This is a genomic window from Pseudoalteromonas shioyasakiensis (assembly GCF_022398475.1).
Lineage (GTDB): Bacteria > Pseudomonadota > Gammaproteobacteria > Enterobacterales > Alteromonadaceae > Pseudoalteromonas.
On the sequence record NZ_JAKEVM010000015.1, the window covers coordinates 1 to 50,416 of the forward strand.

The 50,416-nt window shown below is 42.3% G+C and carries 52 protein-coding genes; 44 read left to right on the top strand and 8 right to left on the bottom strand.

All coding sequences use genetic code 11. The features are described 5' to 3' along the window. The first annotated feature begins 160 nt into the window (after positions 1 to 160). On the top strand, positions 161 to 1,600 hold the full coding sequence (locus L1D51_RS04775; protein ID WP_055020699.1) for a sigma-54 dependent transcriptional regulator: 1,440 nt from the start codon (positions 161 to 163) through the stop codon (positions 1,598 to 1,600). Positions 1,601 to 1,633: 33 nt separating this feature from the next. Here L1D51_RS04775 and L1D51_RS04780 read toward each other — a convergent pair whose 3' ends face one another. After that, the gene (locus tag L1D51_RS04780) at positions 1,634 to 2,221 is read right to left on the bottom strand and encodes a DNA-3-methyladenine glycosylase I (protein ID WP_239962939.1); all 588 of its coding nucleotides are present in this window, start codon (positions 2,219 to 2,221) and stop codon (positions 1,634 to 1,636) included. 127 nt (positions 2,222 to 2,348) lie between these two features. Here L1D51_RS04780 and L1D51_RS04785 point away from each other — a divergent pair, with 127 nt between their 5' ends. The 31 genes from L1D51_RS04785 to L1D51_RS04935 all read left to right on the top strand — a co-directional run bounded on the left by L1D51_RS04785 (position 2,349) and on the right by L1D51_RS04935 (position 33,024). Then, complete coding sequence (locus L1D51_RS04785) at positions 2,349 to 3,461, top strand: sensor histidine kinase (protein ID WP_054562185.1); 1,113 nt, start codon at positions 2,349 to 2,351, stop codon at positions 3,459 to 3,461. Continuing rightward, the gene (locus tag L1D51_RS04790; protein WP_054562184.1) at positions 3,458 to 4,861 is read left to right on the top strand and encodes a sigma-54-dependent transcriptional regulator; all 1,404 of its coding nucleotides are present in this window, start codon (positions 3,458 to 3,460) and stop codon (positions 4,859 to 4,861) included. The genes L1D51_RS04785 and L1D51_RS04790 overlap by 4 nt, the downstream gene beginning before the upstream one ends. A 170-nt stretch (positions 4,862 to 5,031) precedes the next feature. Beyond that, positions 5,032 to 5,364 carry a flagellar hook-basal body complex protein FliE gene (gene fliE / locus L1D51_RS04795; protein ID WP_054562183.1) on the top strand — a complete coding sequence of 111 codons (333 nt, stop codon included), beginning with the start codon at positions 5,032 to 5,034 and terminating at the stop codon, positions 5,362 to 5,364. Between the two features lie 20 nt (positions 5,365 to 5,384). Then, the gene (gene fliF / locus L1D51_RS04800; RefSeq protein ID WP_054562182.1) at positions 5,385 to 7,100 is read left to right on the top strand and encodes a flagellar basal-body MS-ring/collar protein FliF; all 1,716 of its coding nucleotides are present in this window, start codon (positions 5,385 to 5,387) and stop codon (positions 7,098 to 7,100) included. Continuing rightward, on the top strand, positions 7,093 to 8,133 hold the full coding sequence (gene fliG, locus L1D51_RS04805) for a flagellar motor switch protein FliG (protein ID WP_054553274.1): 1,041 nt from the start codon (positions 7,093 to 7,095) through the stop codon (positions 8,131 to 8,133). The genes fliF and fliG overlap by 8 nt, the downstream gene beginning before the upstream one ends. Positions 8,134 to 8,136: 3 nt before the next feature. Beyond that, positions 8,137 to 8,955: a flagellar assembly protein FliH gene (gene fliH, locus L1D51_RS04810; RefSeq protein WP_054562181.1), complete on the top strand. Its 819-nt coding sequence runs from the start codon at positions 8,137 to 8,139 to the stop codon at positions 8,953 to 8,955. A gap of 17 nt (positions 8,956 to 8,972) precedes the next feature. Continuing rightward, the gene (fliI, locus tag L1D51_RS04815; RefSeq protein ID WP_055020702.1) at positions 8,973 to 10,307 is read left to right on the top strand and encodes a flagellar protein export ATPase FliI; all 1,335 of its coding nucleotides are present in this window, start codon (positions 8,973 to 8,975) and stop codon (positions 10,305 to 10,307) included. Next, positions 10,307 to 10,762 carry a flagellar export protein FliJ gene (fliJ, locus tag L1D51_RS04820; RefSeq protein WP_239962941.1) on the top strand — a complete coding sequence of 152 codons (456 nt, stop codon included), beginning with the start codon at positions 10,307 to 10,309 and terminating at the stop codon, positions 10,760 to 10,762. Before fliI ends, fliJ begins: the two co-directional genes overlap by 1 nt. A 100-nt stretch (positions 10,763 to 10,862) precedes the next feature. Then, a complete protein-coding gene (locus tag L1D51_RS04825) occupies positions 10,863 to 13,301 on the top strand; it encodes a flagellar hook-length control protein FliK (RefSeq protein ID WP_239962943.1) in 2,439 nt (812 codons plus the stop codon). 72 nt (positions 13,302 to 13,373) lie between these two features. Further along, positions 13,374 to 13,895 (top strand): flagellar basal body-associated protein FliL, encoded by a 522-nt coding sequence (gene fliL, locus L1D51_RS04830; protein WP_054562177.1) that lies wholly within the window; start codon positions 13,374 to 13,376, stop codon positions 13,893 to 13,895. 9 nt (positions 13,896 to 13,904) lie between these two features. Beyond that, positions 13,905 to 14,996, top strand: coding sequence for a flagellar motor switch protein FliM (gene fliM / locus L1D51_RS04835; RefSeq protein ID WP_054553268.1), 1,092 nt, complete (start codon positions 13,905 to 13,907; stop codon positions 14,994 to 14,996). A gap of 22 nt (positions 14,997 to 15,018) precedes the next feature. Then, positions 15,019 to 15,420, top strand: coding sequence for a flagellar motor switch protein FliN (gene fliN, locus L1D51_RS04840; RefSeq protein WP_054553267.1), 402 nt, complete (start codon positions 15,019 to 15,021; stop codon positions 15,418 to 15,420). Beyond that, positions 15,417 to 15,800: a flagellar biosynthetic protein FliO gene (gene fliO / locus L1D51_RS04845; RefSeq protein ID WP_054553266.1), complete on the top strand. Its 384-nt coding sequence runs from the start codon at positions 15,417 to 15,419 to the stop codon at positions 15,798 to 15,800. The genes fliN and fliO overlap by 4 nt, the downstream gene beginning before the upstream one ends. Before the next feature lie 4 nt (positions 15,801 to 15,804). Further along, on the top strand, positions 15,805 to 16,545 hold the full coding sequence (gene fliP / locus L1D51_RS04850; RefSeq protein ID WP_054553265.1) for a flagellar type III secretion system pore protein FliP: 741 nt from the start codon (positions 15,805 to 15,807) through the stop codon (positions 16,543 to 16,545). Between the two features lie 40 nt (positions 16,546 to 16,585). Next, positions 16,586 to 16,855 carry a flagellar biosynthesis protein FliQ gene (gene fliQ / locus L1D51_RS04855; RefSeq protein WP_054553264.1) on the top strand — a complete coding sequence of 90 codons (270 nt, stop codon included), beginning with the start codon at positions 16,586 to 16,588 and terminating at the stop codon, positions 16,853 to 16,855. Then, on the top strand, positions 16,856 to 17,635 hold the full coding sequence (gene fliR, locus L1D51_RS04860; protein ID WP_054553263.1) for a flagellar biosynthetic protein FliR: 780 nt from the start codon (positions 16,856 to 16,858) through the stop codon (positions 17,633 to 17,635). A gap of 9 nt (positions 17,636 to 17,644) precedes the next feature. Then, complete coding sequence (gene flhB, locus L1D51_RS04865; protein ID WP_054562176.1) at positions 17,645 to 18,775, top strand: flagellar biosynthesis protein FlhB; 1,131 nt, start codon at positions 17,645 to 17,647, stop codon at positions 18,773 to 18,775. 71 nt (positions 18,776 to 18,846) lie between these two features. Then, the gene (flhA, locus tag L1D51_RS04870; RefSeq protein ID WP_054562175.1) at positions 18,847 to 20,958 is read left to right on the top strand and encodes a flagellar biosynthesis protein FlhA; all 2,112 of its coding nucleotides are present in this window, start codon (positions 18,847 to 18,849) and stop codon (positions 20,956 to 20,958) included. Positions 20,959 to 20,978: 20 nt separating this feature from the next. Further along, the gene (gene flhF / locus L1D51_RS04875; RefSeq protein ID WP_239962945.1) at positions 20,979 to 22,475 is read left to right on the top strand and encodes a flagellar biosynthesis GTPase FlhF; all 1,497 of its coding nucleotides are present in this window, start codon (positions 20,979 to 20,981) and stop codon (positions 22,473 to 22,475) included. Continuing rightward, positions 22,468 to 23,328: a MinD/ParA family ATP-binding protein gene (locus tag L1D51_RS04880; RefSeq protein WP_054553259.1), complete on the top strand. Its 861-nt coding sequence runs from the start codon at positions 22,468 to 22,470 to the stop codon at positions 23,326 to 23,328. Before flhF ends, L1D51_RS04880 begins: the two co-directional genes overlap by 8 nt. Positions 23,329 to 23,354: 26 nt before the next feature. After that, positions 23,355 to 24,065: an RNA polymerase sigma factor FliA gene (locus L1D51_RS04885; RefSeq protein ID WP_054562345.1), complete on the top strand. Its 711-nt coding sequence runs from the start codon at positions 23,355 to 23,357 to the stop codon at positions 24,063 to 24,065. A 40-nt stretch (positions 24,066 to 24,105) separates the two neighbouring features. Beyond that, complete coding sequence (cheY, locus tag L1D51_RS04890; protein ID WP_016708035.1) at positions 24,106 to 24,489, top strand: chemotaxis response regulator CheY; 384 nt, start codon at positions 24,106 to 24,108, stop codon at positions 24,487 to 24,489. A 17-nt stretch (positions 24,490 to 24,506) separates the two neighbouring features. Next, complete coding sequence (locus tag L1D51_RS04895) at positions 24,507 to 25,274, top strand: protein phosphatase CheZ (RefSeq protein WP_054562173.1); 768 nt, start codon at positions 24,507 to 24,509, stop codon at positions 25,272 to 25,274. Positions 25,275 to 25,289: 15 nt separating this feature from the next. Next, positions 25,290 to 27,593: a chemotaxis protein CheA gene (locus tag L1D51_RS04900; RefSeq protein WP_239962947.1), complete on the top strand. Its 2,304-nt coding sequence runs from the start codon at positions 25,290 to 25,292 to the stop codon at positions 27,591 to 27,593. Positions 27,594 to 27,655: 62 nt separating this feature from the next. Continuing rightward, positions 27,656 to 28,819 (top strand): protein-glutamate methylesterase/protein-glutamine glutaminase, encoded by a 1,164-nt coding sequence (locus L1D51_RS04905; RefSeq protein ID WP_054562171.1) that lies wholly within the window; start codon positions 27,656 to 27,658, stop codon positions 28,817 to 28,819. After that, a complete protein-coding gene (locus L1D51_RS04910) occupies positions 28,812 to 29,576 on the top strand; it encodes a flagellar motor protein (protein WP_239962949.1) in 765 nt (254 codons plus the stop codon). The genes L1D51_RS04905 and L1D51_RS04910 overlap by 8 nt, the downstream gene beginning before the upstream one ends. Positions 29,577 to 29,582: 6 nt before the next feature. Continuing rightward, positions 29,583 to 30,542: a flagellar motor protein MotB gene (locus tag L1D51_RS04915; RefSeq protein ID WP_054562169.1), complete on the top strand. Its 960-nt coding sequence runs from the start codon at positions 29,583 to 29,585 to the stop codon at positions 30,540 to 30,542. 11 nt (positions 30,543 to 30,553) lie between these two features. After that, positions 30,554 to 31,324, top strand: a complete 771-nt coding sequence (locus tag L1D51_RS04920; RefSeq protein ID WP_054562168.1) for a ParA family protein — start codon at positions 30,554 to 30,556, stop codon at positions 31,322 to 31,324. Positions 31,325 to 31,326: 2 nt separating this feature from the next. Next, complete coding sequence (locus tag L1D51_RS04925; RefSeq protein WP_239962951.1) at positions 31,327 to 32,085, top strand: chemotaxis protein CheW; 759 nt, start codon at positions 31,327 to 31,329, stop codon at positions 32,083 to 32,085. Between the two features lie 21 nt (positions 32,086 to 32,106). Continuing rightward, a complete protein-coding gene (locus tag L1D51_RS04930) occupies positions 32,107 to 32,604 on the top strand; it encodes a chemotaxis protein CheW (protein WP_054553251.1) in 498 nt (165 codons plus the stop codon). Between the two features lie 15 nt (positions 32,605 to 32,619). Beyond that, positions 32,620 to 33,024, top strand: a complete 405-nt coding sequence (locus tag L1D51_RS04935; RefSeq protein WP_055020709.1) for a DUF2802 domain-containing protein — start codon at positions 32,620 to 32,622, stop codon at positions 33,022 to 33,024. Between the two features lie 30 nt (positions 33,025 to 33,054). Here L1D51_RS04935 and L1D51_RS04940 read toward each other — a convergent pair whose 3' ends face one another. After that, entirely contained in the window at positions 33,055 to 33,363 is a 309-nt protein-coding gene (locus tag L1D51_RS04940; protein WP_054562165.1) for an EscU/YscU/HrcU family type III secretion system export apparatus switch protein, read from the bottom strand. Positions 33,364 to 33,368: 5 nt separating this feature from the next. After that, positions 33,369 to 36,143, bottom strand: a complete 2,775-nt coding sequence (fliK, locus tag L1D51_RS04945) for a flagellar hook-length control protein FliK (protein ID WP_239962952.1) — start codon at positions 36,141 to 36,143, stop codon at positions 33,369 to 33,371. Between the two features lie 102 nt (positions 36,144 to 36,245). Here fliK and ccmA point away from each other — a divergent pair, with 102 nt between their 5' ends. From ccmA to L1D51_RS04995, 10 genes are read left to right on the top strand one after another with little or no spacing between them, the layout of a single operon-like run. Further along, positions 36,246 to 36,866, top strand: coding sequence for a cytochrome c biogenesis heme-transporting ATPase CcmA (gene ccmA, locus L1D51_RS04950; RefSeq protein ID WP_095209716.1), 621 nt, complete (start codon positions 36,246 to 36,248; stop codon positions 36,864 to 36,866). Further along, positions 36,866 to 37,552, top strand: coding sequence for a heme exporter protein CcmB (ccmB, locus tag L1D51_RS04955; protein ID WP_054553246.1), 687 nt, complete (start codon positions 36,866 to 36,868; stop codon positions 37,550 to 37,552). The genes ccmA and ccmB overlap by 1 nt, the downstream gene beginning before the upstream one ends. A 1-nt stretch (position 37,553) precedes the next feature. Next, on the top strand, positions 37,554 to 38,291 hold the full coding sequence (locus L1D51_RS04960) for a heme ABC transporter permease (protein WP_054553245.1): 738 nt from the start codon (positions 37,554 to 37,556) through the stop codon (positions 38,289 to 38,291). A gap of 2 nt (positions 38,292 to 38,293) precedes the next feature. After that, positions 38,294 to 38,497, top strand: a complete 204-nt coding sequence (ccmD, locus tag L1D51_RS04965; protein WP_054553244.1) for a heme exporter protein CcmD — start codon at positions 38,294 to 38,296, stop codon at positions 38,495 to 38,497. Further along, positions 38,494 to 38,973, top strand: a complete 480-nt coding sequence (ccmE, locus tag L1D51_RS04970; RefSeq protein ID WP_054562161.1) for a cytochrome c maturation protein CcmE — start codon at positions 38,494 to 38,496, stop codon at positions 38,971 to 38,973. The genes ccmD and ccmE overlap by 4 nt, the downstream gene beginning before the upstream one ends. A 1-nt stretch (position 38,974) precedes the next feature. Beyond that, the gene (locus tag L1D51_RS04975) at positions 38,975 to 40,930 is read left to right on the top strand and encodes a heme lyase CcmF/NrfE family subunit (RefSeq protein ID WP_239962955.1); all 1,956 of its coding nucleotides are present in this window, start codon (positions 38,975 to 38,977) and stop codon (positions 40,928 to 40,930) included. Then, positions 40,927 to 41,496 (top strand): DsbE family thiol:disulfide interchange protein, encoded by a 570-nt coding sequence (locus L1D51_RS04980; protein ID WP_054562159.1) that lies wholly within the window; start codon positions 40,927 to 40,929, stop codon positions 41,494 to 41,496. The genes L1D51_RS04975 and L1D51_RS04980 overlap by 4 nt, the downstream gene beginning before the upstream one ends. Then, on the top strand, positions 41,496 to 41,957 hold the full coding sequence (locus L1D51_RS04985; RefSeq protein WP_054562158.1) for a cytochrome c-type biogenesis protein: 462 nt from the start codon (positions 41,496 to 41,498) through the stop codon (positions 41,955 to 41,957). Before L1D51_RS04980 ends, L1D51_RS04985 begins: the two co-directional genes overlap by 1 nt. Then, positions 41,958 to 43,220 carry a c-type cytochrome biogenesis protein CcmI gene (ccmI, locus tag L1D51_RS04990; RefSeq protein ID WP_239962964.1) on the top strand — a complete coding sequence of 421 codons (1,263 nt, stop codon included), beginning with the start codon at positions 41,958 to 41,960 and terminating at the stop codon, positions 43,218 to 43,220. It abuts the gene before it with no gap. A 9-nt stretch (positions 43,221 to 43,229) separates the two neighbouring features. Continuing rightward, the gene (locus tag L1D51_RS04995; protein ID WP_239962966.1) at positions 43,230 to 43,961 is read left to right on the top strand and encodes an MlaA family lipoprotein; all 732 of its coding nucleotides are present in this window, start codon (positions 43,230 to 43,232) and stop codon (positions 43,959 to 43,961) included. 65 nt (positions 43,962 to 44,026) lie between these two features. Here the strand turns inward: L1D51_RS04995 and L1D51_RS05000 are convergent, their stop codons facing one another. Next, positions 44,027 to 45,250 (bottom strand): EAL and HDOD domain-containing protein, encoded by a 1,224-nt coding sequence (locus tag L1D51_RS05000; RefSeq protein ID WP_054562155.1) that lies wholly within the window; start codon positions 45,248 to 45,250, stop codon positions 44,027 to 44,029. Positions 45,251 to 45,621: 371 nt separating this feature from the next. Between L1D51_RS05000 and putP the strand changes: the two genes are divergently transcribed. Continuing rightward, positions 45,622 to 47,133: a sodium/proline symporter PutP gene (gene putP, locus L1D51_RS05005; protein WP_054562154.1), complete on the top strand. Its 1,512-nt coding sequence runs from the start codon at positions 45,622 to 45,624 to the stop codon at positions 47,131 to 47,133. Positions 47,134 to 47,195: 62 nt separating this feature from the next. On the opposite strand, the gene L1D51_RS05010 is transcribed toward putP, so the two are convergent. Beyond that, positions 47,196 to 47,498 carry a YebG family protein gene (locus tag L1D51_RS05010; RefSeq protein ID WP_054553324.1) on the bottom strand — a complete coding sequence of 101 codons (303 nt, stop codon included), beginning with the start codon at positions 47,496 to 47,498 and terminating at the stop codon, positions 47,196 to 47,198. 246 nt (positions 47,499 to 47,744) lie between these two features. Between L1D51_RS05010 and L1D51_RS05015 the strand changes: the two genes are divergently transcribed. Beyond that, positions 47,745 to 48,038 carry a ComEA family DNA-binding protein gene (locus L1D51_RS05015; RefSeq protein ID WP_054562153.1) on the top strand — a complete coding sequence of 98 codons (294 nt, stop codon included), beginning with the start codon at positions 47,745 to 47,747 and terminating at the stop codon, positions 48,036 to 48,038. A 28-nt stretch (positions 48,039 to 48,066) separates the two neighbouring features. On the opposite strand, the gene L1D51_RS05020 is transcribed toward L1D51_RS05015, so the two are convergent. From L1D51_RS05020 to L1D51_RS05030, 3 genes are all read right to left on the bottom strand, one after another. After that, positions 48,067 to 48,369, bottom strand: coding sequence for a DUF6170 family protein (locus L1D51_RS05020; RefSeq protein ID WP_055197970.1), 303 nt, complete (start codon positions 48,367 to 48,369; stop codon positions 48,067 to 48,069). Then, positions 48,369 to 48,887, bottom strand: a complete 519-nt coding sequence (dsbB, locus tag L1D51_RS05025; protein ID WP_054562151.1) for a disulfide bond formation protein DsbB — start codon at positions 48,885 to 48,887, stop codon at positions 48,369 to 48,371. Before dsbB ends, L1D51_RS05020 begins: the two co-directional genes overlap by 1 nt. Positions 48,888 to 49,016: 129 nt before the next feature. Beyond that, positions 49,017 to 50,168 (bottom strand): chorismate mutase, encoded by a 1,152-nt coding sequence (locus L1D51_RS05030; RefSeq protein ID WP_054562150.1) that lies wholly within the window; start codon positions 50,166 to 50,168, stop codon positions 49,017 to 49,019. Positions 50,169 to 50,416 lie beyond the last annotated feature (248 nt).

Below are 50,416 nucleotides of genomic sequence, written 5' to 3' on the forward strand. Positions count from 1 at the left end.
ATATTAGGTTTACTTTAATTCTTTAGTATTAAATTTTAGTGCTAAGTGACTATTTTTTGGCGTTGATGTCAATAAATTGCCGCTTAGCGCTTGCATCCCTCCTAAACTCGCTTACAATTTAGAAATTAACTAACCTCGTGGTAACTGTGGTTCGCCAATAATGATCTTAATTTTAGACAATAATAATAATCGTGCGATAGGTTTACATGCAGCACTAACCTTCATTGGTGAAACTGCACAATTAGTTGATGAGACTTCATTACAGTCTTTTTGTGAAAAACATCAACAGCAAGAATGCATGGTCATTCTTGGTGCTTTACAGCAGCTAAATCACGAGGCTGTGATCAAACAGTTTCCAGCCATTCCGTTTTTATTAATTGGTGAAACACTCAAACCGTTACTAAGCATTGCTAATGTAGTTGGTTTAATTTGTGAGCCGTTTAACCATGATGTAACTACCCAGCTATTGCATGATTGTCAGCAATATCAGCGCATGCTACCGGGTGACCATAAACAAGCTAAATCTAACAAATCGTTTGATGGTTTAGTCGGTGAAACCGAAGCTGTAAAAGATGTGCGCTTTTTAATTGAACAAGTAGCAAAAACCGATGCCAATGTACTGATCTTAGGTGAGTCAGGCACAGGTAAAGAAGTTGTTGCACGTAACGTTCATTTACTCTCTAAACGCAATACCGGGCCATTTGTGCCGGTAAACTGTGGTGCTATCCCAGGCGAGCTTCTTGAAAGTGAGCTATTTGGCCATGAAAAGGGTGCTTTTACGGGGGCTATTTCTGCACGAAAAGGGCGTTTTGAATTAGCGCAAGGCGGCACGCTGTTTCTAGATGAAATTGGTGATATGCCTTTGCAAATGCAGGTTAAACTACTGCGTGTGTTGCAAGAGCGTAGCTATGAGCGAGTAGGGGGTACTAAGCCTATTCAAGCGGATGTACGCATTATTGCTGCAACTCACCGCAATCTTGAAGAGATGATTGAGCAGGGCGACTTCCGTGAAGACCTTTTTTATCGCTTAAACGTGTTTCCAATTGAAAATCCTTCGCTTAGTGAGCGTGCTGACGACATTCCTCTGCTTTTAAAAGAGTTAATGCGTCGTGTGAACGAGCAAAGTGGCACAACGGCCAAATTTACTGAGCGTGCGATTCAAAGCTTAAAAGAGCATGCGTGGCCGGGGAATATTCGTGAACTTGCTAACTTAGTTGAACGCATGGTGATCATGTTCCCTGATAAAGTAGTTGATGTGCCAGACCTTCCAGCTAAATATCGTTATATTGAAGTTGAGGCTTATGAGCCTGAGTATCCAGAAGAGTTGATGGAGCGAGATGCTTTCAACGATATTTTCAGTACAGGCTTTAGTGATTATGATGATGAAGAACCTGATGTACCAGCAACAACGGTTGACTCAGGTTTACTACCAGATGAAGGAATTGAGCTCAAAGAGTATCTTGCTGAGCTAGAAATTAGCTTAATCAGCCAAGCATTAGAGCGCTATGATTACGTTGTTGCACGAGCTGCAGAAATTTTAGGTGTTAGGCGCACCACACTGGTCGAAAAAATGAAGAAATACAACCTAACGCGCGACTAAGCCGCGTTAGGTTTCTTCCTCGGTTATATCTCTTTAATATTCACTAATTATCTCAGCTTTTCTAAAGCAATCATTGCTATGGTCATTTACCATGCCACAGGCCTGCATGTGGGCATACACCGTAGTAGGGCCTAAAAACTTAAAACCGTGCTTTTTTAAATCTTTGGCGAATGCTGTTGAGATTTCAGTAATAGCCGGGTAATCCTCTAATTTATCAAGATCGTTTACCAACGGTTTGCCACCAACAAACTGCCATTGGTAATTTGAGAAACTGCCAAACTCTTTTTGAATCTCAATAAAACGTTGCGCGTTATTAATAGTGGCGGCGATTTTAGCGCGATTACGAATAATACCTTCAAACTGCATTAACCTTTCGACGTCGTCTTCGGTCATTTTGGCAACCTCTTCGACAACAAAGTTTTTGAAGGCACTGCGATAGCCATCACGCTTTTTAAGTATGGTATACCAACTCAGTCCCGCTTGTGCTGACTCTAAGGTTATAAATTCAAATAAGCGGTGATCATCATATAATGGCACCCCCCATTCTTGGTCATGATAGGCCACATAATCTTCTTTGCTGGTATCGAGCCACGGGCAACGACAATGGTGTTCTTTTTGCATTATTCCCTCGCGATTGTCATTTTTTTGTCAGTGTTATTTTGTCTTTAATTTATTGAAATAAAACAAAAATAAATTTGGTACGGATTGTGCATTTAGCTAGGTAGACACGATTTTTTGAGTATCGATTATGGCCTTAGCAAATGTCCTAAAACCACAATTTATCACAGCCAAACAATATAACCCATGCTTACAACAAGAAGAGTATGTGGGTGAGTTGAGTGAGCTGCGCCAACAAGCCAGTTGGTTAGGTCATTTGGTTGATACCATGCCTGCGGGTGTGGTGGTTTTAGATGGCCGAGGCATGATCGCAAAAGCCAATCAAATTGCCATTGATATGCTAGGTGAGCCCCTTGAAGGTGAAAAGTGGTTTAGCGTAATTCAACGCTCATTTCGACCACAGCAAGACGATGGACATGAAGTATCACTTAAGGATGGCCGTTTAATAAAGCTTGATATTACTGCGCTTGCTCCAGAGCCAGGGCAGTTAATTTTAATGACAGATTTAACTGAAACCAGGCGATTACAAAAGCGAGTAGCACATATGCAGCGCTTAAGTGCGCTTGGCAAAATGGTCGCTTCGCTTGCTCATCAAGTCAGAACACCGTTATCTGCGGCCATGCTTTATGCTGCCAATTTAGGCTCAAAGCGATTGCCAGAAAGCTCGCGTGGCAACTTTCATACGAAGCTAATGTCGCGTTTAAAAGATTTAGAAACCCAAGTGAACGATATGCTGTTATTTGCCAAAAGTGGTGAGCAACAAGTGGTCGAAAGCGTTTCAATGCAACAGTTACTTAATGAAGTAAAAGCCGGTGCTGATGCTATGGTTGCACAAAATAACAGTGAACTTAGCGTGAACTTGCCTGAGCCAGATATTGAAATTATGGGTAATAAAACTGCTCTGGCGAGTGCTATTCAAAACCTGATCCACAATAGTATTCAAATTATTGGCTCTGAGGCTGTGGTAACCCTGAGTGCCGAACGTGACGAAACTAGCGAAAACTGCGTTCGTATCAGTGTCAGTGATAATGGCCCAGGTGTTGATTTACGTCATGCGAACAAATTATTCGAACCTTTTTACACTACCAAAAGCCAAGGCACGGGGCTTGGACTTGCAGTTGTAAGTTCAGTCGCCAATGCGCACCAAGGACGGGTTGAAGTGACTAATAATGCTCATGGGGGAGCATGTTTTAGTTTGATCTTGCCAATTAGTGCAGAACCAATGTCAGCGGAGGCAAAATGAATACTAACTCTATTTTAGTCGTTGAAGACGACGCAGGCTTACGAGAAGCACTGATTGATACCCTTGAAATGTCGGGTATTGATTGCGTTGCTGCAGATAGCGCCGAACAAGCGATGATCTTGCTTAAGCAAAATAGCTATTCATTGGTAGTTAGTGATGTGCAAATGGGCGCTATGAGTGGCCTTGACCTATTACGTAGCATTAAACTTAATTATCCTGAGCTGCCGGTATTAATGATGACAGCCTATGCCACCATTGATGATGCTGTAGAAGCAATGCGTTTAGGCGCGATTGATTATATGGCAAAACCGTTTGCACCAGAAGTGCTTCTTAATATGGTGAGTCGTTATTTGCCTGAAAAGGAAAAAGAAACCGATGGCCCAATCGTTGCCGATCCATCAAGTATTAAGCTATTAGAGCTCGCGAGCAAAGTTGCCCGCTCAGATGCCAGTGTCATGGTACTCGGCCCAAGTGGCTCGGGTAAAGAAGTCTTGGCTCGTTTTATCCACGATAAATCAAATCGTAGCGATGCTCCCTTTGTGGCTATTAACTGTGCTGCTATTCCTGAAAACATGCTTGAAGCAACCTTATTCGGTTACGAAAAAGGGGCGTTTACCGGCGCGATTCAAGCTTGCCCGGGTAAATTTGAGCAAGCTCAAGGTGGTACCATCTTACTAGATGAAATCACTGAGATGGATTTAGGCTTACAAGCTAAATTACTGCGTGTACTTCAAGAGCGCGAAGTAGAGCGCTTAGGCGGTCGTAAAACCATAGAGCTTGATGTTCGCGTTCTAGCTACAAGTAACCGAGATTTAAAAGAAGCAGTGAGCGAAAATCTATTTAGAGAAGATTTATATTATCGCTTAAATGTATTCCCGCTAATGTGGAAACCATTAGCCGAGCGTCCTGGCGACATTATTGTATTGGCTGAACATTTAATAGAGCGTCATTGCCTGAAAAGTAAAGAGCCTATCGCTCAACTAAGTGAGGGTGCGAAACAAAAGCTACTATCTCATGCTTGGCCAGGTAACGTACGAGAGCTTGATAACGTTATTCAACGGGCGTTGATATTATGCGATGGTAATAGTATTCATCAAGATGATGTCTTTATTGAAGAGTTGCTTACGGTTGATATCAAGCCAGTCGCTACGCCGCCACACAACGCACCGGTATATCAAGAACAGCCTGTTGAAGTTAATTTAGATACCGTGCCACAAGTGAGTGAGCAAGGTAATTACAAAGACGAGCTGAAAGACAAAGAGCATCGTATTATTTTAGAAACCTTAGCGCGTTGTAACGGTAAGCGTAAAGAGGTTGCAGAAACCTTAGGTATTAGTCCGCGCACGTTACGTTATAAACTGGCGCAAATGCGAGACTTGGGTATAGCCTTACCTGCATAAACTCCTTCCAAAAAGTTGCTCAAACAAGCTCACATTTTTGTGAGCTTGTTTGCTGTCAAAACTCTGACATGTGAAATTAATGATTCAAGCTATTGAATTTACTTGTTTTATTTTGTGGCACGGTTTGTGCTTTATCAGTGCATAAGTAAACTGCATTGTCAGAGAGTATTATGAAAGTTCAAAACAGCGCATTATTTCAAGAAATGCAAGCTATGGCTTCAGAAGTAGGCCGTAGTAACTCAATTAATAATTTACCAACACAAACTCAGCCAACATCGTCGGCACAGTTTGGTGATTTACTTACCAATGCACTTGATACAGTGAATGGCTTACAACAAGACGCTAAGCAAAAAGTAACAGCAATGGAAATGGGCGATCGCAGTGTTTCTTTAGCTGACGTAATGATTGCTTCGCAAAAATCATCAGTCGCTTTTGAAGCTACGGTGCAAGTTCGAAATAAACTTGTTGAAGCTTATAAAGAAATCATGAACATGCCTGTGTAACTAGGTAGTGGAGAATTATTGTGGCGCAATCTAATCAATCAACTGATCTAGCCTTAGCAGGCGGCGGTATCGACTCAACCGATACTGATGATCAACAAGAGCAAAAGTCAGGCTACCTAAGTGCCTTAAACGGTGTAGATGTTTTACGTCAGGTTACTTTAGTGATCGCTTTGGCAATCTGTTTGGCTATCGCAATTTTTATTATTATTTGGGCTCGTCAACCAGATATGCGTCCGCTTGGAAAAATGCCAACGGAAGAGCTTATTCAAACGCTGGACTTTTTAGACGCTCAAAAGATTGATTACGAACTTGATGGTAACGTCATCTCTGTTGAAGAAGGTGAATACCAAAACATCAAATTATTGATGGCTCGTGAAGGCCTAGAGCAAGCGCCAAGCTCAGGGACTGACATCATCATGCAAGACATGGGGTTTGGTGTTAGCCAACGCCTTGAACGTGAACGTTTAAAACATGGTCGTGAGCAACAGCTTGCACGTACCATCGAAGAGCTAAAAAATGTTACTCGCGCCAAAGTACTTTTAGCTATTCCAAAAGAAAACGTATTTGCTCGTCGCGAAAAACAACCTTCAGCGACGGTAGTGCTTACCTTAAAACGCGGTCGTACACTTGACGGTGAAGAAGTTGACTCAGTAGTTGATATTGTTGCCTCAGCAGTCCAAGGTTTATCGCCAGAGCGTGTTACTGTTACCGATCAAAATGGTCGCTTACTTAATTCAGGTTCACAAAACTCACTTGCTGCTCGCTCTCGTAAAGAGTATGAGATTGAACGTAAGCGTGAAGAAGAGTACTTAAATAAAATCGATAGCATCCTTATTCCAGTTGTAGGCTTAGGTAACTATACCGCGCAAGTCGATTTAAACATGGACTTTAGTGCAGTCGAAGAAACACAAAAACGTTATAACCCAGACTTACCCGCTGTGCGCAGTGAAACCACGTTCGAAGAAAACAACATCGGTGGTCTTGCAGTGGGCATTCCTGGTGCGCTAACGAATCAGCCGCCAGTTAACTCTAATATTCCAGAAATTGCAGGCCAAGGTGGAGCAGGCTCAGCAACGAACCCAAGTCGTTCGCATAAAGAAGCAACACGTAACTACGAGCTTGATACAACAATTTCGCATAAGCGTCAGCAAACCGGTGTTATTCGTCGTATCAGTGTTTCAGTTGCCGTTGATTATGTACCGCAGGTGGGTGAAAATGGTGAAACAACCATGGTTCCTCGCTCTGTAGAAGCATTGTCAAATATTCGTCGTTTATTACAAGGCGGTGTTGGTTTTGATATGCAGCGTGGTGATGCACTTGAGGTTGTCACAGTGCCATTTGTTCGTGAAGATGCTGGTGAAGCGATTGAAGTTCCACTTTGGGAGCAAGATTGGTTCATGAAGATGCTACGCTTAGCATTAGGTGCACTGGTTATCATCGTACTGATTGTCTTTGTAGTAAGACCTATGCTGAAACGTCTAATTTACCCAGACGATACACTAGAAGAATATGATGAAGATGCATTAAGTGCAGGTGTAGATATTGGTGATAGCACGCTAGATATGCTAAATAAAGACTTTGACTCTGCTGCTGTAGGATTCTCAAGTGATGGTACACTACAGCTGCCAGACTTACATGGCGATGAAGATTTACTCAAAGCAGTTCGTGCATTGGTTGCAAATGAACCAGAACTGTCTTCTCAAGTAGTGAAAGCGTGGTTAACAGAAGATGACTGATCAAGAACAAAAACAACTACCACCGGCGTTTGATGTTGATAAATTAGACGGTGTTGATAAGGCGGCAATCTTATTGCTGAGCTTATCAGAAGAAGATGCTGCGCAAATCCTTAAGCACTTAGAGCCAAAGCAAGTGCAAAAAGTGGGTATGGCAATGGCTGCGCTAGATGATTTATCGCAAGCGAAAATTAGCGCAGTCCATAATTTGTTTATTGAGCAAATTCAAAGCTTCAGTACCATAGGCTTCCAGTCTGAAGACTTTATCAAAAAAGCTCTTACAGCAGCGCTTGGTGAAGACAAGGCAGCAAGCCTTATTGACCAAATTGTTATGGGCTCAGGGGCGAAAGGTCTTGATTCATTGAAGTGGATGGATTCAAAGCAAGTGGCGAATATTATTCGCAACGAGCACCCGCAAATTCAAACCATTGTTTTATCGTATTTAGAGCCAGAGCAATCAGCGGAAATCTTGTCGCAATTCCCAGAAAAAGTGCGCTTAGATTTAACCATGCGTATTGCAAACCTTGAAGAAGTTCAACCAGCAGCATTGCAAGAGTTGAATGAAATCATGGAGAAACAGTTCGCAGGTCAAGCTGGTGCGCAAGCTGCGAAAATGGGTGGCTTGAAAGCGGCTGCTGATATCATGAACTACCTAGATACCAATGTTGAAGGTCAGTTAATGGATTCAATCCGTGAACACGATGAAGAGATGTCACAGCAAATCCAAGACCTTATGTTTGTCTTTGAGAACTTAATGGATGTTGAAGACCGTGGTATTCAAGCGATCCTTCGTGAAGTACAGCAAGATGTATTAATGAAAGCAATTAAAGGTACTGACGAAGCATTAAAAGAGAAGATTTTGGGTAATATGTCAAAACGTGCTGCTGAATTACTCGCTGATGATCTTGAGGCAATGGGCCCTGTTCGTATTAGTGAAGTAGAAGCGGCACAGAAAGAAATTCTTTCTACGGCACGTCGTTTAGCTGACTCAGGCGAAATTATGCTTGGTGGCGGTGGTGGTGAGGAGTTCCTGTAAGCCATGAGTAAGTCTTCATTTCATACAGGACGCCCAGTGCATGCCAGTGAAGCTGCCGATGAATTATTGGAAAACTGGCCAATTCCTGAAGTGACGCAAGATACAACAAAACTCGCTGGACGCTCAACGGCGTATGGCACGCCTTTAGCTGACTTATATCGTAAAGAGCAGCAAAAGCAGCAGGCCGAAGAGCAGCCAGAAGAGCCTGAAATTCCGTCCCTAACAATGGCTGAGCTTGAAAAGATCCGTCAAGATGCCTATGAAGAAGGGCTAAAGCAAGGTCATGAGCAAGGCTATATAGATGGTTTTGAAAAAGGCGCACATGAGGGAAAAGAAGCAGGTTTTAAAGAAGGTGTTGAGCTAGGTAAGGAGCAAGGGCAAGAAGAAATAAAGCCTATTTTAGAAGAGCAGCTGACCAACTTAAGAAGCTTACTTGATAGCCTTTCTCAACCATTATCTAAAGTCGATGAAAGTGCCGAAAAGCAGTTAGTGCAGTTAGCTGTTATGTTAACTGAAATTTTAGTTTACCAAGAAATTAAAACCTCACCTGAAGTCATTTTACATGCTTTGAAGCAAGCTATTGATGCGTTAGGTGAAGAGCAAGCTAAAGTACGTATTCACTTACACCCCGATGATATTACTTTAATTACTGAAAGTTATGGCGAACAAACTATCGCAGATAACCATTGGCAGTTAGTTGCAGAGCCGACTTTAGAACGTGGTGGCTGCGAAATTAAAACCCCGCAATCATCCCTCGACATGACAATAAAAACCCGCGTCAAAGAAACGTTGGAAAACTTTTTGCATAGCAGTGGTATCTAATACTTTTTAGGCTCATTATGAGTGCTCAATCAATGACTCTAAGCGAACGCTTACAGCGCTATGAAAAACATATCAAGGCCCCAAAACCAGCCGTTGCCGGTATTCTGACGCGTGTAGTTGGTTTAACGCTAGAAGCAAAAGGGCTTAGAGCACCTGTTGGCAGTCAATGTAAAATTGAAACCATTAACGGCTTTGTTGATGCTGAAGTCGTTGGTTTTAATGACCAAACACTTTACTTGATGCCAAATGATCACATCTCTGGCGTACTGCCTGGTGCACGAGTTATCCCAAAGCTAAATGAAACAGGACTGCCTGTTGGCATGAGTTTACTTGGCCGTGTAGTGGATGGCCTTGGTCGGCCACTTGATGGCTTGGGCGCCATTAATGCTGAGCATCACTTAAAGTTTGCGCAAAACTCAATTAACCCTCTTGCAAGACGACCAATCAGTCAACCTATGGACGTAGGTGTACGAGCCATCAACTCCGTTATTACCGTAGGTCAAGGGCAGCGTATGGGTCTGTTTGCAGGCTCTGGTGTCGGTAAATCAGTATTACTGGGTATGATGACTCGCGGCTCTGAAGCAGATGTAATTGTGGTAGGTCTTGTGGGTGAACGTGGTCGTGAGGTAAAAGAGTTCATTGAAGAAATTTTAGGTGTTGAAGGGCGTAAGCGCTCAGTGGTGGTTGCAGCTCCTGCGGATGCTTCACCATTAATGCGTTTAAAAGGCTGTGAAAGTGCAGTGACCATTGCGGAATACTTTCGCGATCAAGGTCTTAACGTATTGTTATTACTAGACTCCGTTACCCGTTATGCCATGGCGCAACGTGAAATCGCCTTAGCCGTTGGTGAGCCTCCAGCGACTAAGGGGTATCCGCCTTCAGTATTTGCTAAATTACCAGCGCTGGTGGAGCGTGCTGGTAATGGTGGTGAAGGGCAAGGTTCGATCACCGCGTTTTTCACTGTGCTTAGTGAAGGGGATGATATGCAAGATCCAATTGCTGACTCTGCTCGCGCTATATTAGATGGCCACATTGTTTTATCTCGAGATTTAGCTGACAGTGGTCATTATCCGGCTATTGATATCGAAAAATCGATTTCTCGTGTTATGCCACAGGTTGTATCTGAAGCGCATATGCAACAAGCTCGAGTGCTAAAACAAGTGTATTCAATGTATCAACAGAACAAAGATATGATCACACTAGGTGCGTACCAAAAAGGCACCGACCCTATGCTTGACCAAGCAATTAATATGATGCCACGTGTGAATCAATTCCTTCAGCAAGGCATGAAAGATGTGATCAGTTATGATGATGGTCTACAAGGTCTTGCACAGTTATTAGGACAAGGTTAATGGCTCAAAGTAAACTTGATTTATTGTTAAAGCTTGAGAGCGATAAAGAAGAATCTTTACGCATGGATTATTTAAAAGCCCAGCAGCACTTACAAAGTAATCAACAAAAACTGCAAGGGCTGAATAACTTTCGCATGGAGTATTCTCAGCAGTTGCATTTGAAAGGTCGCTCTGGTTTGTCTAGTGCTGGGTTTAGTCAATATCATGCCTTTATCGCAAAAATTGAAGAAGCGATACGCCAGCAAGCCAGCACAGTGAATACTGCAAAACAGGTTGTTACGCAGCGCAAAGCATTGTGGTTAAAACAGCAAGTGAAAGCAAAAGCAGTGGCGAAATTAATCGAAAAGCAAGCTGAAAAACACGCGATGAAAGTAGCTAAAGCGGAGCAAAAAATGCTGGATGAATTTGCTTCAAATCAGTTTTATCAACGTCAACTTAAAAACGCACTTCTCTAAAGCACTATCTTTTTTAGGCATGTTAATTGCATTTACCTAACCAGTAGCATTAATTTTGGCACTTGCGGCGGCAAATTGCCTCTTTAGTTTTAGGTGAATTATGGCGATCAGTGATATCAATTTGCAGGTTAAAACTGAGCAAGGTACTGGTTTTTCAGGCAAAGACTCAGAGTCTAGCGACAAAGCATCGGGCTTAAGTTTTTTAACTTCACTTACAGAAGCAAGTGAAGCGGCAAACGCGCAAGCAAATAGCACCCCTCAAACAAAAAGTGATGCAGATACTCATTCTGTTGATGAAACTAAAGCTGTCAGTATTTCTGAAGAGCCTAAATCAGATGCCAAATTAGGCGACGAAAACACAACTGCTGATGCTAAAGTTGCAACTGCTACCACGTCTACACAGCAGCAATCTAATACAAGTCCAGATATTCGTAATGCAGCTGTAACTAAAGAGCAAAGCGATGAACTTGCACTTGTAGAAGATGAAGAAAACTCACTGCTTTCGCAAATTAATGCAGCTCAAGCTATGAGTACACGTGTTAATAAATTGATTGAAAATAATGATTTTAGCCCGGTAGTTGTTGATAAAAAACCAACCCCAATCGATACCATCACACCTGTTATACCTTCACCGATGACAGACGTTGCACAAACCGATGATTCAAAAGCCGACGCGGAAGGCGACAATTCAATAGCAAGCTTATTACATAAGTCTAAAGTTGCGACTGCGGTAGATAGCCAGCTAAAAGCGATTGGCGATTTACCACCAAAAGATAGCGTGACTCCGATTGTTGATGGTCCATTAACAGACAAAGAAAAGCAGGGTGTTTCAGCTGTTAATACACCTGATACAAAACCTCAGGTAGCTAACTTTGCCAGTGCAACACAAGCAACTGACAACAAAGAATCCACCGTTGATGTAGACGCTCTGTTAAATAACGCTCAGAAACAGGCTGTGAATTCAGACGCTACAAAAACATCTGATGGCAAAGAACTTGGCGTAAATGAGGCAAGTAAAACTGTTTTAAATAAGGTGGTTGCAGATTTAAATAGCGATGCTCAAGTAGATACAAAAACAGCTGAAGTTAATTCAAAACAAACACAAAGCTACACTGACAAAACGGCAGCAAATTTCAGTGCTGAGCAAAGCATTGCTAAAAACATTGAAGCTGGCACGGCAAAAGTGCCAGACAAACCAGCTGACGCAGCTGCCAAAATTGATCAAGCCGTAACAGAAAAACCAGTTTTAGATAAACCAGTAACAGATAAGTCAATCGTTAGCTTGCTGGCCAAAGTACAAAGTGGCGATGGGCAGGCTGTAAGTGAGTTCGCTAAAGGTTTATCGCTAACCTCTGAGCAACAAAAGCAACTTGAGCAACAAATAAATCAACTTAAAGCTGATAATAAGCTCGGTGCTGATGAGGTGGCAACAATCAAGTCGCTATTGACTGATGTGAACAGTAGTAAGCCTACAACGCAAACTGCACAGAGTCCTGTATCACAACTTGCTGTAGAGCAAGACATTGCTGAAGAAAGCCAGGCAAAACAAGATGCTAAATTAGCTGACAATAAGGCTCTCGATAACAAATTACCTACAGGTGTAGAAAAGCAAATCACGGCGCTGACTAAGGATGAGCAGCAAGCATTGTTAAACAAAGTGAACACTCAGTTGCAAACGTTAACGCCGGGCACTGCTCAGTACGAAAAATTAGCTGCAGCTCAAACTGTGCTGACAGAGGCTATAAATGCCCCTGCAACAGCCAGTACTGCGATGCCAGTAACCGCAGCAACAGTTAATGTTGAAAATAATAAAGCGAAACAAAATAATACCGCGCAAATTACAGCCGATGTGACAAAAGTAGTTGCTAGTGAAGAAGTAACCACAGAGCTTGATACAAAAATTAATACAGAACGTACACAGGAAACTGTTACTGTGCGTGTAGCTCAATTATTTACCCAGCTAACGACTCAAGCAAATGCAACAACACAACCAGGTGCCTATGAAATGGCTCATCAGCAATATGAGCAAGCACTAGACGTACAAACACTGCATACACAAACAACTGCGCAAACTCAGACTCAATCTAAATCGGTGAATGTTGACCCTGGTGTAATGCAAGCGATTAATATCATAAAAAGTGATGCTGCAAAGATGCTTCAAGAGCGAGTTAGCGCGTTACTAAATATTAATAATAAAGAAGCTGAAATTCGCTTAGATCCGCCAGAAATGGGCAGTATGCAAATTCGTATACGTAGCGATGCGGAGCAAGCTCAAATTAATTTTGTTGTTCAAAATCAGCAGGCTAAAGAAGCTTTAGAGCAATCAATGCCACGCTTACGAGAAATGCTTGCACAGCAAGGTATTGAGCTTGGTGAAAGTAGTATTCAGCAGGGGAACCCTGAGCAACAACAAGAGCAGTCTGGGCAAGGGCAGCTTGCTGGAAATCAACAAGCTGAGGAGCAGCAGCCAGAAGTAACAGCACAAAGCGCAGAAACTTCTCGACAACAATCTTCATCATCAATAGATTACTATGCATAAGTCCTGCTATTATAAGAAATAAAATAGTTACAGCGCGATAAACAGCTTGCTGTAACTTTGAGGGAAGTGACAATGGCCGAAGAAGCAAATTTAGAAATAGAAGATACGGGTAAAGGCAAAAAGAAGCTGATTATCATCATTGCTGCTGTAGTGTTGATTGCTGGTGCTGCTGCGGGTTACTTTTTATTTATGGGCGATGATGCCCCTGAAGAAAGCCTAGCAGATGAAACCACAGTGACAGAGGCTGCTGCACCATCGAGCTCCGCACAGATTGGTTCGGCTCTGTATGTCGCAATGCCACGCCCATTTGTATTTAATGTACCCGGTGCTAGTCGCGACCGAATTGTACAAATAAAAGTTCAGCTACTTGTTCGCGGTGAAGTGAACGAAGAAACTGCCAAAAAGCATATTCCACTTATCGAAAGTACCTTACTTGGCGTTCTTTCAACAACGACCGCAGATGAATTAGGTACCAGTGAAGGTAAAGAGTCAGTACGTGTTGCTGCACTTGAAAAAGTACAATCAGCATTAAGTGATGTTGAAGGTAGCAAAGTGATAGAGCGGGTATTATTTACCGGCTTTGTGATGCAATAAGGGGTCAGCGTGAGCGATTTATTATCTCAAGACGAAATTGATGCGCTCTTACATGGCGTTGATGAAGTCGAAGAGGAAGATATTCACGAAGGTGATGACTTAGACAGTAATACCTTACAGTATGACTTCTCATCACAAGATCGTATTGTTCGGGGTCGTATGCCGACCTTGGAGATCGTGAATGAACGTTTTGCCCGTCATATGCGAATTAGCCTATTTAACATGATGCGCCGCACCGCTGAGGTGTCGATTAACGGCGTACAAATGATTAAATTTGGCGAATATATTCATACCTTATTCGTGCCAACTAGTTTGAACATGGTACGTTTTCGTCCGTTGAAGGGCACCGGCCTAATTACCATGGAAGCCCGATTAGTATTCATTTTGGTGGATAACTTTTTTGGTGGTGATGGCCGCTATCATGCAAAAATAGAAGGCCGTGAATTTACCCCAACAGAACGCCGTATTGTTCAAATGCTGCTTAAAATCATCTTCGAAGATTATAAAGAAGCATGGGCGCCGGTAATGGATGTGTCTTTTGAGTACCTTGACTCAGAAGTTAACCCAGCGATGGCTAACATCGTAAGTCCAACTGAAGTGGTTGTTATTAGCTCTTTCCATATTGAGCTAGATGGTGGTGGCGGTGATTTCCATATCGCATTACCTTATTCGATGCTTGAGCCAATCCGTGAATTACTCGATGCCGGTGTGCAATCAGACACTGAAGACACTGACTTACGTTGGAGTAAAGCATTACGTGATGAGATCATGGATGTTGAGGTCGATTTATCGACTCAATTGCTTGAGGTTGATCTAACGCTACAACAGATTATGGAGCTTAAAGCTGGCGATATTATCCCTGTTGAAATGCCAGAACATATCACCGTATTTGTAGAAGAATTGCCGACCTTCAGAGCGAAAATGGGCCGCTCTCGTGACAATGTGGCACTACAAATTAGTGAAAAAATTAAACGCCCTGAATCAGTTAAGTCAGAACTACATGTGTTCACAAAAGGTGGCAAAAAACTGGATTCAGATGCAGAATTAGCAGAACTAGAAGAAGATCTACATCTATCTGAAGGTGTAGATTTAGACTGGTAGTCGATTTATAAGGTTAAACATAATGAGTGATGATCAAGATACAATGGACGAATGGGCTGCGGCACTAGCCGAAGCTGAAGAAGCTGAGGGTGGCTCAGGCGATGCTGCTGTAGCGGAGCTTGATGAGTTAAAAGATGAAAGACATGAGCTGTCTGGCGACGAAAAACGTAAACTTGATACTATCTTGGACATTCCAGTTACTATTTCGATGGAAGTGGGTCGTTCAAAAATCAACATTCGTAACTTATTACAGCTTAACCAAGGTTCAGTGGTAGAACTAGACCGAGTCGCTGGTGAGCCACTTGATGTATTGGTTAATGGCACCCTGATTGCGCATGGTGAGGTGGTTGTCGTCAACGATAAGTTCGGTATTCGTTTAACTGACGTTATCAGCCAAGTTGAGCGTATTAAAAAGTTACGATGAATGCTTTAGTCGCTTTAACAAGTGCGTCGAGCACTGCATTTCCTACGGCATCACCGACGGCAGATTTACTGTCTATGGTGATGTCTTTGCTTTTAGTGCTGGTGGTTATTATTGCTTTGGCTTTTTTGGTTAAAAAACTAAATCCAAATCTTGCTAATAGTGATGAATTTAAAGTAGTGCGCAGTTTGCCTTTAGGTTCTCGTGAGCGCTTGATGGTCATTGAAATCGATAACGCTCAGCACCTAATTGGTGTGACCCCGCATAGTATTAACTACCTGCATAAACTAGAAACACCATTACAAGAAAAAGAACTGCCAGAACTTGCCAAAAAATTTGGTAAGTTACTGAACCCACAATCACCTTCAAATAAAAAGAATTAACGCTATGATCAAGTGGATACTTATTTTAGCAAGTGTGTTGTTTTTGCCGTCGGTTAACGCTGAAGGCATAGAAGCACTGACCATTACCACCAACCCTGATGGCTCTCAAGATTACTCCGTGACGCTACAAGTGTTAGCGATTATGACGGCGCTGAGTTTTATTCCAGCGGCGGTCATTATGATGACTTCATTTACACGGATTATTGTGGTTCTGGCGATATTACGCCAAGCAATAGGCTTACAACAAACTCCATCGAATCAAATTTTGTTAGGTATGTCGCTGTTTTTAAGTATTTTTATTATGGCGCCAATTTATCAGCAAGTGAATGAGCGCGCTATTGAGCCATACTTGAATGAACAAGTTACCTCAGTGCAAGCATTAGAACTTGCCAAAGAGCCAATGAAAGCGTTTATGCTCTCGCAAGTTCGTATAAAAGATTTAGAGACTTTTGCGAAAATAGCTGGTTATGAGCAATTAGATTCGCCAGAAGACACGCCGTTGATTGTATTGATCCCAGCGTTTGTTACCAGCGAATTGCAAACGGCCTTTATCATTGGTTTTATGTTTTTCATCCCATTTTTGATTGTGGATTTAGTCGTGGCCTCCGTATTAATGGCCATGGGTATGATGATGCTTTCGCCGATGATTGTATCTTTGCCGTTTAAGATTATGCTGTTTGTATTAGTAGACGGTTGGAGCCTTGTGATGGGCACGCTGGCGAAGAGCTTTGGGCTCGGGGTGTAACAATGCAATTCAAGACACATAATTAGGTAGGAGAGACAAAATGGAACCAGAAATTTTTGTCGATATACTCAGTGACGCGCTATTCTTAGTTATAAAGTTAGTGTCTGCAATCGTAGTACCTGGCTTATTAGTCGGTCTTGTAGTGGCAGTTTTCCAGGCGGCAACATCAATCAATGAGCAAACCTTAAGCTTTTTACCTCGTTTGCTGATTACCATAAGCGCACTTATTATCGGTGGTCACTGGTTCACGCAAGAGCTTATGGACTACTTCACTCGCTTAGTGATGTCGATACCGGAGATAGCAGGCTAAATGGAATTTCCATTTGCGGTTATTATTCAATGGCTCAGCGATTTTTTGCTGCCATTAGTGCGTATTAGCTCAATGATTATGATCATGGCAGGCCTTGGTGCGAAGAATGTACCAAGCCGAATTAAGCTTGGTTTAGCGGTAGTTGTAACCTTTGTTGCTGTGCCTATGCTGCCCCCTGCGACTTTTAATAACTTATTTTCGTTTGAGATGATCCTTGTGGTCATTCAGCAAATGCTTATTGGTGTGGCGATAGGCTTTGCTTCAGTACTATTATTAAATACCTTTGTTTTAGCAGGGCAAATACTCGCGATGCAAACTGGTCTTGGTTTTGCGTCCGTCGTTGATCCATCGAATGGTCTGAGTGTACCCGCTGTGGGTCAGTTTTACCTGATTTTGGCTACCTTACTGTTCTTTGTTTTTAATGGTCACTTAATGATGATCCAAATGGTCATTCATAGCTTTGAAGTATTACCAATTGATGGCAATTGGTGGGCGGTTGATCATTATTGGGATATCGTTACTTGGGGCGGTTGGATGTTCACCACAGCCTTGGTGCTTGCTTTAGCACCACTGACAGCTATGCTGGTTATTAACATGTCGTTTGGTGTGATGACCCGTGCGGCACCGCAGTTAAATATTTTTTCGATTGGTTTTCCGTTTACCTTAGTGGCTGGGCTCGTGATTATTTGGGCAACGCTAGGTAACTTCATGACTCAATTTGAGTTTCAGTGGTTAAAAATGGTTGAGTTAATGTGCAGCCTTGTTGGTTGTACACCTTAGGAGCACGCCATGGCTGAAGATTCAGGTCAAGAAAAAACCGAAGAACCCACGCAGAAAAAAATTGATGATGCCAAAAAGAAAGGTCAGGTTGCCCGCTCAAAAGAGCTAGGTACAATGTTTGTGCTTATCTTTTCAGCTATTTCCTTATTGTTGTATGGACCTGAAATTGGCAAAGGTCTTTATAATGTGATGGGGCGCTTATTAAGCCTTAACCGTAATGAAACCTACGACACCACTAAAATGTTTTCAGTGTGGGGAATTGTTGCGGATGCGTTGTTATTCCCTATGGCAATGTTTGTGTTGATCATCGTGATAGCCGCTTTTGTTGGGAATACTTTACTGGGGGGCTATAACTTTAGTTGGCAAGCGGCAGCACCAAAAGCAAGTAAGATGTCGCCGGCTAAAGGTATTAAGCGTATGCTTGGCCCTCAAGCAGGAGTAGAGCTAGTTAAGTCTATTTTAAAATTTGTAGTGGTTGCAGGTTTTGCGGTGTTCTTAATTAATACTTTCTTTGATGAAATACTGCACCTAAGCATTGAAAGCGCGCCCGGAAATTTTATCCATGCACTCGAAATCCTCTCTTGGATGTTCTTGGGGTTAACTTGTACGTTAATCATTATTGCAGCAATAGATTCTCCTTATCAAAGTCACAAACACCATAAACAGTTAAAAATGACCTTACAAGAGGTAAAAGACGAATTTAAAAACTCTGAGGGTGATCCGCAAATAAAAGCGCGTATTCGCCGTACTCAGCGTGAAATGTCGCAAAGGCGTATGATGCAAGACGTGCCTGATGCCGATGTGATTGTAACCAACCCGACGCACTACTCAGTCGCGCTTAAATACGATACAGCTAAAGCGGGTGCGCCAATTGTGCTTGCTAAAGGCGTGGACGAGCTTGCTATGCAAATTCGTAAAGTTGGTAAGGGTAATGACGTGCCAATTGTTGAATCACCGATGCTTACACGTGCACTGTATCACACCACCGATGTGGGCAATCAAATACCTGATCAGCTATTCACAGCCGTTGCGCAAGTGCTGGCTTATGTCTTCCAGTTAAAGCGCTTCCAAAAAGGGCGTGGAAAACGTCCTGTTCCACTTAATAAAAAGCTCCCAATACCCGATGCTTACAAATATTAGTAAGTAGTTATATAACTTGGAATAGTTATTGCAAATTCCGTGTAGTGTCAATATTTTGAAATTGTTGAATTATGGAATTTAAAGCGGTATTACAACAACTTAACAGAGATAAAAAAGAATATGCGAAGGGTATCGGCACGCCGTTAATGGTACTTGCTGCGCTGGGCATGGTGATTTTACCCCTGCCGCCATTTCTTTTAGATATTCTATTTTCGTTTAATATCGCGTTAGCACTGGTGGTGTTACTAGTTACTGTTTACACCATGAAACCACTTGAATTTGGTATGTTCCCTGCGGTTCTACTAATTGCAACCATCATGCGCTTAGCACTGAATGTCGCCAGTACCCGTGTGGTATTGCTAGAAGGTCATAATGGTGGAGATGCAGCCGGTAAAGTTATCGAGGCCTTTGGCTCGGTGGTTATCGGCGGTAACTATGCAGTTGGTTTAGTGGTCTTCCTGATTTTAATCATTATTAACTTTGTGGTTATCACCAAAGGTGCTGGCCGTATTTCTGAAGTATCAGCTCGCTTTACTCTTGACGCAATGCCTGGTAAACAAATGGCGATTGATGCTGACTTAAACGCCGGTTTCATCAGTGCAGAGCAAGCTCGTGAACGTCGTGAAGAAGTCACCCGCGAAGCCGATTTCTATGGTTCAATGGATGGTGCGAGTAAGTTCGTAAAAGGCGATGCAATAGCAGGTATCGTTATTCTAGTGATTAACATCGTTGGTGGCTTATTTGTTGGTATGATCCAACATGATTTATCGTTCAGCCGTGCGATGGAAGTATACACCTTACTAACCATTGGTGATGGTCTAGTTGCACAGCTACCTTCACTGTTACTGTCTATCGGTACCGCAATCGTTGTTACCCGTCAAAATGAATCGCACAATATGGGCGACCAAGTTAAGACTCAGCTAGGTAACGAAAAATCACTTTATATCGCATCAGGTATTTTAATCATCATGGGTATTGTGCCGGGTATGCCGCACATCGCATTTTTAAGCTTGGGTGCATTACTGGGTTACCTTGCTTATTTCACACAGCAACAAAAAGCCAAAGCAGAAGCCGAAAAAGCAGAGCAAGAGGCAAATGGTGGTGCACCAGGTACAGGCGTTGCCAATAAACAAGAACAAAAAGAACTGGGTTGGGATGACGTTCAGCAAGTTGATGTTATTGGCTTAGAAGTGGGGTATCGATTGATTCCACTTGTTGACCAATCTCAAGGTGGTGAACTGTTAAATCGTATTAAAGGTGTGCGTAAAAAACTGTCTCAGGAGCTTGGCTTCTTGGTACCTCCTGTGCACATTCGCGATAACTTAGAGCTCGACCCTAACGCTTACAGAATTACTATGATGGGTGTTTCAAGCGGTGAAGGTGAGCTTAAGCATGGTGATGAGTTAGCGATTAATCCAGGCCAAGTATTTGGTCCAATCAAAGGGGTTGCTACAAAAGATCCTGCATTTGGATTAGATGCGGTGTGGATCAAACCTGATCAAAAAGATGAAGCACAATCACTTGGCTATACCGTCGTTGATTCTGCAACTGTGGTTGCAACTCATATTAGCCAGTTACTTACTAACAGTGCTGCTTTACTACTTGGTCATGAAGAAGTACAAAACTTATTAGATATGTTAGCGAAGAGTCATCCACGTCTTGTTGAAGGACTGGTTCCTGACGTATTACCACTTACTACTATCGTAAAAGTGCTACAAAACTTACTTAATGAAGGGGTGGCAATTCGCGATATGCGCTCGATTGTACAAACTCTTGTTGAGTATGGTCCACGTAGCCAAGACCCTGATGTACTAACGGCTGCAGTGCGAATTTCACTGCGCAGATTGATCGTTCAAGACGCTGTTGGTATGTCTTCTGAGATCCCTGTCATAACCTTGGCGCCTGAGTTGGAACAGATGTTGCATCAGTCACTTCAGAATGCAGGTGACGAAGGTGCCGGAATAGAGCCAAGCCTTGCAGAGCGACTTCAACAATCATTGAATGAAGCGCATCAAAACCAAGAAATGGCCGGTGAACCTTCGATACTGTTAACGTCAGGAATGTTAAGAACTGTGTTATCTCGCTTCGTTAAGTACACCATCCCAGGTTTAAGGGTGATGTCTTACCAAGAGGTACCAGACGAAAGACAGATTAAGATTGTCAGCTCAGTAGGCCAACAATAGGATAGTAAAGGGGTTGAACCATGAAAATTAAACGTTTTTTTGCTAAAGATATGCGCACAGCACTGAAAGAAGTGAAAGATGAACTAGGTGTTGATGCGGTTATTATGTCGAACAAAAAGCTTGCTAACGGCGTTGAAATCGTTGCAGCTGTTGATTACGACAAAGCAGCCCCGAAAGCCGAAGCTAAACCAGCAGTGGCACAATCAGCAGTGGCACAATCAGCACCTGCTCCACAGCATAACTTTGTTAAACCTGAGCCAATGCGTGCTAAACCTGAGCCGCAAGCGAAAGTTGCTGATAGCCTACAAGCGTTACTTGAGCGTCAAGCCCCACGCCCTCGTTCGCCAGAGCTTGCGTCAATGTTTAGTCAATCTGGTATTGATACGAGTGAACACTATCAACCAAAAGAGCCAAGCTTTGAGCAGCAACAGCCTGAATATAAGCAAGCTCCTCGTTATCAACAGCAAGCAGCACCTCGTGTACAAACTCAAGCACATAGCTTAGGTTTTGATGACGACTTAGATTCTGGTTTTGATGATTTAGATTCACCAGCCGAGCACAAAAACTCAGCACCTGCGAATCAATCAGAAATGACGACCATGCGTGAAGAAATGAATGCGATTCGTCAATTACTTGAACACCAAGTATCTGGCTTAATGCAACAAGATATGGCACGCCGTGATCCGACTCGTGCATGTATGATTGACCGCTTAGCAGGTATGGGTATTGAACGTGATGTTGCAGAGCAAATGGCTTGTTTCATTCCTGACGACGTATCACGTCAACAAGCGTGGCAAGCACTTCTGCAAATGGTTGAAAACCAAATGCATACCACTAATAACGAAATTCTGCGTCAAGGCGGTGTATTTGCGTTAGTTGGTCCAACAGGCGTTGGTAAAACAACCACAGTTGCAAAATTAGCTGCACTGGGTGCACAAAAATATGGTGCTGATAAAGTGGCGTTGATCACCACTGATACCTACAGAATTGGTGCCTACGAACAATTGGCTACTTATGGTCGTATTATTGGCTGTGGTGTTAAGCAGGTAAAAGATGCGAATGAATTAGCTGAAGTGTTATACCATTTACGTAATAAGCGTCTAGTATTAATAGACACAGCGGGTATGAGCCAACGTGATTTACGTTTAACTGAGCAGTTAAATACCCTAATGCGTAATCAGCGTGTTGATATTCGTAGTTATTTAGTATTAAGTGCTACAGCACAGATAAATGTGTTGCAAGAAACCGTAAGACACTTTAAAAAGGTTCACCTAAGTGGCTGTATCTTCACTAAATTGGATGAATCTTTAAGTTTAGGTGAGATTATTAGCATAGCGATTCAAAATCGCCTGCCAATAGGGTATCTTACTAACGGTCAGCGCGTTCCTGAGGATATTCGCGTAGCGAATGCTGAAAAACTAGTGAAAAAAGCTGAACAATTGTATTTAAAACGAGCAAAAGCACAACATTCAAGACGTCAAGCAGTAGCGTCGAACACAGTAGGGATGTATGATTAACACAGTATTAGATCAAGCAAGCGGCCTGCGCAAAATGAATCAAAATAATAATAGTGGCGTTAAAGTTATCGCTGTTACTGGCGGTAAAGGTGGAGTGGGTAAAACCAACGTTTCACTCAATACCGCAATCGCATTAGGTCAGCAAGGAAATCGTGTATTAGTATTAGATGCCGATTTAGGTTTGGCAAACTGTGACGTAATGCTTGGCCTTCGTGTTGAACGTAATTTATCTCATGTTTTGTCAGGCGAGTGTGAGCTTGACGAAATTCTTGTTGAAGGCCCTGCGGGCATCAAAATTGTACCAGCGACGTCTGGTTCACAAAGTATGGTTGAATTAACGCCATCTGAGCATGCAGGCCTTATTCGCGCTTTTAGCGAGTTAAACACCGAGTTTGATATATTAATTGTTGATACCGCCGCAGGTATTTCTGACATGGTATTAAGCTTTTCTCGTGCAGCCCAAGACGTTGTTGTGGTTGTATGCGATGAACCTACCTCAATTACTGATGCTTACGCACTTATTAAAGTGCTTAGCCGTGAGCATGGCGTATATAAATTTAAAATTGTTGCCAATATGGTGCGCAGTTTGCGTGAAGGGCAAGAATTATTTGCTAAACTTTCAAAAGTAACGGATCGTTTTTTAGATGTTTCAATGGAGTTGGTAGCAACCATTCCTTATGACGAGAACATGCGTAAATCTACGCGACGTCAAAAGGTGATTGTTGAATTATTCCCGAACTCACCGGCAGCGGTGGCGTTTAAAACATTAGCAACAAAAGCAGTTAAGTGGCCGATCCCTAATCAACCGTCTGGCCATTTAGAATTTTTTATTGAAAAACTAGTAAACGGCTAACTATGACAACATCGGTGAATAAAGCGATGGGATATCAATCAGCACAGAATTTAAATGCGATTGTCGAAAAACATGCCTCTTTAGTCAAAAAAGTGGCGTGCCATCTAATTGCTCGTTTACCTGCCAGTGTGCAACTCGATGATTTAATTCAATCAGGCATGATAGGCCTAATTGAAGCGTCAAAAAACTTTGATGCTAGCAAAGGTGCTAGTTTCGAAACCTTCGCTGGAATTCGTATTCGTGGTGCGATGTTAGACGAAATTCGTAGAGGTGACTGGGCGCCACGCTCAGTTCACCGAAATGCCCGCCTTGTGGCTGAAACCATTTCCGAATTAGAAAGCACTTTAAATCGTGAGCCCAAAGATACTGAAGTCGCTGAAAAACTTGATATTACGCTAGATGAGTACCATCATATTCTACATGATGTAAATTCGAGTAAAGTATTAGGTATTGAAGATTTAGGTGTAGATGAAGACGTCATCACACCAGTAGGTCAGGATTTAGGACTAGACAAACCGTTTAATAACGTTAAAAATGAGCGGTTTAACCAGTCTCTATTAACGGCTATCCAATCGTTACCAGAAAGAGATGCTCTCGTTTTGTCTTTGTACTACAACGACGAAATGAACTTAAAAGAAATAGGACACATACTCGATGTTAGCGAGTCGCGTGTGAGTCAAATACATGGTCAGGCGATGATTAAGCTCAAAGCAAAAATCAATGACTGGATTAATTAGTAGTAAGTAAATAAAGGTTCAAACCTCACCGGAGGATGTTTTGGATAAAAACATGAAAATTCTTGTTGTTGATGATTTTTCTACAATGAGACGTATCATTAAAAATCTATTAAGGGATTTAGGTTTTACCAATGTGCAGGAAGCTGACGACGGTTCAACAGCATTGCCAATGCTACAAAATCAAGAATTTGATTTTGTTGTAACAGATTGGAACATGCCTGGTATGCAAGGTATTGATTTGTTACGTGCAATTCGTGCTGATGATAGCCTTAAGCATATTCCTGTATTAATGGTGACAGCTGAAGCGAAAAAAGAACAAATTGTTGCTGCTGCTCAAGCAGGTGTTAATGGCTATATCGTTAAACCATTCACTGCTGCGACACTTAAAACCAAATTGGAAAAAGTGTTTGAACGTTTAGGTTAATCTAAGGGGAGAGGCTTATGTCAGCACTTGCTGCGCCTCAAATAAGTTTAGAGCAAGCTCGTCAACTTGTTGAGTATCTTGAAAATGGTGAACAAGAAAAAGCAGATAAGCTCATTCTTGACGCTGCATCAAAAGAACAATCAGAGTTGTTTGCTGAAGTCGGCAAATTGACGCGTCAGCTTCATGAAGCGTTAAAAAACTTTGACCTAGATACTCGTCTCACTGATTTAACTACCGACGCGATCCCAGACGCTAAGCAGCGCTTAAATTATGTTATGGAAATGACAGAAAGCGCCGCCAATAAAACCATGGATGCGGTTGAAGCAAGTTTACCAATAGCGCAACAACTTGCTGATGAAATTGCCGCAATCAAACCTACGTGGGATCGTTTAATGAACCGAGAAATTGAACTCGGTGAATTTAAATCGTTATGTCATAGCTTAGATAAGTTCATGAATAACTCGCATACCAAAACCGATGAGCTCCAAGGTTTGATGACTAATGTGCTGATGGCGCAGGATTATCAGGATTTAACCGGACAAGTTATTCGCCGTGTTATTGAGTTGGTGCGAGAGGTAGAAGACAGTTTAATTAATCTCTTAACTGTGTTTGGCAGTCAAGAAGATGGTCATCAACAACAAGAAAAACAGGCCATAGAAAAAGCACCTGCAACAAGTGACACACTAGCAGGTCCTGAAGGGCCAATTATTGATAAAGAGTCTCGCGATGATGTTGTCTCAGGACAAGATGAAGTCGATGATCTATTATCAAGTCTGGGCTTCTAAGAGGAGAGTAGCTGCATGAGCTTTGAAGTCGATGAAGATATATTACAGGATTTCCTTGTTGAAGCAGGAGAAATCTTAGAGCTTTTGTCAGAGCAATTAGTCGAGCTTGAAAACAACCCAGAAGACAAAGATCTATTAAACGCCATTTTTAGAGGCTTCCATACTGTTAAAGGTGGTGCAGGCTTCTTAAGTATGACTGAGCTTGTAGATGCGTGTCATGGTGCAGAGAATGTTTTCGATTTATTACGTCAAGGTGTACGCAGTGTAACACCAGAACTAATGGACGTAATTTTACAGGCTCTCGATACTATCAACGAAATGTTCGCTACGATTCAAAATCGCGAACAGCCAGAGCCTGCAGATCCAGCCCTATTAGAAGTCCTTCATAAATTAAGTCAGCCACCAACCGCAGAAGAGCTTGCAGGTGAAGACTTATCTGTAGCAGAGGATGTTGCAGTTGCACCTGAAGAACCCGCAGTTGAAGAGCCTGCTGTTGATACGCCTGAAGTCACAGCAGATACAGCAACAGACAATATCGATGAAGATGACCCGTTTGCGTTTGATATGTTATTTGATGGCGGCGGTCTTGCAGATAGCAGCGCTGAGCCTCAAAATATTGACGAAATCACCGAAGACGAATTTGAAAGCTTACTAGATGAACTGCATGGCAAAGGGCAAGGTCCAGCAGCGACTGCTCCTGAAGCAATTAGCAGTGATAGTGACGATATTACCGATGATGAATTTGACAGCTTATTAGACGAACTGCATGGCGTTGGTAACTTTGGTGAAGTAAAACAAGATACTTCTGCTCAGCCTGAAGCAGCAAAACCAGCACAGCCGGCTCCTCAAGCACCTGCAGCAGATACTTCAAGCAATGACTCAGACGATGAAATTAGCGATGACGAGTTTGAAGCGCTGCTTGATGAATTACACGGTAAAGGTACTGCTCCTCAGTCTTTAGAAACGGCTGCGCCAGAAAAAGCGCCTGAACCACCAAAAGCAGAACCTGCAAAACCAGCACAGCCTGCAGCATCAAAACCGGCACCTGCGCCTAAACCTGCTGCCGCAGCGCCTAAACCTGCTCCAGCTCCTGCAAAAGCACCAGAAAAATCGCCTGCAGCCTCTGCTGCACCGAAAAAAGCGCCACCACCACAGGCAGAAACAACGGTACGTGTTGATACTAAACGTCTCGATGAAATCATGAACATGGTGGGTGAGCTGGTATTGGTCCGAAACCGCTTAGTGAGCCTTGCTAATAACAGCAATAGCGAGTCAATGGGCAAAGCCATCTCTAACCTAGATGTGGTAACCGCAGACTTGCAAGGCGCGGTTATGAAAACCCGCATGCAGCCAATTAAGAAAGTATTTGGCCGTTTCCCGCGGGTTGTTCGTGACTTAGCCCGTAGCTTGAAAAAAGATATTAACCTGCAGCTAGTTGGTGAAGAAACCGATTTAGATAAAAACCTTGTTGAAGCACTTGCTGATCCATTGGTGCACTTAGTGCGTAACTCTGTTGACCATGGTATTGAAATGCCAGATGTGCGTGAAGCCGCAGGTAAACCGCGTACAGGTACCGTAACGCTTTCGGCATCACAAGAAGGTGATCACATCCTACTAACCATTCGTGATGATGGTGCAGGTATGGATGCTGAGAAACTGAAAAAAATCGCAATTAGCAAAGGGGTGATCGATCACGACCAAGCAAGTCGCTTGTCGGATACCGAAGCGTACAACTTAATCTTTGCACCAGGTTTCTCAACCAAAGAAGAGATCTCTGACATCTCAGGCCGTGGTGTGGGCATGGATGTTGTTAAAACTAAAATCACTCAGTTAAATGGCTCGGTTAATATTCAGTCTGAGCTGGGTGTAGGTACTGTACTTGAAATCAAGGTGCCATTAACACTTGCTATCTTACCGACCTTAATGGTTGTTGTGGGTGAGCAAACTTTTGCATTACCACTTGCTGGTGTTAGCGAAATTTTCCACCTTGATTTAACTAAAACTAACGTAGTTGATGGCCAACTGACAATTATTGTACGTGAAAAAGCGATCCCGCTTTTCTATTTACAACATTGGTTAGTAAAAGGTGCCAACCGCCAAGAGCGTAAAGCCGAAGGTCACGTGGTGATTGTACAAATAGGTACTAAGCAAGTGGGCTTTGTAGTTGACTCGTTAATAGGTCAAGAGGAAGTTGTTATTAAACCTTTAGATGCCTTATTACAAGGCACACCAGGTATGGCAGGTGCGACAATTACTTCTGATGGTGGCATTGCATTGATCCTCGACGTACCTAGCATGCTTAAACACTACGTTGGCTAATAATAAATAATAAAGTGCAGCATTTAGCTGCACTTTGAATGATATAAAACAAGAGAGTGCCAATGGCAGTCAAAGTATTAGTTGTTGATGATTCAAGCTTTTTTCGCCGCCGTGTAAGCGAAATTTTAGAGCAAGACAGCAATATTCAAGTGATTGGTTTTGCCGTAAACGGTCGTGAAGCGGTCGATAAAGCCCGTGAATTAAAACCTGATGTAATTACTATGGATGTTGAAATGCCGGTTCTTGATGGCATTAGTGCCGTGAAAGAAATAATGGCAGCAACACCGACTCCTATTCTAATGTTCTCATCACTCACCCGTGATGGTGCAACAGCAACCCTAGATGCACTTGATGCTGGTGCCTTAGATTTTTTACCGAAAAAATTCGAAGATATTGCGCGCAACAATGAAGATGCAATCGCGCTTTTACAAAATAAAGTAAAAGAGATTGGTCGCCGTCGCCTTTCTCGTTTTGCGCGCCCAGCACCTATTTCGCGACCAACTCCGGCACCTGTACCACGGAGCAGTAGCAGTACAAGTGCTCGCAGCGGGATTGTTCAGCCTGATCGCAGCTTTAGCCGTCCAGCTCCTGCTAGCTCGCCTGCAGCCTCGTCATCGAGTACAAGTAACATTCGCGCTTCGGGCAAGCAATATCAGTTGGTTGCTATTGGTACATCAACCGGTGGACCTGTAGCGCTACAAACAATTTTAACTCAGCTGCCAGCTAACTTTCCGCATCCAATTTTGCTTATTCAGCATATGCCAGCTGCGTTTACACCTGCTTTTGCAGCCCGCCTCAATGGCTTATGCAGAATCAATGTGAAAGAAGCGCAGAATGGTGACCGCTTAATGCCTGGTACCGCTTATTTAGCACCTGGTGGTCAACAAATGCTAATAGAAGGACGAGGCGGCTCTCGCACACTACGTGTGTTTGAAGACGACAGTCCGCGTATTACTTATAAACCGAGTGTTGATGTGACTTTTGCTAGTGCTGCAAAAACCTTTGGTGGTGATGTGCTAGCTGTCGTATTAACGGGCATGGGCGCTGATGGCCGTGATGGTGCGCGTATGCTTAAGCAAGTCGGTGCTACTATTTGGGCGCAAGATGAAAAAACCAGTGTGGTGTATGGTATGCCACAAGCTGTTGCAAATGCGGGGCTGGCGAGCGAGAGCTTAGCACTAACCGATGTTGCAGCTCGCCTAACACGTGAGACTGGTTGTGGATAAGCTATCTTTTCTTGGCTTAATTGTCGCGATAAGTGCCATCGCCTTTGGTTATGCATTAGAGGGCGGTGTTGTTTCTGCACTATTTAATGGTCCTGCGCTTATCATCGTACTCGGTGGTACGCTTGGGGCTGTGATGCTGCAAACCCCTGCAAGTGTTTTTACTAAAACACTAAAGATCAGTCATTGGGTGTTTTTTCCGCCATATCACGATATTGATGCAGCCATCGAACAAGTTAAGCGTTGGTCACACAAAGCACGCCAAGAAGGTTACTTAGCCCTTGAGTCTGAAGCGCTGTCGCATTCAGATCCTTATGCGGCAAAGGGGTTGAGTCTACTTGTTGACGGGATTGATGAGCAAAAGCTCAGAGATACCCTTGAAATTGATTTAATGCTTGAACGCGAGCGCTTACTAGAGGTAAGCCGGGTTTACGAAGCAATGGGTGGTTATAGCCCTACAATTGGTATTCTAGGTGCGGTACTCGGTTTGATTCTGGCCATGCAATTTATCACCGATCCTGAAAAACTGGGTGCCGGTGTCGCTACTGCGTTTATCGCTACTATTTATGGTGTTGGTTTAGCTAACTTATTATTCTTGCCTATGGCGAACAAACTTAAGCAGCAAATTGAGCAAAAAATGCTGTATCATGAACTACTTGCTGAAGGCATTATTGCTATTTCGCAAGGTGAAAGCCCACTAAATATCGAACTAAAACTTGAGGCGTACCGTGTAGAGCGCCCAAGCTTAGTTGACGAGTAATTTATTATGATGCGCCGTCGTCTGCGTCATAACACGTCAAAAAACCAACATACTGAACGCTGGCTTGTCTCTTATGCCGATTACATGACCATCATGTTTGCTTTTTTTGTGGTCATGTATGCTATCGCAATTAGTAAAAATGAAGATTTTCAAATTCTCTCAGACTCACTGGAGCAGGTGTTCGAAAAATCAGCTCGTCAGCAACAACAGGTTGGCACTGGGGTTAACGGCACAGGCATACTAACTGACAGAGTCAGCCCTGAGAACGACATTCTATACGGTGAGAGCATTCGTAAAGATGAGCAAGGCCCTGAATTACTCGATGGGCAAAGCGAAACCAGCAATATTGAGAAAAAACATCTCGGCAAGCCTCTCGACAGCTTACTTACTAAATTGCAGTCTGCGCTTATTGATGAAATTCGTGATGGTGAAGCGAGTTTAGAGCTTCACCAAGATTGGCTTATCATCGAATTAAGTTCAGGTATGCTGTTTTCATCGGGCAGTGCTGTTGCACAGCAGCGTGCCAAGCAAGTTGTTGGTTTAGTGAAAGATATTATCGCACCGGTTGATAACTACATTCGCGTGCGTGGTTATACCGATAACGAAGGTATTCGTAATGAGATGTTTCGCTCAAACTGGGAGCTATCTGTAGCGCGGGCTACATCCGTACTGGTTGAGCTTGAGAGTTTAGGCATTAACCCTGCACGTATGGCTATTGAAGGCTACGGGCAGTATTCGCCCTTCGCAAGTAATGACACTGAGCAAGGCCGAGCAGAAAACCGCAAAGTGGTTGTTGCATTGTCTAAATATGGCTTACCGCCAAAAGAGCCAGAAAATACTGAACAAGAGTCACAAAACCAACCCCAACAGACGACAGAAATTGAGTTGCCAAGCGATGATAACAGCATTAAAGTGATTCAATTACCACATGGTGGCATTAGGATTACCACGCGCAATGAACAATAATAAGGTGTGATGTGAAAGTTTGGACCGTAGCGAATCAAAAAGGTGGAGTAGGGAAAACAACAACAGCCGTTAGCCTTGCTGGTATTCTCGCTTTACAAGGAAAACGCGTGTTACTTATTGACACCGATCCGCATGCATCATTGACTTATTATTTTGGTATCGATTCAGAAGACTTAGAAGTTAGCGTGTATGATATCTTTGCGCGCGGCAATAACATGGCCAGTGAAGAAATTTTACAGGCTCTATGTCCATCAACACTTGAAAACCTTGATATCTTACCTGCGACTATGGCAATCGCGACGCTTGATAGAAGCATGGGCAATAAAAATGGCATGGGCTTAATACTTAAAAAAGCACTGGCCAAAATTAGCGACCATTATGATTATGCGATTATTGATTGCCCGCCTGTTTTAGGGGTTTTGATGGTTAATGCTCTTGCAGCCAGTGAGCGAATTTTAGTGCCAGTACAAACAGAATTTTTGGCCTTAAAAGGGCTTGATCGTATGATGCGTACGATGGAGCTGATGCAAACATCGCAAGCAAAACAGTACCAATATACAATTATTCCTACAATGTACGATAAACGTACTAAAGCATCACTTGAAGCTTACAAGACTCTGCAGGATAATTACAAAGATAAAGTATGGTCAGGCGTGGTGCCTGTCGATACAAAGTTTAGAGATGCTAGTTTAGCACAGCAAGTGCCGATTCAATTTTGCCCGCGTTCGCGTGGCGTTTTTGCCTATCGTGCACTGCTTGATTACTTAGTTGCACAAGGTTAAAGATGAGTAAGCATTTATTTGCCAATGAAAAAGTGATGACCCAATATTTGGGCGCTTTGTTGTGTGAAGATGAGCCTACAGACCAAAATCTTGAGCCAGTCGCAAAGCTGCTGGAGCAGGTTAAAGAGCCTGAAACTAAGACGGAAGAAAAGCTGACAGACGTTCAGCCTACTCCAGAACCTGTTTTACCACCCCCTGAACCGACTAAAGAGCTTGAGAAAACCGAGAACCAAGCTAATATCAAAGATATAGTCGCAGAACCTAAAGCTGAACTGGTTGCAAAAACCTCGTCTGATCGTCAAGAAGACTATTTTGATGGTGAATTTCAGGCATTATTCTTTGAGGTTGCAGGGTTAACGCTTGCTGTACCGTTAAAAGCATTAGGGGGAATTCATAAGCTGGCAGAGGTTAACCAATTATTTGGTAAACCTAAATGGTTTAAAGGTGTAATGCTAAACCGTGAAGAAAAACTAAATGTTGTTGATACTGCACGTTGGGTTATGCCAGAAAAGTATGATGAAAAATTAGAACAATCATTAGATTATCAGTATTTAATCACCTTAGGTGATAGCCAATGGGGATTATTGGCTGAAAAGCTCGTAAATAATATTACGCTTCGTAAAGAAGATGTAAAATGGCGAGCAAAATCAGGTAAGCGGCCTTGGCTTGCAGGTGTCATCAAAGAGAAAATGTGCGCCTTGATTGACGTTGAAAATTTAAATCAATTGCTAGAGCAGGGCTTAGACAGCCGTGAGCAGTAACTATTTTTACGGAGTAATAGCATGAGTGAAGAAAGACTACTGTCAGCAAATAAAAACGCTGATAGCAACGATGAAGTGTTACAGTGGGTAACCTTTAAACTTGAAGAAGAAACGTACGGCATTAACGTAATGCAAGTGCAAGAAGTACTTCGCTATACCGAAATTGCTCCTGTACCAGGTGCGCCTTCTTATGTATTAGGTATTATTAACCTACGTGGTAATGTTGTTACTGTTATCGACACTCGTGCACGTTTTGGCTTAATGGGTGCTGAGGTCACTGATAACTCTCGTATCGTTATCATTGAAGCTGAAAAGCAAGTGATTGGTATTTTAGTCGACAGTGTCGCAGAAGTGGTTTACCTACGTAGCTCTGAAATTGACAGTGCGCCAAATATTGGCACAGAGGAAAGTGCTAAGTTTATCCAAGGTGTATCTAACCGTGATGGTGAGTTACTGATCTTGGTTGATCTTAATAAATTATTAAATGACGATGAGTGGGACGAGCTAAGCGCACTATAAGCGTTTGGAAATTATATGCTGTTATACTCTTTGTTTGGTGCCTCAATCTTACTTGTATTAGTGTGTTTGGGGCTTATTTTTGTCAATAACAATAAGCAAGCGGCGGCGATTCAAGCCAAGCAAAAACAGTTACAAGAAGCTCAACAGCAATTGAGTATTTTACGTAGCGAAGTGGCTGAGATGCGAGCCGGCATGCTGAGTATTGGCAAACGCGTTGTTGCTGTTGAAGAAAAAAGTAAAGAGCTTGAACAGCTACAAGATGCACAAAAATATGATGATCCGAATGCGAAAATTTATTCGCGAGCGGTTAAAATGGTTGAGCTAGGCGCTGATTTAGAAGAAATAATTCGTGAATGCGAATTACCCAGAGCCGAAGCTGAGCTACTCATGTCACTTCATAAACAAAAAGGCGCCCAATAAGGCGCTTTTTTATTTGAGTACATTTGAGCACTAGGCTTGAATGTTGAGCTTACCTTGAAAGTCTTGCCAACCTGGTGGAAATTTACCACGCAATACGTACGAAAAAGCAATTAACTCGGCAATGACATAATAGAGCTCTTTCGGGATTTCTTCACCTAACTCAAGATGTGATAAGGTTTGTGCTAAATCAGCATCTTGGTGTATCAAAATACCTTTTTGCTCAGCAAGTTTGACGATTTCTTCAGCCAATTCACCAAAGCCTTTACTGGTTACTCGTGGCGAGCTACCAGCTTCGTAGAGTAAGCCAATTGCTGATTTATGCACCGCTTGTTCACTCATAAGAATTATACCTTAATGTTAATAATCGCATGGGATTTATAAAAAGCTTGGTGGCTTGACGTTCCTTGTTGCAAGTTTAACTCACCTACATTTAAGCCATGGCCTGCTAATTTATGACGCAGTGTTTCTAAATGCGGATGAGCAAGCGCTGTCACTTCTTGTGAAGAAGCGAGCAACTGGCAATCAACTGCTTTATCCATCACCTCTGCGGTAATTTGTAACTTGCCAAGCTGTGCATAATCAAAGTTCAAGCGCACAAACCAGACATTTTTCGCTTCGAGTTTATTTTTACTTGGCTTTTTATACTGTCCTAAGCTGATTTCTGTTTGCCCTGTTTCAGGAGGTAATTTCATCGGCAAGAAAAATTGCGCTAAAGCACTGTTATCTTGTTGCTGATTGATAGGTGTTGTTTGCACCTGAGCCAAAGTGTTTTTTAGTTGTGAAGCTTCAGCCGCCATGGCTTGTATCGCAGGCTGCTGTAGCTGCTCGAGTAATTTATTACCGTTAACGGCTTTAAAGTTGGGCACTAACACTTGCAGTAAGGCATCAAGACCTGTTTGATTATTAAAACTAAGGTTGGTTGGTGCTTGATTAATAATTGGCGCGGCAAGTGAAGCCACAGCTAATTGTTCTAACCCTTGGCTAAAGCTCGCTTGCTGAGTCTGGCTGGGTAATGCTGTTGGCCTGAGGATACTTAAAAGCTCTCGTTCAATCGTAGTAGGGTGCATGTTTTGACTCGAGATCATGCGATTAAATGCTTGATTTACGAGTCGATTCAAATCTACCGAAGACGATGTGTTTTGCTCACTCAGAGCTACAAGTTTTTCTGTTAATTGCACTGGTATAGGTGTGCTTGCTAAAGGTTTGCTTTCAGGAAGCGGTAATAGCTTCGCAATCAGTGCAGCCTCAATCGGTCTTATCGGCAACAATGGCTGACTCAAGTTGGGTTCTTTCAAAGCTAAGTAGGGGGCATGTAATTGAGTTTGCTGCTGGGCAAATTTTTGTAATCCTGCTGTTTGCTCAGCTGGTGTTCGAGTCGCTAGATTATTTTGTTTTACTTGCTCGTTAGGCTCTGCCGCTACAAGGTTTTTAACCACTGTTTTTACAGCCTGTTGTTGCAAAGGGGCAGGTGCTCCTTTTAAATCAGGCTTTACATTTAGCGCAGAAGAATTTGGGTCTGTGCTTAATGTCGCTTGTTTAGTTTTTGTAACCTGCTCACTCGGGTTTTTAACTACTGAATTAGCAAGGTTACTTTTAGCTTGGGCGAGCTGCTCTGAGGCTGGTTTGTCAGATTTCATGGCAGTAACAGCGCCGCTAACTGCTTTGTTGTCTACAGGTGCTTGTTGTAAAGCCGTATCTTTATTCAAAGCAGGAGTTTGCGCTTTACTATTGATTGCTATTTGAGTTGCAGGGCGCTGCACGCTAACAAGCGGCTCTAAGCTGACTTTTATCCGTTGCAGTAACTGTATTAAAGGTGGAGTCTTGTTATAACTCACGGGTAAGCTAACTTGCCTTGTAGACTGACTTTCGGTTAATGGCTCTGTCTGTTTAGTCGCAGGTAATGGCGTATTTGCTGAAACTGGTCCACTGGTTTTTTGCGATACTTGGGGGACGGCGTGTTGTGGCGCGCTTTGTTGAATAGCGGCAAACTTTACTATATTGATTTTATTAGCATTAAAGCCCAGTTGGCTAATTGTATTTTTGCTTTCAATCAGCTGATGCGTTGACTGGTTAACAGCCGCTTTGGTGGTAGCGGGGAGCTTTTCAAAATAGCGCACTGCATCACTAATACGCGTTTTTAAATCAGCAAAACTGTCTTTTAGCCAAGAGCTAATGGGGGAATTTGAGCTGCTCGATGGCGCTATCAACGTACTCTTAGGTTCAACAGCTTGGCTTTTTAATGCTTGATTGAATGTCTCTGACAGAGAGTTCTTTAACAGTATTTGTTGCACAGGTGCTTTATTTATAAGTTCAACAGTATTTTTAACTTGCTGGGGTATTAGTTTTAATGCATGAGGATGAAATTGCCACTGCGCTTGAATTTGCTTAGCTTGTTTTGGCGATATTGCCGGTAGCGGTAAAGTTAATTCAGTACTTTGCTTGTTTGCAACGCTTAACTGTACTTGTTGCCCAGCTAATTTTAAATTCATTTCAGGGGTTAGCTTAGCCACCAACTCAGCTACTTTTTGTTGGCTAACACTTTGCTGATGGAGAGAATCCCCAAAGCGATTAATAATGTTTAAATTAAAGCTATTTTGTTGGTTGGTAGCAGGCAGCAAAATGGCTTTAAGTGGTGCTTCAGCTTTTAAAAGAGCAACCAGGCTATTGTTAAGAGCAAACTCAGCTTTTAATGCCGGTAGTTGTAGTAAAGGTTTACTTGGCGCAATCTGAGCCGGGTGAGGCATATTTGTATTTGCACTCCCTTGCGTTAGCAAGTTCAGTAGTGCTTGTAATTGCTGGCTTTTGCCAAGTGTAATCGTCAGCGGTGCTGGTGTGATAGTCAGCTGTTTACCATCACTACTTAATTGAATATTGGCCGCTAAAAAGCGCTCAGTTTTAAGGTTTTCTTGCTCTGTTGATAAGCGTAATGTTTGCCATGAGTTATTGATTAGCACGTCCATTTGCACACTGTGCTTACCAATCACGATATTACGGGCAGTTAGGCTCTGCTCAGCCAGCATTTTTAAGGCATCATTAGGTGATTGCTGTGATGCACTGCTGATTGCTTTTGGGTCTAGATTAAGCTGAGTGCTGAGAGTCAACTGGCTTTGTTTATTCATTATTTTAGATCAAATATAAGTTAATCGTTTTAAAGCAATATTCGTATTACCCTATCATTATGGTAGACTAACGCCTAATTTTGGGTATAGAGAATCGTCATCTTGTTACACATTAAGGCCGTCACCTGCATCAAGCAAGATCGTTGTTTGTTTGCGGATCTTAATTTCAGCTTGAAATCGGGACAAATTATGCAGTTAGCTGGTCCGAATGGGGCTGGTAAAACATCATTATTGCGTATTATCGCGGGTTTCGCTATGGCGGATGAAGGCGATGTTTTGTTCCAAGAACGCTCGATTACAAAATACTATGATGAATATGCACAAGAGTTATTATTCATCGGCCATAAAACAGGGGTAAATACACAACTTACTGCCCTTGAGAATGTCGCATTTTGGCTAAAAATTAATGGCTACGATAGCAAACAAGACTTGTATCCGATCTTAGCAAAAATAGGCTTGGTGGGTCTTGAGGATGTGCCTGTTCGTATGTTGTCAGCAGGGCAACAGCGCCGTGTCGCTCTAGTAAGACTGTGGTTAAACAGCGCCAAACTATGGATCCTTGATGAGCCATTTACAGCCCTTGATAAAAGCGGTGTGGCATTTTTACAAGAACGCTTTGTTGAGCACCTAAATGCTGGCGGCGCGATTCTTTTAACGACCCACCAAGATTTAACGACACATTTTAGTGACTTACAAACAGTGACTTTGGAGTATCGCCACTAATGGTAAAACAGCATTCGTATTGGCAATTATTCTCTGCGGTTTTTTCTAAAGATCTTAAATTAGCGTTTCGTCAGCGTGCTGAAATCGTTAACCCTATCTTGTTTTTTCTTATTGTTATTACACTTTTTCCGTTAGCAATTGGCCCTGAACCCGGTCTACTTGCTCGTATGGCTCCGGGCATTATTTGGGTCGCTGCGTTACTGTCGACTATGTTAGGCCTAGATAAGCTATTTCGTGATGATTATCACGACGGAACACTAGAGCAATTAATTGCTTCATCATACCCATTACCGTTAACTGTTCTTGCAAAAGTGGCAGCGCATTGGGTGATCACGGGGTTGCCTTTAGTGTTAATGACTCCGGTATTTGCTTTGTTATTGAATTTAGAAAGTTCAGCGCTTTTAGCAACCGTTCTGACCTTATTGTTAGGTACGCCATTGCTTAGCTTCATTGGCGCAATTGGCGCTGGACTCACTGTGGGACTACAAAAAGGCGGCATTTTAATGAGTTTGCTTGTTTTGCCTTTGTATATCCCTGTACTAATTTTTGCAACCTCGGCTATTGATACCAGCTCTATGGAGCTTGCCTATAGCGGACAGCTTGCAATCCTTGGTGCCATGCTAATCGTAGCGATTATAGCGGCGCCAATTGCCATATCGTCAGCATTGAAAGTGAGTGTAAGTTAATATGTGGAAGTGGTTACATCCCTACGCAAAAGCAGATCGTGCTTACCAATTGTGTAACACCTTACTGCCTTATTTCGCCGTCGTTACGGTGGTTTGTATGATTGTTGGATGGGTCTGGGGGCTTGCTTATGCCCCAGCCGATTACCAACAAAAAGACAGCTACCGAATTATTTTTATCCATGTGCCTTCAGCTATTTTATCTATGGGCGCTTACTCTTCTATGGCGATTGCAGCAGTGATCGCACTAGTATGGCAATTACGTAATGCAGAACTTGCAGTGATTGCAATTGCACCTGTCGGGGCATGTGTGACAGCGATAGCATTAATTACCGGTGCAGCATGGGGTAAACCTATGTGGGGGGCATGGTGGGTGTGGGATGCACGTCTTACCTCTGAATTAATTCTGTTATTTTTATACCTTGGTGTGTTATCGCTTTATCATGCTTTTGAAGATAAAAAAGCAGCGGGGCGTGCTGCTTGTATCTTAGCCATTGTTGGGGTTATCAACTTACCGATTATTCACTTCTCGGTGGAGTGGTGGAATACCTTGCATCAAGGTGCAACCATTACAAAGTTTGATACTAAAGCCATTGATCCAAGCATGTTTTGGCCATTAATGGTTAACATTGTTGCGTTTGCAGGTTTTGTTGGTGTGGTGACGTTAATCCGCCTTAAAAACGAAATTCTCCAACGTGAAAAGCATCGCCCTTGGGTGCGTGATATGGTTGAGCGAGGTTAATCATGCAGTTTGATTCTTTTGCAGATTTTATTGCCATGGGTGGCTATGGCTTTTATGTATGGTTGTCTTTTGGTAGCTGTGCATTAATTTTACTCGGTATTTTATTTAGTTCGTTAAACGATACAAAACGTATTTTCTCTTCAGTAAAGCAGCAAGCACAACGTGAAGAGCGGATTAAGAAAGCGAAGCAAGAGGCAGGGCAATGAATCCAAGACGTAAAAAACGTTTATTAGCAGTTGTAGCCATTATTTTTGGTGTGGGTGCAACCATTGGTTTAGTGCTGTACGCACTGCAAGAAAACATTAATTTATTCTATACCCCAAGTGAACTTGTTGAGGGTAAAGGACCAAACAAAGAAAAACCGCATATTGGCCAAAAGTTACGTATTGGTGGCATGGTTGTACCTGGCTCAGTTGTTCGTGACGAATCAAGCTTAAAGGTAAGCTTTAAACTGATTGATAAAGGCCCTATGGTGACAATTAATTATCAAGGGATTTTGCCGGATTTATTCCGTGAAGGCCAAGGGATTGTGGCGCAGGGTGTGTTAGTTAAAGCCAATGAAATTGATGCCTTTGAAGTACTTGCAAAGCATGATGAAGAATACATGCCTGCAGAAGTTGCTGAAGCTGTGAAGGGTATCAAACACGAAAAACCGACGTATAACTTAGATAACGGCAATTAATATGATCCCAGAACTCGGTTATTTTTCTTTAACACTGGCCATGGTGCTCAGTGTTCTATTGTGTATTTTTCCTTTGTGGGGCGCGCATACCGGCAATTTACGTTTAATGCGTGCAGCCCCATCACTGGCAATTGGACAATTCGTATTTGTACTTTTGTCTTTTGCTGCACTTGTTTATGCCAGTTTAACCGACGACTTTACTGTTTCGTATGTTGCTTATCACTCAAGTAGCACCTTACCTTGGTACTACAAAATAACCTCGACATGGGGTGGTCATGAAGGGGCAATTTTACTCTGGTTAGTAATGCAAGCGGGTTGGACAGCAGTTGTCGCTATGCGTTCGCAATCATTACCTTGGGTATTACGTGCTCGTGTACTGGGTGTACTAGGCTTTTTAGGTGTTGGCTTTATGCTGTACACCTTATTAATGTCGAGCCCATTTGAGCGCCTATTACCGTATTTCCCAGTTGAAGGTCGCGATTTAAATCCGTTATTGCAAGATCCGGGTATGATTATTCACCCGCCATTGCTCTATATGGGCTATGTGGGTTTATCTGTGTCGTTCTCATTTGCTATTGCAGCGTTACTTACAGGTAAGCTTGATAATACTTGGGCTAAGTGGTCTCGTCCTTGGACTATGACAGCATGGGGCTTTTTAACACTCGGTATTACCATCGGTAGTTGGTGGGCATATTCAGAACTTGGCTGGGGTGGCTGGTGGTTCTGGGATCCAGTTGAAAACGCATCATTAATGCCATGGCTTGTGGCAACCGCATTGCTGCACTCATTATCAACCACCGAAAAGCGTGGTGTATTTAAGTCGTGGACCGTATTACTGGCTATTGCAGCATTCTCGTTAAGCTTACTGGGGACCTTTATTGTTCGCTCGGGTATCATTGTATCTGTGCATGCTTTTGCCTCAGATCCTAACCGCGGTATGTTTATTTTAGCTTTCTTAGCCATTGTAGTTGGTGGTGGTTTATCGCTTTATGCACTGCGTGTTTCGCAGGTGAAAAGTGAAGGCCGTTATAAGTTTGCCTCACGTGAAGTTGCGCTTTGGCTAAATAATATTTTCTTAGTTGTGGCAACGCTGATTGTATTGCTAGGTACATTACTGCCAATGATCCACAAAGAACTTGGCTTAGGCAGCATTTCGATTGGTGAGCCGTTCTTCAATAAGATGTTTGCTATTTTACTGGTACCGTTTGCCATTTTAATGGGTATGGGTCCGCTGTTACGTTGGAAACAAAACAAGTGGTCGATGTTGCAAAATAAGTTTGCACTATCGGCTGTCGTCAGTCTCGTGGCTACGGCAGCGTGGTTATATTCAAGTTACGATGTAATTGCGCCAATTACCTTTATTGCAACTGCGCTAGCGGTATGGATTGTTGTTACTACAGTGGTTGATTTAGCGGCAAAAGTAACTATTCACAAAACCTTAGGCGAAGGCTTTAAACGTTTAGGGCTAAGCTATTGGGCGATGGTTTTAGGCCACGTTGGTTTAGCGTTCGTGATTGCAGGTGTAACGCTCACCTCTGCTTATTCAGTAGAGCGTGATGTATCAATGAAGCCGGGTGACACTGTGGCATTAAATGAATACCAGTATCGTTTTGATGGTGTTAAGCCTATCCGCGGCGCAAACTATAGTGGCCATGCTGGTGTTGTCACTGTGCTGAAAAACGATAAACAAGTAACCGTTTTACATGCTGAAAAACGCCGTTATGACATTGGTATGCAGTTTATGACTGAAGCGGCTGTTGATGCAGGCTTTACGCGTGACTTGTATCTAGCGCTAGGTGAGCAATTAAGCCAAGGTGCGTGGTCGTTACGTATTTACCATAAGCCTTATGTTCGTTGGATGTGGCTCGGTGGTATCTTGATTTCACTGGCAGGCTTTTTAGTACTTGGTGATAAACGTTATCGCCAAAAATCGACTAAGCAGGAGGCTTCAGCATGAACCGTAAACTACTCGCACTAGCACCTTTACTGGTTTTCGTTTTACTGTGTGTATTTTTATATCAAGGTTTGTTTGCTAACCCGCGTGAGCTGCAAACAGGGCGTATTGGGCAGGCTATGCCAGCTTTTAACCTGCCAGATTTGATGGATGAGTCAAAGCGTTGGACTGATGCAGATTTAAAAGGTGAAGTTTACTTACTTAATGTGTGGGGCACATGGTGCCCGACCTGTTTAGCTGAGTTAGGCTATTTAACCGAGCTTAGAGAGCAGGGCGTTAAGATTGTTGGCTTATACTACGAGCAAGGCTACGACCCTGACTTTGATGGCCAGTTTGATATTAACGCACTACGCGAAGATGTCACTAGCATGCTTAATCGTGCTGGCGACCCATATCAATTTAATATCTTAGATTTAAAACGCACATTAGCCCTTGATTTAGGTGTGTCTGGCGCACCAGAGACCTTTTTAGTCGATAAACAAGGCACTATTTTGCTGCACCATACCGGCGATATTAATCCGCGTGTGTGGCGAGCCAAATTCGCACCGTTAATGCAGGAGTTACAGTAATGAGACTCGTGATTTTTTTAGCAAGTTTGCTTATCACGTTTAGCGCATTTGCAGAGCAAGACAAGTATCAATTTGATGATAAAGAGCAAGCTGTTCGCTTTAGTGAACTTACCAAAGAGCTGCGTTGCCCTAAATGTCAAAACCAGAACATTGCTGACTCAGATGCCGTTGTAGCCAAAGACTTACGTGACAAAGTGTTAACGCTGGTAAAAGATGGCAAAAGCAAAGATGAAGTCATCGATTATATGATTGACCGTTACGGTTACTTCGTACATTACGATCCACCAGTAACACCAGCAACCTTAGTGTTATGGGTATTGCCAGTATTAATTGTGGTACTTGGCTTTGGCTTTATTGTTTTACGCCAACGTAAGGCATCTGTAAAACAAACATGGACAGAGCAAGACGAGGCACTGCTTGCAAAGTTAATTGAACAAAATCAACGTCAGGAGCAAAGCTAGATGGCATTAATGTGGGCTTCTTTTGTTTTACTCACACTGGTTGCATTGCTATTTGTTGTCGTTCCGTTTTTTAAACGCGAACGTATTCAACGCCTTGATCACAATGCAAACTCGGAGTTAATCCGAATTTATCATCAACGTTTAGACGAGCTTAAAGCTGACTTAGATAACCAGCGTATTGATGCACAAATGCACGATGAGTCAGTTAACGAGCAAAAGCGTCGTTTACTCAATGAGCTGTCTCCGGAAAAAGCGCTAAATAGTAAAGGTAACAACCGTATTTTTGCCCTTACTGGCGCTGGCTTTTTAATTGTTTTAACGGCTATCTTTTACGGTTACACGGGTAGTCAGCAGCAAATTAAAGGCTGGCATGACGCGATGGCAAACCTTAAGTCGTATGGTGAACGTGCCGTAATGCAAGATGGTGAGCCATTAACACCGAATGAGCTGCAAGCATTTGCTTTAGCATTGCGTACCAAGCTTGATCAAAGTGGTGATGATGAAGTAGCGTGGATGCTGCTAGGTCGTGTTGCGATGTCATTAAATGAATTTGATATGGCAATGCAGTCATTTGATAAGGTTCTTAAAATGAACCCAGATAACAAGCAAGTGCTGATCAGCTACTCGCAAGTCCTGCTAATGGAAGGCAGTGATGCGAATATGTCTCGTGCGGCGACTATGTTATCGAGAGTGTTAAAAGCAGAGCCTACCAATATTGATGCTATCTCATTGCTAGCCCTAATTGCTTATGAGCGTAAAGATTGGCTGCAAGCAAAAACTGCGTTTGAAGTACTGCTTGCAAGTATGCAGCAAAACGACCCGCGTTATAGCATGATTGCAGAGCGAATTGCTGAAATTGATGCCCATTTAAATAATGAGCAGCAAGTTACAAATACAAAACTCGCAGAAGCTTCAAACAGTGAAATTAGCATCACGGTTGATTTAGACTCTGCACTTGCAGATTCGCAGCCACAAAACGGCACGTTATTTGTTTTTGCAAAAGCAGCCAGTGGTCCACAAATGCCATTAGCTGTGGTAAAAATGACCGAATATAGCTTTCCGCTAACCGTGACGTTGAGTGATAGCAATGCCATGGTAGAAGGCTTGAACCTATCAAGTGTCGATAAAATTATTTTAACTGCGCGTTTATCAAAAGATGCAACTGTGGTAACTTCTAGCGGCGAGTTGGAAGGCAAGTCGGATGTTTTAGAGCGTGCAAACGTAAAAGAATATTCTTTGCTAATTAATGAGTTAATACCTTAAGGATAGCCGATGTTTAGGCACAGTATATTTTTTATCTTTTTTGTAGTGCTTGCAGGATGCGCACAAATACCTGAAGAAAAAGCGGATGAGCGAGACCCATTACAGTCGTTTAACCGTCCTATGTATGATTTTAATATGGACGTGCTTGACGCTTATATTCTTCGCCCAGCAGCTGTTGGCTACGTTACTGTCACGCCAACACCGGTAAGACGTAGCATTGTTAATTTTACCGATAACATCACCGCACCAACGGATATGGTCAATGCTGGCCTGCAAGGTAAACCTGGTAATATGGGTATTAGCCTAGCGCGCTTTTTAGTGAACTCTACGGTAGGTTTACTCGGCTTTTTTGATGTCGCTTCATCGCTGGGTTTAGAAATTGTCGATGAAGACTTTGGTCAAACCTTAGGTGTATGGGGTGTAGGAGATGGCGCTTATTTGATGATCCCAGGTATGGGGCCAAGTACAGCACGAAACCTAACAGGTGATGTGGTAGATAACTTTGTGTTACCTGAAATCTCGTTAACAACACCGCAGACTATTTTGGTGTTTGCGCTTAAAGCGGTTGAAGCCCGTGCTTCATTAATGCCACAAGAGAGCCTATTAAATGAGTCGTTAGACCCATATATTTTCGTGAAGGATATTTACTTCCAGCGTCAATTATATGAGCTACATGATGGTAATCCGCCAGTTGAAAAAGAAACGGATGATTTTGACGAAGACTTCTTAGAAAATCTTTAAGATTATTCAAATAAAAATGCCAGCAATTGCTGGCATTTTTTATAGCATTAATAGATTGATATTCATCAGTCTCCAAACACACTCATTTGGTCATTAGACCAACTTAATGCGTCGTGGTAAGCGTCCGGGACTTCTTCTGGCTTAAGGCCCAACTGTTGTTGGATTTCTTTCGCTTTTTCCCAATTTGCTTGCTCATAGAATTTTACAAGGTTTAGATAGGTAGCGAGTAAGCCTTCATCTTTAAGTAGAGCGTCTTTAATTTCGTTGGTCAGCGGTAACTTATTCATAACGCTTGGCATATCTTCATCTAAGATAGCATCCATTAATGACATCATGCCTGTTAAGAAAGCCATACCTGTATCGCGTAACTTACCATGACTAATTGCCAGTAATTCAGCAAACCGTGCTCGGGTTAGCGACAGGCGGATCAGTTCAGCAGGTTTATCTGCAGATACTTGAGCTGCAAATAACAGCGACAAGAAACGTTTAATTTCTTCGCTTCCTAATACGATAAGCGCTTGCTTGATTGTGCTGATTTCGGCACGGCGTTTAAATGCCGCGGAGTTTGAATAGCGTAATAGCTTATAAGATAAGTTAACGTCACGTTCAAACACCTCAGTGATTTTTCTAAGGTTTAAATCAATACTTGATGTTTCGTATAGGAGCTCGGCAAGAGCCATCTCAGAAGGTGGCAAAGTTTTACTTTGTACCATCTCCGGTTTTGAAAAGAAAAAGCCTTGAAAGTAACTAAAACCCATTTCTAGGGCAAGTTGGTATTTCTCGTAAGTTTCGACTTTTTCGGCAAGCAACTTGATGTGCGGGTGAGGTTTTATCGCTTCAATAACCGCTTCAATCGACTCTTTGTCTGTGGTTAAAAAGTCAATTTTGATCATATCGATATACGGATAAAAATGACGCCAGACAGGTTGATGAATGTAATCATCAAGGGCCAGTGTGTAACCACGCTCTTTTAAATCTTTAACCAGAGCAAGTAAACGTTTACCTGGTTGAATAGTTTCAAGAATTTCGACAACGACTTGTTCTTTACCCAGTAATAAAGGGTAGCCTTTTTGGAGTGTCTCTAAAGTGAAATTAATGTAAGCTGGTTTGTTATCCGTTAAATCTTCTAAACCAAAATTGAACTGACTACCTTCAATGAGTCGTGATGTTGCTTCATCGCCATCAATGTCTGGAAACACGTTATCTACGCCATCCCTAAAAAGGAGTTCGTAGCCGACAAGTTTCTTTTCCTTATCTAAAATAGGTTGGCGTGCAGCGTAAAAATACATAGTCCTGGCATGTCCACTTCGGTTAATTCATTTATCCATCAGCAATATATGTCATTGTGCCTGAAATAGCATTAATTAAATGCGAGTATTTGAGGATAAATACTGATTTTATTCTGATCTTAAGACTAGGATAAATTGCAATTGAATTCTATAACTTGAGATTAAATATCATATTTTTGTTATGAAAAGGTTGAAATTGTAAACCCTGTCATTGAACTGCTTGATTGGAGTTGAAGGGGGGAAGCATGTTATAGTCATGGGTGATATCGGTTTTTACCCCAATAATGTCTTAAAATTAAATAACTTGCGAGTCATTATTCGGATTAAAAGCCAACATTAAACAACTTTTGGAGGCTAATTTGGAAACAGGAATGATAATTTCGTTAGCAATGTACTTCATCGTCATGCTGGGGATTGGGCTGTATGCTTATAAGCAATCTACCGACGATGTATCAGGCTATATGCTAGGTGGTCGTAATTTATCACCAAGTGTTGCTGCGCTTTCAGCTGGCGCATCAGACATGAGTGGTTGGCTGCTAATGGGTCTACCGGGTGCAATGTATTTGTTTGGTTTAAGCAAGGTTTGGATTGCCATAGGTTTAGTACTCGGTGCTTGGGCTAACTACTTCCTAGTCGCGCCTCGTTTACGTGTTTACACAGAAAAGGCGAATGACTCAATCACCATTCCAGATTACTTCGCGAACCGCTTTGATGATAATAAAAATATTCTGCGTGTGATCTCTGCGATTGTAATCATTGTTTTCTTCACCTTGTATACCTCGTCAGGTGTTGTTGCAGGCGGCAAGTTGTTCGAAAACTCATTTAATATGAGCTACGAAATGGGTCTGTACATCACAACCGGTGTCGTCGTGTTATATACCTTGTTTGGTGGCTTCTTAGCAGTGAGCCTGACTGACTTTGTACAAGGCTGTATCATGTTTATCTCGTTGCTGGCTGTGCCAATTGCAACGTTTACCATGCTTGATCAGCCAGTTATGGATACACTTGCAAATGCACGCTATGACTTATTATTAAGCTCACCAAAAGAATCAGAAATTCATGCACTTAATATGATGGATTGGTTTGCAGGTGGTTCAACGATAGCGATTATTTCTGCAATGGCATGGGGCCTTGGTTATTTTGGTCAACCACATATTATTGTGCGTTTTATGTCTGTGCGCTCTGTGAAAGATATGCCGACTATGCGCCGTGTGGGTATGTCGTGGATGACGCTTTCAGCTATTGGTGCTGTGCTAACAGGTCTATTTGGTGCTGCTTATATGCTTGAAAACCAAATGCCAATTGATGATAAAGAAACGATTTTCCTAGTGTTGTCTGAGCTTATCTTCCATCCTTTAATTGCTGGCTTCTTATTGGCAGCTATTTTAGCGGCGATTATGAGTACTATTTCATCACAGTTATTAGTGTGTTCAAGCTCACTAACCGAAGATTTTTATAAGATTTACTTAAACCGTAGTGCATCTCAAAAAGAGCTGGTTTTAGTAGGTCGTATTAGTGTTATTTTGGTGGCTCTATTTGCTATTTACTTAGCCTATGACCGCGATAGCTCTATCTTAGATTTAGTGAGTAATGCATGGGCAGGTTTTGGTGCTGCATTTGGTCCACTCGTATTACTTAGCCTTTACTGGAAGCGCATGAACTTACAAGGCGCTATTAGTGGTATGGTTGTTGGTGCTGCAACAGTACTATTTTGGATTTACGCGCCAATTACAATTGATGGCCAAGCATTAAGTGCAATCATTTATGAGATTGTCCCAGGCTTTATTTTATCAACAATTGCTATTGTTGTTGTTAGCCTTACAACTGCTGAGCCGAAAAAAGAAATTACAGACTTATTTGATGAAGTTGAGTCGTCACTGTAGTTTTTGATTAAACACAAAAAAGGGCAACATCTGTTGCCCTTTTTTATGATCTAAATTTACGTTTAGCTTGCCGCTTTTTCTTTTATATCAGCAACGTTGTCGTCTGACTTTGCTTTTTTAGGCTTAGCTGGGGCGTCTTTTGCACCTTTAAGTACCGCCATAAATTGGTCTTTTTCTTTTGCCATTTCAAGCGCCAGTGACTCAATTTGTTGCTCGCTTAATGGTACATCAACTTTTTCAAGCATTAGTTCTAATGACTCAGCAATGTCGAGCATTTTGTCATACGCATCAGCTTCTTTCTTAGTAGTAAACGTCATGCGCTCGACTCCGTTTCTTTCTACAACATATTTAACAACAACAGCCATGATTTCTCCTGCATTTAAGCGTGGCATTTGCAGCGTAATACCGCCACTTTGATTACTGTTTTTATATACAGTAATGCTTCGGGGCTTACTTTGCAAGTAACTTGAGAAAAATTTTATTCAGCAAATTTGACAATAATAGGGACATTAGCTTTATTTAAATTGTTACCCAAAGTTAAACACAAGCGATGGAGTGAGTGTTGGGTAATAGCTAACTACCTGTCCAAGATGGACATCATGGAGGAAATTATGAAATTACTATCAAGTATTTTACTTGCCACAAGCATTGCGTTACTACCTGCTACATCGGCATTCGCCGTTAAACCAACCGAAGCAACACAAGTTAAAATGCAAAAGCTCAGTATAAACAAAGCTAGCATAGATCAACTTACTCAATTACCGGGTATTGGAGAGTCAAAAGCCAAAGCGATTGTTGAGCACCGTAAAAAGCAAGGTCCGTTTAAGTCGGTAGAGCAATTAAAAGAAGTAAAAGGAATTGGCGATAAGCTATTTGCTAAACTTGAGGGGAAAATTACATTATAAATAGCGGGCTATATACCTAAACAGGGCGTTATTCGCCCTGTTTAAATTCATCGATAGCTTTGTCTAAATGCGCTAATGCGAACATGTTTTCGATAGGTGTTGTGATGAGTGGGTAACTTAAGCCCGCTAACAATAACCAAGGAATAAGCATCCAGCCTTCAAAGTAGGCCAAGCCTAAAAATAATGGTGCTAAAAAGGCAAGCTTACATACTGATAAAATGATCTTTTTGCTTGGGCTTAAATGAGCCAAAGCAAGGGCAATAATTTGCTGGCGTTGCCTTACTTTAAAGCTTTTTAAAGCAGGGATTTGGCTAGTAAAAAAATAAATCATTATAGCGACTTTTTGCTCACTAATCGGCTAACTAAAACAGCCACAAATACCACTGAAAATGCTGCAAAAATCACTTCCATCCATGCTGGCATACTCATAGAAGCAAACTGCCAATCGATATTTCCGCAATCACCAGTAGCGGCAAAGAAGCTAGGGATCCATTCATGCAAAGGCATAAAACTTGGGAAGTTAGGTTCAAATGCACAGCTAAATGCAAAAGGGTCAGTATTGTTTTGCATTGCAATGTGTTCTTTGGCAATAAAGTAACCCCAAATTGCAGAGACACCCCAAGTGGCAAATGCGACTAAGCGAACAACCATATTTTGTGGGTTAATTGCACCAATCACACCCGCTGCAAGTAAGCCTAAAACAGCAGTACGTTGATATATACACATGATGCATGGCTCAAGGCCCATGTTGTATTGAAAAAATAACGCAGTGATTTCAAATGCGAGTGAAATAACGGCTAATAATAACCAAGGTGTTCTTTTAGTTGCTAATTCTGCTAACCAATTCATGAAAGTTCCAATTTCAAATTGTTTTCAAGATTATGCTTAGACAGGGCAGTGGGTGCAAGTATCTAAGATGAAATTATACGAAAAAGGAGCCGACTGACTCCTTTTTATTAATCATATCTAGGCTGGCTGTTACACACTAACAGCTTGCAAAGACTCACTTTGATAGCAGCCTAATACACGGGTGTATTGGGTGTGTTCTTTTAGCTCTTCAAGCGCTTGCTTAACATGTAAGTCATCAAGGTTTGCTTCAAGGTCAACATAAAACACCTCTTCCCATGGGTTTCCAGGTACTGGACGAGATTCCAATTTTACTAGGTTAATTTGATGTTGTTTAAAAATCATCAAGGCATCAGCCAATGAACCCGCTTGTTGTTTGGTCGCCATAATCAAACTGGTTTTTGTTGGAATTTGCTTAGATACTTGCAACGGGTTACGCGCGACGACAATGAAGCGGCTATGGTTTTCGCTTTGGTTTGCAAGGCCTGATTTAACGACTTCTAACCCTACATTTTTACCTGCTTGTGCTGAGCCGATAGCGGCGCTGTTTGTAGTTTCAACCGCTGATTGTAATGCATGGAAGGTTGAGTCACAGGTTTCATGTTGAATATCACCTAAACCCTGAATGAAGCGGCTACATTGAGCAAAAGGCTGTGGGTGAGCAAAGATTTTATTAATGTGAGAAAGCTCAGTACCTGGCATTGCTAATAAACAGTGCTCAACGCTGTGAGTGACCTCACCGACAATTGATACTTGTGCATGTTGTAATAAATCGAACACTTCATTGATACTACCTGAGCTGGTGTTTTCAATTGGCAGTAAGCCGAAATCAGCTTGGCCACTTTCAACTTTGCCAGTGATTTGATCAAAGCTCGAACAGCCCATCTCAATCAGCTTACCTGGGCGACGGCTAAAATATTTATGGCAGGCTAATTGGCTATAAGAGCCTTGACCACCTAAGTAAGCAACACGATGACTTTCGCTCATTGCTTCAGGGTTTAGGTTCTTTTGTAGCATTGCTTGTTGATTCAAAACAGAATCTTCAAGAATAGTTTGGAACACATTATTGATGTAGTACGCATCTAGACCTAGCGACTTACCATAATTAATAAGCTTTTCGAGTAATGCTTGTTCGCGGGCTTCATCGCGAATTGGTTTGTTATTGGCAATTTTATATTCAACTACGCTGTGGCTAATACGGCGTCTTTTAGCCAGTAACACCAATAAGTCGGAATCTATTTCATTAATATCGTGTCGTAACGCATTTAATGTATCAATGCTCATGTTGGTTTCCTCATTCCAAAACAGTGCACAAACAAAAAAGCCTCCCAAGTGGGAGGCTTTAGCTATTCGGTGAATTTATCTCGCAAACAGTTAAGCCTCCTCTATCTAAAGAAGCTAAAAAACGAAAAATAAGTGCGAGAGATAATTTGTTTCATTGAACTAATGTAAAAACACTTGTATGTAAAGTCAACTGCCTATCGCAGCTAATTTAGAAAACATCGGTGTTTACTCAGAAAATTCATTTATAT

Bases quoted from the DNA above. Each gene is read 5' to 3' on its own strand.
- fliI (WP_055020702.1), top strand. From the start codon at position 8,973: ATGAGTGCTCAATCAATGACTCTAAGCGAACGCTTACAGCGCTATGAA.
- ccmI (WP_239962964.1), top strand. From the start codon at position 41,958: ATGGCATTAATGTGGGCTTCTTTTGTTTTACTCACACTGGTTGCATTG.
- fliK (WP_239962952.1), bottom strand. From the start codon at position 36,143: ATGAATAAACAAAGCCAGTTGACTCTCAGCACTCAGCTTAATCTAGAC.
- L1D51_RS04775 (WP_055020699.1), top strand. From the start codon at position 161: ATGATCTTAATTTTAGACAATAATAATAATCGTGCGATAGGTTTACAT.
- L1D51_RS04895 (WP_054562173.1), top strand. From the start codon at position 24,507: ATGTCAGCACTTGCTGCGCCTCAAATAAGTTTAGAGCAAGCTCGTCAA.
- flhB (WP_054562176.1), top strand. From the start codon at position 17,645: ATGGCTGAAGATTCAGGTCAAGAAAAAACCGAAGAACCCACGCAGAAA.
- fliO (WP_054553266.1), top strand. From the start codon at position 15,417: ATGAATGCTTTAGTCGCTTTAACAAGTGCGTCGAGCACTGCATTTCCT.
- L1D51_RS04905 (WP_054562171.1), top strand. From the start codon at position 27,656: ATGGCAGTCAAAGTATTAGTTGTTGATGATTCAAGCTTTTTTCGCCGC.
- L1D51_RS05030 (WP_054562150.1), bottom strand. From the start codon at position 50,168: ATGAGCATTGATACATTAAATGCGTTACGACACGATATTAATGAAATA.
- fliG (WP_054553274.1), top strand. From the start codon at position 7,093: ATGACTGATCAAGAACAAAAACAACTACCACCGGCGTTTGATGTTGAT.
- L1D51_RS04930 (WP_054553251.1), top strand. From the start codon at position 32,107: ATGAGTGAAGAAAGACTACTGTCAGCAAATAAAAACGCTGATAGCAAC.
- fliJ (WP_239962941.1), top strand. From the start codon at position 10,307: ATGGCTCAAAGTAAACTTGATTTATTGTTAAAGCTTGAGAGCGATAAA.
- flhF (WP_239962945.1), top strand. From the start codon at position 20,979: ATGAAAATTAAACGTTTTTTTGCTAAAGATATGCGCACAGCACTGAAA.
- L1D51_RS04975 (WP_239962955.1), top strand. From the start codon at position 38,975: ATGATCCCAGAACTCGGTTATTTTTCTTTAACACTGGCCATGGTGCTC.
- ccmE (WP_054562161.1), top strand. From the start codon at position 38,494: ATGAATCCAAGACGTAAAAAACGTTTATTAGCAGTTGTAGCCATTATT.
- L1D51_RS04925 (WP_239962951.1), top strand. From the start codon at position 31,327: ATGAGTAAGCATTTATTTGCCAATGAAAAAGTGATGACCCAATATTTG.
- L1D51_RS04785 (WP_054562185.1), top strand. From the start codon at position 2,349: ATGGCCTTAGCAAATGTCCTAAAACCACAATTTATCACAGCCAAACAA.
- L1D51_RS04915 (WP_054562169.1), top strand. From the start codon at position 29,583: ATGATGCGCCGTCGTCTGCGTCATAACACGTCAAAAAACCAACATACT.
- L1D51_RS04985 (WP_054562158.1), top strand. From the start codon at position 41,496: ATGAGACTCGTGATTTTTTTAGCAAGTTTGCTTATCACGTTTAGCGCA.
- dsbB (WP_054562151.1), bottom strand. From the start codon at position 48,887: ATGAATTGGTTAGCAGAATTAGCAACTAAAAGAACACCTTGGTTATTA.
- L1D51_RS04900 (WP_239962947.1), top strand. From the start codon at position 25,290: ATGAGCTTTGAAGTCGATGAAGATATATTACAGGATTTCCTTGTTGAA.
- L1D51_RS05015 (WP_054562153.1), top strand. From the start codon at position 47,745: ATGAAATTACTATCAAGTATTTTACTTGCCACAAGCATTGCGTTACTA.
- putP (WP_054562154.1), top strand. From the start codon at position 45,622: ATGATAATTTCGTTAGCAATGTACTTCATCGTCATGCTGGGGATTGGG.
- fliP (WP_054553265.1), top strand. From the start codon at position 15,805: ATGATCAAGTGGATACTTATTTTAGCAAGTGTGTTGTTTTTGCCGTCG.
- fliQ (WP_054553264.1), top strand. From the start codon at position 16,586: ATGGAACCAGAAATTTTTGTCGATATACTCAGTGACGCGCTATTCTTA.
- L1D51_RS04940 (WP_054562165.1), bottom strand. From the start codon at position 33,363: ATGAGTGAACAAGCGGTGCATAAATCAGCAATTGGCTTACTCTACGAA.
- L1D51_RS04825 (WP_239962943.1), top strand. From the start codon at position 10,863: ATGGCGATCAGTGATATCAATTTGCAGGTTAAAACTGAGCAAGGTACT.
- L1D51_RS04980 (WP_054562159.1), top strand. From the start codon at position 40,927: ATGAACCGTAAACTACTCGCACTAGCACCTTTACTGGTTTTCGTTTTA.
- L1D51_RS04995 (WP_239962966.1), top strand. From the start codon at position 43,230: ATGTTTAGGCACAGTATATTTTTTATCTTTTTTGTAGTGCTTGCAGGA.
- L1D51_RS04790 (WP_054562184.1), top strand. From the start codon at position 3,458: ATGAATACTAACTCTATTTTAGTCGTTGAAGACGACGCAGGCTTACGA.
- L1D51_RS05000 (WP_054562155.1), bottom strand. From the start codon at position 45,250: ATGTATTTTTACGCTGCACGCCAACCTATTTTAGATAAGGAAAAGAAA.
- ccmB (WP_054553246.1), top strand. From the start codon at position 36,866: ATGGTAAAACAGCATTCGTATTGGCAATTATTCTCTGCGGTTTTTTCT.
- L1D51_RS04960 (WP_054553245.1), top strand. From the start codon at position 37,554: ATGTGGAAGTGGTTACATCCCTACGCAAAAGCAGATCGTGCTTACCAA.
- fliR (WP_054553263.1), top strand. From the start codon at position 16,856: ATGGAATTTCCATTTGCGGTTATTATTCAATGGCTCAGCGATTTTTTG.
- fliE (WP_054562183.1), top strand. From the start codon at position 5,032: ATGAAAGTTCAAAACAGCGCATTATTTCAAGAAATGCAAGCTATGGCT.
- fliH (WP_054562181.1), top strand. From the start codon at position 8,137: ATGAGTAAGTCTTCATTTCATACAGGACGCCCAGTGCATGCCAGTGAA.
- L1D51_RS05020 (WP_055197970.1), bottom strand. From the start codon at position 48,369: ATGATTTATTTTTTTACTAGCCAAATCCCTGCTTTAAAAAGCTTTAAA.
- flhA (WP_054562175.1), top strand. From the start codon at position 18,847: ATGGAATTTAAAGCGGTATTACAACAACTTAACAGAGATAAAAAAGAA.
- L1D51_RS04935 (WP_055020709.1), top strand. From the start codon at position 32,620: ATGCTGTTATACTCTTTGTTTGGTGCCTCAATCTTACTTGTATTAGTG.
- L1D51_RS04880 (WP_054553259.1), top strand. From the start codon at position 22,468: ATGATTAACACAGTATTAGATCAAGCAAGCGGCCTGCGCAAAATGAAT.
- L1D51_RS04885 (WP_054562345.1), top strand. From the start codon at position 23,355: ATGGGATATCAATCAGCACAGAATTTAAATGCGATTGTCGAAAAACAT.
- L1D51_RS04780 (WP_239962939.1), bottom strand. From the start codon at position 2,221: ATGCAAAAAGAACACCATTGTCGTTGCCCGTGGCTCGATACCAGCAAA.
- fliN (WP_054553267.1), top strand. From the start codon at position 15,019: ATGAGTGATGATCAAGATACAATGGACGAATGGGCTGCGGCACTAGCC.
- fliL (WP_054562177.1), top strand. From the start codon at position 13,374: ATGGCCGAAGAAGCAAATTTAGAAATAGAAGATACGGGTAAAGGCAAA.
- ccmD (WP_054553244.1), top strand. From the start codon at position 38,294: ATGCAGTTTGATTCTTTTGCAGATTTTATTGCCATGGGTGGCTATGGC.
- L1D51_RS05010 (WP_054553324.1), bottom strand. From the start codon at position 47,498: ATGGCTGTTGTTGTTAAATATGTTGTAGAAAGAAACGGAGTCGAGCGC.